A 57,671-nucleotide genomic window follows, 5' to 3' on the forward strand; every position below is an offset into this window, starting at 1 on the left:
GATACGTTATGAGTCTTATTGAGAGAGAATGAGAGAGAAGAGAGAGAAAGTTATCCACAGATCATGGGGTTATGCACTCCATATCTTAAGATTGACCCGTGACATAAGCCGCCCATTTATCCATATAGACACGGCGCTGTTCTAGATAGTCCGTACGACGATAGGCACGCTCTACTTTACCTCCTACTGTATGACTTAGAATGGTTTCAGCGACCTCATAGGGGGCATCGGTTGTTTCAGCAAGCCAATTGCGTAAACTAGAGCGAAATCCATGGGGGCAGGCATCAAGTCCAATACGTTTCATATATTGAGCCATACACCTATGCGCGAGGGGACCGCGACCTGTTGCAGAAAAGAAGAAATCATTGCGTGATAAAAGGCGCGCTTGTTTTAAAATGTCTAATGCTTCTGATGATAAAGGCACGCGAAACTCTGTTGTTGTATCACGCTTTCCTTTCATATTTTCAGCAGGAATAGTCCAGATATCATCCTCAACTTGATCTTTATGGATATGACATAAAGGAAAAGTACGAACGCCTGTCAGAATAAGCAAACGTAAAGCCAGTTGTGTCATTGTTGTTGTTTCGCAAAGTGTTTTATAAAAAGCCGGAACCTTTCTCCAATCCATAGCTGGAAAATTTTGCGTTTTATGGCGTTGTTTGCCTAAGAGCGCGCGTGCTTTTTCTGTTGCTTGTAAATCAACATTCAAACCTAATGCAGCCGCATGTTTAAGACAAAGATTAAGACGTATCAATGCTTTCTCTGCTGTTGCAGCTTTTGTATGCCAAATAGGGGCAAGAGTATTGCGTATCTCTGTTTGAGTAATCTCTGAAACGGGTAGACAGCCTAATTTAGGGAGAATATAAAGACGTAAAGGTGAAAACCAATCACAAGCCTTACCATCATTTTTTAATTCAGCTTTCCGACTTTCAAAAGCATCTACGGCAATATCTTTTAAGTAATGAAGATTGCTGATTGCCTCACGCTTTTGTTTATTGCGTTCTTTAATGGGGTCACGCCCCTCACGTAAAACCGAACGCCACCCAGTTGCCAATTCACGGGCTTGTTTTAAAGAGACATCTCGCAATGCTCCCAAGCCCATTTCACGACGACGTCCGTGAAGGGTATACCGTAAAATCCATTGAGCACCTCCATCTTTACGCTTATGAAGTAACAAGCCGGCACCATCATTATATTTGCCAGCCCCCAATGTTGCGACAGATCTTGCATTAAGACGGTTCATAAGAGCCATTTTTTACTCCTTTCTTATATAAATTTGATCCACACATTCATCCCACTTGTGATGTGCAAATGAGTGGTTTTGATTGAAGCAATATAAACTGATTTAAAATGAGACAATCTTAGGTTATTCGGGACTCTCATTCAATATGAATAACGCTAGATTATCATTATAAATCAATGCCTTGTAGAGATAGAACTGGATAGTGCTGGTGTGACCTATGAAGAGCAGTTATTAAAGCAGAGTGCGCTTGATTATAGTTTTTGTGCACTGCCGAACATTGTACATTATTTGACCTTAAAGCTGAAATTAACAGCAAAGACAATTATTGGTATTTTGACAAAGAGTGGTCGTGAGCGTGAGTTTGTGAAAAATCCACAAGCTTTTTTAGAGCGCATAGAAGAAATACTCAATAAAACCTATGTTAATCTTACAATTGATGGCATTAAATATTTAAAGCTGGTCGGGCAAGAATATAGTGTGCAAGAGCTTTTTACCAGTGAAGAGCTTGTGGCAAATTTAGAGCGTACAGCTGTTGTGAGTGAGAAGAGTGTGTATGATCATGTGGTTTATGAAAGCAGTGTGGAGAAAGAGTTTGCACAAAGTCTTGAAAATGATCCAGAAGTCAGATTGTTTTTTAAACTGCCAAGAAGTTTTAAAATAGCCACTCCCATTGGTTCTTATACGCCTGATTGGGCGGTTTTTTTAGAGCGGGATGGCGAACAAAAGCTTTACTTTGTGCTGGAAACAAAAGGAACGAATAGCGAGTTTGATTTGCGCCTTAAAGAAATGCTGAAGATTAAATGCGGCAAGGCGCATTTTACCGCCCTTGAGACTGGTGTGGTGTTTAACGAAGCTCCTGTGATGAGTTGGCGCGATTCTAAGCGGGGGATGGTGGTAGAGAGAGTGGGGGGCTGTGGTAGGAGTGGGTGGCACGAATAACGCTGTCTTTAGTTGCTTACCGCCAAGCTAATTTTGTGCTTTGCGAAATTCGCCAAGGCTTTTGGACGTACCGCGTTTATCGCATAATAAAATCTTATGAATATCATGCAGAAGGCGCGCAGAAACGGGTGATTGCGTGTCTAGCTTCCCAATGCCGTAATTAAGTACAGCCACATAATGAGATAGCTCTTCAATATCATCAGTCGCACTGATACTTTTTTTTATTTTCAAACAATAATAGGTCAGACGGTAATGATTATGTCTTTTCTATCTAAGAAAAGAGTAGCACCGCTTGCATATATGCACGAGTAAAAGTCAATCAACATTGGTCTGAGGTAAAAACCGCCAATTATTTCTAATACACCTAAGGATTTCATAGCTTGCTCTAACGGTTTATATAAAGTCGCCCTTTTAAAAGGTGGATTGGGCGGCAAATTTATTGGGATATAGGCTTTATGAATCTTTCGAACTAAGCTTTCTACTATGCAGATCCTAAGGCGTGATTGCATATATGGTCGCATCTGTTGCTGCATTGTGTAGGCAGAGATCCTAAATGAGGAAAGGAGGGCTGCTCTTTTAATTACAAAGGAAGAATACGGCGTGTAAATGCAGCAAATGTATTTTGAGGAGCAGTAAAGGGGTGAGGTATTTGATGTCCAGCGAGTGACGGATTAACTGAAGTATAAGTGGGCATTGCTAGGGCGGAGTTTTTAGTTAAGAATCGCGCTCCGTACGCTATAAGCTCTCTGCATTCTTTATATAGGGCGTTGAGATTATCGCCCAATGCAACGTAAAGGGGCTGTTTTGTCTTTAGCGCTTGTTTGGCTGCTTCTATAATGCCGCTGGCTCTATCAGCCATTATGGTGATAATTTTCTCGTCCAAAGAACAGATCAATCGATTGCGTAATAGGATATGTGTGCCTTTTCCGACCGTGTCTTTTTTAAAAAGCAGCTGTTACCTTGTGGCAGGGTTGGGGGTGTCTATATGATCAGCCTGCCAAAGAAAAGGAAGCGTTATCGCGATAGCCACCAATAGTAGTCCAGCGATAAAGGTGGCAGCAAACTGCAATGATATAAAAGAACCAAGGACGCCGACCAAAAAGCTTCCGACCGGCGTTCCAGCATAGCCTATCACCCGAAAAGCAGAATTTGCTCGCCCGAGAAGTTGCTTTGGTGTGAGGCGCTGCCTGAAGGCGGTAACACCAATAAACCATAAGCTTGCTCCAACGCCAGCAATAAAGGTGACGCCCCATACGATGACAGCACTTTTTGAAAAGGCTGGAATCAGCAGCAAGACAACCGTTCCTAAACCGTCAGTGAGAACAGCTAGGCGCACCGGTGCATAACGTATACGCGGTGCAAATAGGGCACCTGCCATTGTTCCAAGCGCGTAGGCTGCAAACATCACGCCATATTGGCTGCTATGTAGGCCCAGATACCGACTGTCGGTAACGAAGAAGATGAACGAGGTTAGGAATGCTCCAAATACCACCGATAGAAAAAATGTGAGTAATGTAAGGGAGGTAAGATGCCGATTTGAAAAAATGAAATGAAAGCCGGCAATGATATAACGGAAAGTGATGTTTTCTTTATCAGGTGTTGGCGATGTCGGAACAGCACGGCGAGCGGTAAAAATCAATGTGATAAAAAGCACGATTAAAAGGCCGAGAAATAGCAGTGTGCTATGCGCTAAAATGCTGCTTGTTATGACAGGGGCAAGAAAATAGGAGACCCCGAAATCTAAAAACAAGACAATAGAGTAGAAGGTCATCAATCGCTCTCCCTCCATGATAAGTGGTGGAATCGTCATTATATAAGCTTCGGCAGAAACGACGATGAATCCAGCAATGGTTGCATAGAAGAAAATTTGTTCGGCTGGAGCAATCTGTATCATGAGCAGTACGAACAGGACAATATGCAGTAGCGTGAAGATGAGGAGAGCTGTGGTGGCAAGTTTTATTTTGTCGCAGCGATCAAGTAAAGCGCCTGCAAGGATGCCGAAAATTGGCCACGCTAATGAGAAGAGACCTTGCGCCCAACTTACTCCGACTACGCCATATCCAGATTGTCTTGCTAATAGCGGGATGGCAGTGCGCAAAGCACCGCTGAGTAAGGCGAGCAGACTAACGGTTAGGCAAAAATAGCGTATGTTCTTGTTGGCAAAAAGCGTGAACATTCTATTCTCCTTAAGATGCCACACAGGTTTCCGCTGTTCCATCAAGTACGGCGGTTGTATTCAGCATGTTTGCGACATAGTCGTCCAAGATATTCCTGTCTTCCTGAGGTAGAAGAAAATACATAAGGTTGGAATACCATTGCCAACCACGTTGAGTCAGCTGGAGATTGTTATCACTTTCTGCGGTGAGACCTGCACCTATGGGCTGTTGTAGGTTATTGTATACGAAAGAGGGGAGTGCGATCCAGTCAATTCTTTCTTTTTTGGCATAGCCGTTATAAGGTAGCCGCATACACAAAGCCGTGGAGGCTTGTTGCTCCGCTGATACCCAATTGTAGTATACTTTGGATTTGCCTTTAAGTTGTATGTCGGTAATGTATCCGCTTCGATAGGGATTGGCTCGTGTGACGAGTGAGCCGAGAATCGACAGTGCTGACGCCCCGAAGCCAACCACATAATCGTCATGATAACCATACAAATATTTGTGATAGCGGAAATAATTAGCTGAACTCGTTTTAGCGAGCGTTAGAGGAGTTTTATTGGCAATTTTGATATAGGAATGCCCATTACACGGCGCATAGCCGCAGCTGCGCATAACGATATCGCTAAATAATCGAAGCATCTGTCGATGCTGTAGGCTGGATGGCTTTAGCCCTTTTTGTGCGTAAGACTTATGCAGTTGCGACGTGATAGCCAGATTGTTGATTGCATAGAGGTTGATGGTTTCAGGGTGAAGCTCGCTGGCTTGCTTCAAATCGTATAATAGTTCTTCGGCTTGCTGGCTGTGCATGCCATATAGTAGGTCGAAACCCACATGTCCAATTATCTCTTGTGACAAAGCCACGGTATTGTTGATTTGTTCACGTGTTGAGGTGAGGTTAAACAATGATCGGAAACGCTCAATGAAACTCTGTACACCGAAGTTTATCCGGTTAACGCCGATCTCACGGGCAGCATAAAGTTTATCACGTGTGACGCTTTTCGGTTCGCTTTCCAGTGTAAATTCGGTTAAGGAAGAGAGCTCAAATTCGGCATGCAATACTTTTCCGATGTGTCGGATATTATCTGCCGACAAAAGCGATGGTGTGCTGCCCCCTATATAGATGCTGCGGATGGGCCCTCTAAGCGAGCGAATGAAATTTCCTTTGGTTCTGATCTCTGTGGTAAGCGCTGACATATAAGATTCGATTTGTTTAACGTGCTTGTAGTCCCCTTTCTGAAAGGGACAAAAGGAACAGATGGTTTCACAAAAGGGAATATGCAAATAAAGAGAAATAGTATGCGCTTGTGGAATCTGCTTACTGTGCGCTAGTTTATTAAAGTCTAGGTAATCGTAAAATTCATTTGAAATAGTGCGAAATAACGGATATGTGAAGTTGTAAATCAGCTTGAGTTGATCGAACTTCACAAAAGGATGATCCACGAGTTGCATAGCTTATCTCCCCCAATTTCTTAACGCGCACTATATTATTGACGGGCGACTAGTGATCTAATCGCCCGAGTGTATTACCAAAGATTTTCACGGAACATAATGAATCCCCCTTTTGTAGAAGTTATATGTATTATACATATAACTTCTTATATGAACAGACGAGCTTGTTTAAGAGGCAATGGAAAGATAAAAATATAAAAGAACTTTCTCTTGCAGCCTTATGGTCTGATATTGTAATTGGTATCCTGTTTTACGTGGTCGGGCTATGAATGCCTAGAGCGAGAAAAAGCAGGGTATTTTAATGGACGGGCGGGGCATTCTTGTTATGTTACTGGGACTTGGAATTTGCGTCTGGTTATGAAATATCATTAGCGCAAAAAGATGGTTTTAAAGGTAGAGATACATTTTTTATATCCCTGTAAAACTTCGAGAAGAGATAGAATTATCTATTAGAAAACATATAAATGTCCAGTGTGATAATATTATCGAATGACATGACATCATCGCTCTTGCCCGCCATTTTGACATATTACCTAAAATCTCATTGAGATTGTGCCATGTACTGGCAAACGGGGATAGATCGCGTTTTGGTATGACTGCGGCGAAGTTACGTGCCGCATTATCTTTGCTAGAATCCAATAGGATTAGGCTTAATGGGGTGCATTTACATGTGGGCTCTAATTTGAATTCGACTGAGTTAATAGTATCCACCTTAACTAAGGCTGGAAAGGATATTTACGCATTGAAGGATCAGATAAGTTTTTATATCAGTCTAGGTGAGGGATATCCGACTTCCACAGCGTTCTGCGATGCCGTGACGGTCAATGACGAATACTCTCGTAAAATTTATGAGGCATTGTCACAATTGGGTTGTGATTTACATAAGCTTACGGTAATTATTGAATCTAGGCGTATTATATCTGAAGATTATGGTTATTTATTTTCAAATATTAGCTCTATAAAAGAGCGGAATGGTACGAACTTAATTACAATCTTGGCTCTGGGGATGTGTGCTCGGTCTGCACAGTATCACGAGAATAGAGTGCCACAAATTTTGTCTTTTCGAGATATGAGCGGTGAATTTAGTTTAGCGGATGTCGTTGGTTCAAATTGTTATGAGTATGATATTCTTGTAAGAGATGTATCTATTAAGAGATATATCTATCCCATTGGATTTATCCTTAGATGACAAATTTATGCTGTCGGCATGTAGGAGCTATGATATCATAAATGCGCCAGATTGGATTCGAATGCGGACTCAAATTATTATTTTTTGAAGAAAATGACTATTCGTATGGAGTTTATCGCTTTGCTTATTAGGTATTGTACTTTGTTGGAGTGCATCTAGTCATAAAGTGCTTTCTGGTTTATGGTGAATCTTTAGTTGCGAGTGGGTAGCTTGGTAGGAGGTTATTCCAAAGTGTGGTCGTTTTAGGGGCGCTGCAATAGCTGCTGTCGAATAAAGGAGATATTCTGCAGTTGTATAAAACCTAGTGCGGTGCAAAATGTTCGTGCTTATTTGTAAAATATATTTAATTTGATGCGTCGATCTTTTATACTAGTCAAAAGTTAGCACGCGATGTATCGCGTGCAGTACCGTTTTCCTTTATAAAACTATTTTATTTCTTGTTTTTTCCCTTAAGAAATCAGCATTTCTTAGATTTTTGCGTATGAGTGATAATAGAGCAAAGACTATTCTCTCGTGATTTCCCTTTTTTACTTAAAATGGTTAAATTATTTCAATGAGCAGGGGGGCTTATCTAAAAAGATCTATGCTTGTTTTATTATTTATTTTTCAATGGGATAGAAAATTACCACTTTTGAGTTGGCAAATAGATTTTATAGTAGTCATGAATTTATGGAAAACATCACCAATATAATGTTTACTTGTTCAACTGTAACTTTAGAAGAACAGGCTCGTCATGGCTCAGTTTGACTTCGTATGGATGATACACTCTACAGAATCTTTGAAATACCACGGCGGTAATTGGCTAAGAAAAGTGTTAGAGAATTTCAAGATGACGTTGCTTTATCGTTAGAAGTTTGATTACGCCTGCGTAGGCAATTTCTGAAAGCAGCGTTTTCAGAAAATTTGAGATGGGTTTTGAGTGTGGTGCATAGCCGGTGACAAATTGGCGTGAATATAAGCGTACTTTGCTCGAAGGGGCGCATGAGTTTCCAAGTGCTGCGGTGGTTGTTACAGAATGATTGGAGTATGAAATACTTAACCTTGGCGCGGGGAGGAGAGCAAAGCTTTTTATATCAAAATAATAAATTGACAAAAGCGAGCTAAAAAGTAGCTATAATGTGTACTTCATGTGAAATTTAATTGTTTTCATTTAATACAGGAGGTAAAATTATGAAAACTAAAGATGTGTATAAACCACTGAAAAAAATTCAAATTAAGCGGGTTGATGTTACTTCGCTTAAAGCACAAACAAGTGAGCAGAAAATGACTGCTCGACGCTCCCTTGTGAATTGAGGTTTAAAATATATAAAGCTGGCAGCAAAAAAAGCTGCCAGCTTTATAGCTTTTGGATATATTAATGACGATAGATTATGAAGTTAAAAAGTTGCTCTATGGCTGTGCGGCAATGAGTGGGGTTCGGCTGATTACAGGTTCGTTCCATGCTTTTTTTTTCTTGTCTATGGGCGTTAGTATAACACAGTTAGCTTTATTGCAAATTGTATTTAGCGTCGCTATTTGTATTTTTGAAGTGCCTTGTGGGATTTTAGGAGATAAAATTGGCGTTAAACAAAATGTTATCCTATCATGTTTCTTTTTTTCGCTCTTTTTCTTTTTATGTATCTACGCGCCTAATCTTTCTGTCTTAATTCCGGCAGAAATTATTTATGCTTTAGGCTTTTCTTTATGTTCTGGCGCTGATAGCACATGGATTAAAGGCTTAATCGATAGCGGTGGTTACAAAGGTAGTTTGGTCTACCACCAAGTAAACGCCTATAAGCGGGAACTAACGGCATTCATGAATACGGTTGCTGGTGCTCTAGGTGTTCTTATTGTTTTGTGTATGGATAATTATCAGTCGGCATATTATTTTTGTTCTTTCGGGTTTCTCGTGCTTGTATTCTTGTTTAGTCGGGTGACGGGGATAGCTATTGCATCCGTTTCGGGTAGTCAGCCAATAAAATCGGGTTCTTTGTTGCATGCAACAGAAGCTTTTACTTATTTAGTTACCTCAAAAATCGGGTTATATTATATATTGATATGTGGTTTTATTGTTGCTGCATTGCAGCCAATATTTCATTTTTGGCAACCTTTTATTTTGGGACAAACAGGAGTATTAGACAATGCAACAGGAAAGACTAAAATTCTTATTCTTGGCCTGTGCTTTGTGTCTTATACTCTCGTAAAATACTTATTTAATCGCTTTGTAATTAAATATCTTATGCAAAAATACGCTCCTATGGCGATAACTTTGTGCTCACTCGTTCTGAGTGCTGTTATTATGCTTGCTCTGCTCCTTGTTGCAAACAGTTGGGCCCCCATTATTTTATTCACTGTATTTCACAGTTTTTTTTCTGTCCCTATGACGCAGTTTGAAGCAGAATTTTTTAAACATATTCAACAAAAGAATGCAAATACGGTTTTATCCATTGTTAGTTTTCTTGCACGTATTTTTGGTATTTTAGCGCTTGTGCTGATTGGTTTGTTGGCAAACAATGTTTGTATAGAAGCTGCTTTTTGTTTCACCTTGCTTTGTATATGTTTAATTATCCCGCTTAATTTGGTCTGGCTTTATACTGATAAAAAGTTAATAAAAGACGAGGAGGTTTGAAAGTGAAGATACAGTTGAACAGGGCCTTGCCTGTGACTTACATAAAGACACAGGAAAAAATAGTGTGTGGGTCATCTTATATGGATTTAGTCGAAATTAATAGTTGTCCATCGTTTTTAGTAGAGATGCTTATCGATTTGAATACACCAAATGATTGTGCTGCTATTAGCCAAAAATATCGGGAACGAGCATATCAAGAGGCTTATGATATTGATGTGTTGTTACAAGATCTGATGGAGTATAAAATTATATCTACTGTTTGGGAACAGGATAGATACGATAGACATCGATTGTTTTTGGATATGGCAGGAATGGATCATGATCTTGCTGTGCGGTCTTTACAGCAGGCTAAAATTGGGATAATTGGTGCAGGTGGTATTGGTTCTAACGTAGCAACCCTTTTGGCTGCTGCGGGTATTGGTTATTTAAGGATAACCGATGGCGATCGAATTGAATTATCAAATTTAACAAGGACCACCGCTTTTGTTGAAGCACAGATAGGTCTGCGAAAAGCAGATGCTTTAAAAGCGCGCATTTTTGAACACAACAGTACTTGTCAAGTTGTAACTTTGCCACGTTTACTTGAGGTCGAGGCATTAGATGAATTCTGTTCTTTTTTAATGGGAGTCGACCTTGTTTTATTGTCTGCTGATCCACCGAATGCATTTGAGTTAATGGCTGAGATTCAAAAAAAGATTTCGACTCCGGTTATTAATGCAGGATATTTAGGGCGTTTGGGAGCCATAGGCCCAATGTTTTTTCCAGATTCCGATTTTGGTTTTGATGTGCTCGCTAAAAATACGGATATAGAATGTAGCGAGTTAAGATATAATATAAATAAAAACTATCAGGCTCCTTCTTACGGACCGCTAAATTATCTTGTTTCCTCTATTTGTGCTCATGAAGTAATTAAATACGTATGTGCTGACTCCCGTTTTCTTCATAATAAAAGATTGTTTATTAATCCTGATAATTATGAAGTATCGGTATACGATTACATAAGTGATGAAATTTTACTAGAACATAGTAATGTTTCTCCATCTCAAGATAAGTTACATGATTTTGATGTTGTTGCAGAGCATTATGTGACTTCACGAGAAGTTGATAGCTTAAATAAAATTTTACTCGATGATATAGTTAATAACCTTTTGATAGAAGGATGCTATAGAGCATCCCTAGATATTGGATGTGGAATCGGAACATATTCAAGAATTTTAGAACGTTGTTCGGATATGGTCGTTGGGATAGATACCAATCAAAAGATGTTAGATAGGGCACGAGAATTAGGGGAAGCCATTGAGTATTTAGAAATTGATATTAATAAATATAAGACCGATATGTTATTTGATTGTATCGTTTTGTCGCTTGTACTAGATCATATTTGTGAATATCAAAAATGTATAGAGAAGGTAGCAACGCTGGCGCAACTAGGTGCAAAGATTTTGTGTATCCTCCCTAATCCAGTTAAAGATTCTTGTGTTTCTGGTGTTGATAAAGAAATTATCTTAAAAAAATATTTTTACGAGGGTAAGCAAATTAAAACACGTCTTAATAAAAATGGCAGTATGATATCTCATCTTACGTCTTATAAGCGAACATTATCAAGTTATATTAATGCTTTTTTAGAATATGGTTTTGTTCTAAAGAAAATTGTAGAGCCACAACACCCAGATCCGTTGCAAGCTAGTCATCATGTTCCTTATTTCACAGTTTTGGAGTTTCGGTATGGTTAGGGATTTGCTTTTTTTACAGGAAGACAAGCGAAAATCATTTTCATTTAATAAAGATGTTTGTGAAGTATTTGATGATATGGTGGTGCGGAGTGTTCCTGGCTATGAAAATATTCAAGAAATTATATTGCTGCTTTATACGAAATTTTCAAAAAATAATATATTTATAGATATCGGATGCTCTACTGGAACTACGATACATAAAATATTGAATGAGGGACTTGTGGAGCATTGTTATGGAGTTGATTTATCGCTTGATATGCTTGAGAAAGCGAAAAATAAATGCGCTTCTAATTTAAGCAAAATAACTTTTAGGAGTCATAATTTTTTATCAGATGGTAAATGGCGCTGTATAGAAAATTTAAGGCCGGATTTCATAATACTGAATTTAGTTTTGCAGTTTATTAGACCTGTAGACAGAGAAAAATTTCTCAGAAATATTAAAAGCTCATGTGAGCCTAAGACAACACTGGTTGTTTTCGAAAAAATTGTTTTTCCTAATACACTTATAAATGATATATATATTGACGCTTATTTGCAGTGGAAAGAAAACAATGGATATTCCAAGATTGAAATTGACAATAAAAGAATAGCTTTGGAAAATAAATTAATACCAAATTTTGATAATGAAAATATAGACCTGTTTAGAAATGCTGGTTTTAAGAATATAGAGTGCTGCTTTTCTTTTTTAAACTTTAAAGGGTATCTATGTTATTAATTATAGGAGACATTTTTAATGACAGATTATATCTGAGGGCACGAGATACTAAGATATATCACTTGCAGCCGGCATCTTTGTTACAAAAAAATATTTTTGAATCCCTTACATTTAATAAAAACGTATTATTGCATTCTTTGAATGCTTTAGGTGATTTTTATGGAATTGAAGACAATATTGAAACAATATGTATCAATCATGAAGATGCATTGGGTGATCGGATAAATCGTATTTTTTCTAGCGTAAAATGTATTTTTTCGCAGAAGAATAACCATTGGTTTGGTTTGTTTTACGGTCTGGACAAAAAGTTTTTAGTACTCATTTATGACTACCTTAGGACCTATTCCGTGCACCAGCTTGATGGATTATATCTGCTTTTTGAAGGTGTAAACGTTACAACTGATAATGAACTTGTGCAGCATGTCTATAAATTTTTTGACTTCATACGTCTTGCTTTGGCTCCTAACCTTCTTGAGGGCGTGGATGCTAGTGAGTGGAGATTTAAAGTTATGGATACGATATTATATCTAATTGTGTTTTCATCGCATTATCCAGAAAATCATGCTAGGCATTTGCCTCTACAAGATGCGATCGCATTTCTAATTCAGCCAAACTTTACTTTTCGTAAGTTTGCAAATAGGCAAACAAATTTGATAGCTCCTACAGCTCGGAAGCGGATACGTCAAGCTTATGCGGAATCTGGGATTTACTATAATATTCCGTTAGCAGAATCACTAGATCATAAGTCAAAGTATGTGAAAGCAACTGATACAAAAAAGATTTTACGATGGTGGAAGATCGACGATGAAGGACGTTAGTTCAAAGGAAATTGGTCTTATTGTGTTATCATATCCGATTTTTTGGCTTTTTAGATATAAATAACACACCTCCTAGTGGGTTGGAGACTATCAAATGTTGGATCACGCATGGCGCAATTAGCAAAAATTCCTATCTATTGGATTTGGTATGCTCTACTGGATTCTCAGCTCTAAATATTGTGTGCGAAGTGCAATGTCAAGCGGTGGAAATTGATATAAGCGCAGAGTTTGTACCATTCGCTCAGAACAAGGTTGATAGCTCTGTTATACAGGCGATGGTTAAGTTTCATGTCGGAAATGCTGAGCGTATGTCTTATCCTGAAAATACATTTACGCATATTATGGCGGGGTGAGTGTTTGTAAGCACAGCTGTAAAGGCTACTCACCACCATCCTAGGGTGTTTACTTCTATGTGGATAACAATAGAGTTACAAAATTTGCTTCATATTAAAAGAAAAGTTTCCTTTCTTTTAATTAAGCATTGCGACAACCAAAAGGAAATTAAATATCTCGCCTTTATTATTCTCGCCAATGTTTGCTTATATATGATTATTTGAATCGGAATTAGGTTACGTACAATATGGTATTTCTCGCTGTTTTATATAAGGAGAAGGTTAGACCGATGTATCGCGTGCAATATCATTTTTTTCACTATGGTGATAGGATAGCTTTTTGAGCGTAAAGTTCTTTTACCTTGATGGATCTTATAGTATTCTTCAAAAATATCAGTTGATAAATTTTTTTCGTGTCGTTTATGCAGGGGCTGATACAATAAGAATAGGGCTTGATTGTTTTTAAAGTTGGTATGTTATGGCTGTAAAAAATGTTAAACAAACGAAAAGTAAGAATTTTAAACCTGTTTCTCGTTTTCTCAAAAGTTTACGTGGTGTGCGCAATTGGGAACAAGTTTCACAATGGCTTGCTTTCCGTAAGGTAGAGGATATTGAATGTATTACGCCTGATCAAGCAGGGGTACCACGGGGCAAGATGATGCTTTCTAAAAAATTTACATCGGAAACATCATTGGCATTGCCTTCAGCAGTTTTTATGGCAACAATTTCAGGGGATTATCCTGAAGATGGTCATGGTTTTGAATATCCTAAAGCAGATGGTGATTTACGCCTTGAGCCTGATCTTTCTACATTAAGCATTGTTCCATGGGAAGATGCGCCTACGGCACAGGTGATTTGTGATCTTGTGTATCAAAATGGTCAGGTTGTAGATTACACACCACGCAATGTTTTACGAACGGTGGTTCATTTTTACACAAAAATGGGTTTAAGCCCTGTTGTTTCCCCAGAAATTGAGTTTTATTTGGTACAAAAAAATCCCGATCCTGATTATCCGTTAGTTCCACCAGTTGGTCGTTCTGGGCGTTCAATTGGTGGTGGACAGGGGTATTCCATTGCCGGTGTGAATGAATTTGATGATTTGATTGATGATATTTATCAATTTTCAGAGGCACAAGGATTGGAAATTGATACCCTCATTCATGAAGAAGGAGCAGGACAGTTTGAAATCAATTTACGTCATGGTGATCCTATTGAATTAGCGGATCAAGTTTTTATGTTTAAACGAACAATTCGTGAAGCAGCACTAAAACATGATATGTATGCAACTTTTATGGCAAAACCCATTCAAGGGCAGCCGGGTTCTGCGATGCATATTCACCAATCGGTTGTTGATAAGAAAACGGGTGTGAACATTTTTACACAGGAGAATGGTGAAGAAAGTGTCAGTTTTCGGCATTTTATTGGTGGATTGCAAAAACATATGCCAGGGGTACTTGTGATGCTTGCGCCTTATGTGAATTCTTATCGACGTCTTGTCCCTGATAATTCGGCTCCTGTTAATTTGCGATGGGGATATGATAATCGTACTACAGCTTTTCGAGTTCCCCGTTCTGCTCCTCAAGCACGGCGTGTTGAGAATAGACTTCCTTCATCAGATGCAAATCCTTATTTAGCCCTTGCGGCTTCTTTAGCGTGTGGTCTTATTGGTTTGCAACAAAAAATTGAGCCGGATGAGCCAGCGACAAATAATGTAAACGCTGATAATATTGAGTTACCACGTGGACTCATTGAGGCAGTCAATTTGTTTGAACAAGATACAGTGATACGTGCTATTTTAGGGGATGTGTTTGTCAGTACTTATGCTGCAATCAAACGACAAGAGTTTGAAACTTTTATGGAAGTAATTAGTCCGTGGGAGCGTGAATATCTCCTGCTGAATGTTTAAATTTTATGACGATGATTGGTTATAATTCAATTTCTCCAGGAATTTCTTGGTATGAATATGCTTTAAGAGAACGTCCCTCTTATCCTTCTTTTTGTGAAAACAGACAGTGTGATGTTGCCATTATTGGAGGCGGATTTACGGGTCTTTCGGCTGCTTATCATTTAGCCAAGGCTGGAGTAGATGTTGTTTTATTTGAAGCATCACGTTTTGGTGATGGTGCTTCAGGGCGCAATGGTGGACAGCTGGGAACAGGGCAACGGCAATGGGTAGAAACATTAGAAAAAAAGTATGGTTTTGAGCGCAGTAAGGCTCTATTTGATTTAGCAGAAGAAGCTAAAAGAGATATTTTATCTTTATGCGCAATGCCTAATTGTTCGTGTGATTTGATAGGAGGACAGCTTTCTGTGACGCATAAAAGGCGTGAGCTTCTCTCTTATCAACGGCATATTGAGGCGATGCAGCGTTATGGCTATCATGCGCTTACTTTTATGGATAAGGCTGAAACATCTGAGCGACTTGGATCAACTTTTTATTGTGGTGGTATTTATGATGCGGATACCGGCCATATAAATCCCTTAAAATTGATTGTTGGGTTGGCAAAAAGAGCTCAAGATGCTGGTGCTAAGCTTTATGAGAAGTCACAAGTAACGACCGTAAGGTGCAAGGGAGCTCATTGGAAAGTGATAACAGAAAAAGGCAGTGTAACAGCAGAGCATGTTTTACTTGCAACAAATGGGTATAAACTTGGTCTGGAGCGTTTTATTGAAAAAAATATTGTTTCTATTCGCTCTTATATTGGAGCAACGGCCCCATTACCAAAGCATAGTTCAATTCTTATAGGGGGGGAATCGGTTGATGATTCCCGTTTTATGGTTCGCTATTTTCGCAAAAGCATTGATAATCGCCTCTTATTTGGTGGTGTAGAAAGTTATGATAATAAGCATCCTCTAAATTTAGATGAACGTATAAAACGGCAAATTGTTGAAATTTATCCTCAATTACATTCTATCAATTTAAGCCATCGGTGGGGAGCAACGGTTGCCATCACAGTTGAACGCATGCCCTATGTTCGCCAAATTTTTTCAAGGATGACTTATTGTGGTGGTTATTCAGGGCATGGCGTTATGCTGGCTCCTTTCGTGGGAAAATTATACGCAGAATGGTTGACTGGGAATCATGAACGTTTTGCCTCTTTCCAAGACTTAAAGATTTCATCTTTTCCGGGGGGGCGCGTTTTGCGTTATCCGCTTATATTTTTAGCAATGCGTTGGTTTTCTTTATTGGATCGCCTTTAATGGAAACATTGCTTGAAATGAAGAAAATTAATGGCTTATTTAGGATCTGTCTGCTTTAATGATGGAAGCTTTTATAAGTGATATGGGATTTCATAATCGAATGGAAAAATAAACAAGTTCATGGTGCGTAAAATTATTCCAGTTTCTTCCTTTGATTGTATTGTTTTTGGTGGCAATGGTGATTTGGCTTCGCGCAAACTTTTGCCGGCTTTGTATCATTGTCAGTGTGCTGGGCAATTCAGTGAGCCAACACGTATTATTGGGGTTTCGCGCACTTCCTTAAGTCGTGAAGAATATCAAAATTTTGTCCGCATTTCTTTAGAAAAACATATCCATCCAAAAGATCTAAATTCAACAGAACTCAATCGTTTTCTTGCACGTTTAACTTACGTTTCTGTTGATGTTTCCTCAAATCGAGGATGGGAGGATTTAGCCCTCCTTCTATCACAAGATTCAGCGGATATTCGAGCTTTTTATTTGGCTGTTGGTTCGTCACTTTTTACTGATATTGCGATGAAGTTGGAAAAAAATGATTTGGTGACACCACAAACACGGATTATCATTGAAAAGCCAATTGGTTGTGATGTAAAAACAGCTGTTTCACTTAATGATGTATTTGCAAGCACCTTTAATGAAGAGCAGATTTTTCGTATTGATCATTATCTTGGGAAGGAAACTGTTCAAAATTTAATGGCATTGCGGTTTGTTAATACACTTTATGAACCGCTATGGAACTCCAATTATATTGATCATGTTCAAATAACCGTTGCTGAATCTTTGGGGTTAGAGGGGCGTACAGAATATTATGAAAGCACTGGTGCTCTCCGCGATATGGTTCAAAACCATATGCTACAATTACTTTGTTTGGTCGCGATGGAAATACCATTTACCAACAGTGCTAATGCTGTGCGCGATGAAAAACTTAAAGTTTTGCAGTCTTTAACACCGCTTGATGTCCATAATGTAGGGCAGCATACTGTACGTGGACAGTATCTTGCTGGTCTATCAAATGGTATATCTGTAAAGTCTTATTTCGATGATTTGGGAAGAGTGAGTAAGAGTGAAACATTTGTAGCGCTTAAGGTTAAGATTGATAACTGGCGCTGGGCCAATACGCCTTTTTATTTACGAACAGGTAAGCGCATGTTCACGCGAATGTCTGAAATTGTTGTGGTTTTTAAACCTATTCCTCATAATATTTTTAATGTGGATTTAGATGAAATTTTTTCTAATCGGCTTGTGATTCGTCTCCAACCTGATGAAGGTGTAAAACAATGGTTGATGATTAAGGATCCAAGTTATGGCGGTATGCGGTTTCGTCACATTCCATTAGACATGAGTTTTGCTTCCGCATTTTCTGAACGTAATCCTGATGCTTATGAACGTTTATTAATGGATGTTATTCGTGGAGATCAAACACTGTTTATGCGTCGTGATGAAGTTGAGTCTGCTTGGCGTTGGATTGATCCAATCATTGAGGGATGGGAAGAAATAAAACAGCCTGTTCACAGTTATAACGCTGGTTCATGGGGCCCATCTGCTTCGACGAGCCTCATAGAACGTGATGGGCGTATATGGAACAATTTAGTTTAGAGCAATAAGTATGTATAGAATGAATATTGACCGTTTAGATTTTGAAACTCCTCAGACTTTAGCCTTGGCATTAGCAGATCGAGTAGCAGCAGAGCTTAGTGTATCTGTTCTTGAGCGCAAGAGAGCCGTTTTAGCGGTGTCTGGTGGTAAAACACCAGAATTGTTTTTTCATTATTTGTCAAAAGCGGATATTGATTGGCAAAAGATTATTATCACTTTGGTCGATGAACGTTTTGTCCCTACACACGATGAACGTTCAAATGAACATATGGTACGGTGTCATTTGTTACAAAATTTTGCCGAAAAAGCGCGTTTTGTAGGGCTTTATCATAAAGCAATTACTGCTGAACTTGCTGCTTTTTCAGCGGCAAATCGTGTTAATACTTTGCCTAAACCCTTTGATGTTGTTGTTTTAGGAATGGGAATTGATGGACATACAGCTTCCTTTTTTCCTGATGCTGATCGTTTAAAGCAAGCGCTTGATCTTCGAACACAAGCACTTGTTTTACCCCTTCATGCCAAGAGCGCTGTTGAGCCAAGACTCTCACTAACTTTGCCAGTTATTATGCAATCTCGTTGTATTATTCTCCATTTTGAAGGTTTTCAGAAACGCGATTGTTTTGAAGAAGCGTGTCAAGATGGATCTGAAATAGAAATGCCTATTCGGGCAATTTTGCGTAATTCCCCTCATCTTGTACAGGTTTATTGGTCGCCTGCAGAAAATGAAATAGGTGAATCAGAATATGCGACACAAGGTGAATAAAAACGTAATCTCTCTCAATGAATGAGGGGAAGAAACAATGAAAGGGGGAGAGAAATATGGCACTTTCCAAGACAATTGCCACAGTTACACGAAGGATTTATGAACGTTCTCGATCAACACGAGAAATTTACTTAGATCGTATTGCAAAAGCACAAGTCCATCGCCCCAAACGGAGTTTTTTAGGATGTGCCAATCAGGCTCATGGCTTTGCTGCTTGTGGTGCAATAGATAAAGAGCGTTTGAAGGGAAATATCGTTGGGAATATTGGCATTATCACGGCATATAACGATATACTTTCAGCGCATCAACCTTTTGAAAAATTTCCTCACTTAATTAAAGAGTCGGCTCGTATGGTTGGTGGTGTTGCACAGGTTGCAGGTGGTGTTCCCGCGATGTGCGATGGTGTTACGCAGGGAAATGCGGGGATGGAACTTTCTCTTTTTTCGCGTGAAGTAATTGCAATGGCAACAGCTATAAGCTTATCACACGATGTCTTTGATGCAGCATTGTATCTTGGGGTGTGTGATAAAATTGTACCAGGTTTATTGATTGGTGCACTAATATTTGGTCATTTACCAGGAATTTTTATACCAGCTGGTCCTATGACAAGTGGTCAAGGTAATGATGAAAAAGCGAAGATACGTCAACTTTACGCGGAAAATAAAATAGATCGCCAAACACTTTTAGCATCAGAAGCACGTTCTTATCATGGGCCAGGAACATGTACATTTTATGGAACCGCTAACTCAAATCAGGTGATACTGGAAATGATGGGGCTTCATATGCCTGGAGCTTCTTTTGTTAATGCGAATACACCGTTGCGTGATGCTTTAACAAAGGAAGCTACGAAGCGTGTACTTGAAATGACAAATCTTGGTGATCATTATAGACCACTTGGTATGATCATTGATGAGCGTTCTTTTGTAAATGCCATTGTAGGATTAAATGCAACAGGAGGCTCTACCAATCATACGATTCATTTGATTGCTATGGCTGCTGTTTGCGGTATTAAATTGACATGGCATGATATTGCAGAAATTTCATCCGTTGTGCCTCTTTTGGCGCGAATTTATCCAAATGGTTTAGCGGATATCAATCATTTTTATGCAGCTGGGGGGATGGGATTTATTATTCGCGAACTTATCGAGGCAGGTTTAGTACATGAAGATGTTTCTACGGTTTTTGGTAAAGATCTCAATGCTTATGCAATTGAAGCAAAGCTTTCTGCTGATGGTCATGTGGTGCGTGAAGCTGCTCTCAAGGAAAGTGGTGATCATAAGGTGTTAGTAGGGTGGAAAAAGCCATTTCAGCCTGACGGTGGTCTTCGTGTTTTATCAGGAGATTTGGGAACAGCTATTATAAAAGTTTCATCTGTTAAACCAGAGTATTGGCAGATTAAAGCTCCTGTCCTTGTTTTTAATGATCAAGAAGAACTACAAAAATCTTTTAAATCTGGAGCGTTGCATGATAAAGATTTTATCGCTGTCATTCGCTATCAAGGACCAAAAGCCAATGGTATGCCAGAGCTTCATAAATTAACGACTATTTTAGGCGTTTTACAAGATCGCGGTCAAAAGGTAGCATTGATAACGGATGGCCGTATGTCAGGGGCATCAGGAAAAATTCCTGCTGCCATCCATGTGACACCAGAAGCAGTGGATAATGGCCCCATTGCACGTTTGCAGGATGGTGACATTGTTTTCCTTGATGTTCATGGGGGTAAATTAACTCTTTTGGAGGATTTAGAAAAATTTAACGCGCGAACAATCACACCTCCTGATCTTTCAAAAAACGAACATGGCGTTGGACGTGAACTTTTTCATGTTTTTCGTCAATCCGTTAATCGTGCGGATCAAGGAGCATCTGTTTTTATGACATGAAAAATGCAAAAATGAACAAGATGAGTCTGCGCCATGAAACCATGCACAATGAACTGTTACGATTCTTAGAATTTTGGTATAGGAAGATTGTGTGATCGCGCAGCAGCTTTGAGTGTATTAACCATAAGCATGGCAATTGTCATTGGTCCAACGCCTCCTGGAACAGGGGTGATCGCAGCAGCTTTTTCTTTTACGTTTTCAAAATCAACATCACCAACAAGACGTGTTTTTCCTATCCCTTTTTCTGGTGCAGCAACGCGGTTAATACCGACATCAATAACAATTGCACCATCTTTTATCCAGTCTTTTTTAATCATTTGTGGGCGACCTACAGCTGCTACGAGAATATCAGCGCTTCGACACACATCATCAAGGTCACGGGTACGACTATGGGCAATTGTCACAGTGGCATTGGCTGCTGTTAAAAGGGCAGCCATAGGTTTTCCAACAATATTAGAGCGTCCAACAACGACAGCATCAAGTCCAGATAAATCTTGCCCACAGTGTTGTTCAATCATCATCATGGCACCAGCTGGTGTGCAGGGAATAATCGCATCTTCAAGTGCGTTTGCCGCGAGTTTTCCTACATTAATATAATGAAACCCATCAACATCTTTTTGGAAAGCAACGGCTTGTGTTATGCGATTTGTATTCATATGAGCAGGGAGAGGCAGCTGTACCAAAATACCATGAATTTTGGGATCAGAATTTAATGTTGCAATAAGTTGCAGGAGTTCTTTTTCTTGTGTTTCTTTGGAAACGGCATGTTTGATTGAAAGAAACCCACATTCTTCGGCTTTTTTATTTTTTGAGGCGACATATACTTGACTTGCTGGATCATCTCCAACGATAATAACAGCGATACTAGGTTGTATATTATAGTGATGGCGGAGCTTTGTTGTTTCGGCCTTAACTTTCACAATAATCTCTTCAGCAAGTTTTTTTCCGTCAATAATATTATTCATTCAGAGATCCTTTCGGTAAGGCTGTTTGTTTTTGTGTAAAGCATTTTCTAATAATACGATAGAGTTTTATAGCAATATTCATATGAGAACAGTAAGAATGGTTTTATAATATTGTGGATTTATGATTTTGAAGACTTTTAAATAATTGCTTTATAAAGAAGCAGCAACATTGCTGTTTGAATAAATTTTGGATAAAGAACAAAAATAATGAAGATACAAAGTAGATATAGTGAATTATAGGGTTATAAAAACTTTTTATGATCATTTAAGTTTGTTTTTAATCTGTTATAGGGGGGGGAAGTATAGAGGGATATTGTGCGCATCAGAATAATAAAATTTTTGAGCGGAGTTTTTATTACAATTATCTTTTTATTTGGAGTGGGGATTCTCGTTTTACCTTATCTTATCTCTACAGATGCGATTCGTATTCGTTTAGCGCAGGATTTGAGTGCATGGACGGGTTACAATGTGCAATTGCGTGATCCACCGCGGTTACATCTTTTTCCTTATCCTAAAGCATTTCTTTCTGGCGTTACTTTAACATCAAAAATGAATGATGTTGCGCCATTAATGGAAGCTGAATCAATAGAAGTTGATCTTTCTATCGTCGATCTTCTTTGGGGACATATTTCTTTTTCAGAGACGCGGATTATGCGTCCTCAATTTGTTATGGAAAAGCCTGTTAAAACAATAGCAGATTTTTTTGATCGGTTTTCTCGCTCACAAGGTGCATTAGGGTTGGCAATACGCAATGCGCGTGAAATATTAAAAAGTAATCCTGAACATCCAGAACTAGAGCACCTTTTAAAACAACCTTTTGGGCGGATTGTCATTGAAAATGGTGCTCTTGTTTATCACGATAGTTTTTCAGGAGTAACAGAAAAAATAACAGGATTAAATGCAACTTTAGATTGGGCAGAAGCGACTCAGGAAGTACGGTTGCGTGCAGATGCTCGTTGGCGCGGAGAATTTACAAAGTTATCAATTGATGCATCTCAAGCATTGCTGCTTCTTGCAGGAGGCAAAAGCCAGATTAAAGCAAGTCTCAATTCTGTACGTGGGGGAATAACTTTTACAGGGCAGGCTCGGTTATCTGAATATTATATTTTTGATGGAAAGGTATCGATGCGTTCTCCGGGATGGAATCAGACATTATCTTGGGTTGGTGGGAATCAATTTTGGGGACATAAATTAAAAATACCCATTGTATGGGAATCTCATTTTTTAGCGCAACCAATGCATATCCAAATGAACAATGTTACATTTACGATGGGGAAAACCAATGCACGTGGGGCTTTAGAAATTGATTTTCAAGATTATGTACCAAATGTCATGGGCTCTTTAGCCTTTGATAACCTAAACCTTAGCCTCTTGGGTTCAATGTTTTTTTCAGGTAAAAAGAAAAATACCTGCTTTGATATGAGAATTTTTGATCGTATTGGCGTGGATATACGACTTTCAGCACCACAAGCTAAAATAGGGAATATTGCATTCACAAATTTAGCTGCTGCGATACAAATAAGAAATGGGCATGGTATTTTTGATCTTGGGCATGCGAATATTTTTGGCGGATCCATTCAAAGTAATATTGAAGTTACGTCAGCTAGACAAAAAATGCATATTGGAGGAAATATTTCAGGTACTTCTGTTGATACGCAGAGAGCTCTAGAAGCTTTAGGATTTATTCCATTTATACAAAGCAAAACAAATTTTACTGCAACGGTACGAACACTTGCTGATTCTTATCCAGAAATTTTTACGAAAATGCAAGGTGAATTAACATTAAAGATGTCTTCTGGTCGGCTATTAGGGTATGATCTGAATGAATTACAAACAAAACTTTCAAATAAACAACAATTTCTTTTAATGAATAATGATACTTTTTCAACAACATTTGATCATTGGGATATTCAGACAAGCTTTTCAGAAGGTACGATGAAGGTGACAGAGTCATTGATGCGTACAGCAGACTTGAGTTTATCCATTCAAGGAACCATTGTAACTGCTATTGCTCAAGGGAAGCAGAATGAATTGATACTACAGGCACAATTATGCAAAAATTATAGATCAGAAACTTTATGTAAAGATGTTCAATGTCTTGCTAACAGCCTTGCACAGCCTTTTACATTTACTCTGAGCTCTAAAGGGCAATATCTTGGTAATTTTTTGATTACAAAAGACATTGATACAGATTGAGTATTGTTTTTCATCTGTATAACATTCTATTTTATAATGATCATTCATCTATTTGCAATTTAAGGTTGTTTTTAAATTTAAATCAGAGCTCCCATTATCGAAAGATTCTTTCATTTTAAGTCCGTTCGTCGTGAAGCAGTAAAAACCGTCCTCTCCGTCATAATAAGTGTGGTTGATATAGATAAATGACTGAAGAGAAGAATAAAAATCCTTCTTATGGAATCTCTCAAATACAAGAGATTCATAATATTTATGCAAATCTTAGAAAAGTTGCTAAAAAACATTAAAATTTTAAGGAGGATGTTGGCCAGTGCTTATTGAATCGCAGAAGAAATACCATAGCCATCTTTGGTAATTGTATGCTTCCCGTCTGCTCCAACAGAACCAATTCCCACTGTAATCAAAATAAAGGCTAAGAGGGTTGTAATCGTAATAATTGTAGCTTTTTTAGCAGACATATTTTTCCTCCACGGATGCATCAATGACTGAATGCAAAGATGAATGGTGTATTATTTAAACTATTATGAAAGCAGAATCACTTAAAGATCTATTGGTTCCTATTATCATCTCATAAAGCTAAAAAAAACTCTATAATTCTTTAATATATTATAGTTCTATAGATATAATTTTTTCTTTTTGTTATATACTTTTCTTTATTTTCTCGATGACGATAGTGAGCTTTGATAAGATTTTTATGCGCATAAATTATAAACTTAAAAGATTGTTTATCCGACAGACATTGGCTTTGAATGAAGAAATAAAAATAGAGGGGGCACAAGCTTCTTATCTTGTGCATGTTTTGCGGATGAAAGCAGGAGCAGAAATTTTACTTTTTAATGGACAGGATGGTGAGTGGCTTGCTAAGCTTATCATTGTTAAAAAAAAATTTGTTGTAGCTCAGCTTATCCATCAAGAAAGATTACAAACGACGCATTCCAATCTTATTTATTGCTTTGCTCCACTCAAAAACGCGCGGTTAGATTATATGGTGCAGAAAGCTGTTGAAATGGGGGTGTCGATTTTGCAGCCTGTTATAACGCATCATACACAGGTTACGCGTATCAATATGGCGCGTATGGAAGCCAATGTTATTGAAGCTTCTGAACAGTGTGGCATTTTATCTCTTCCTGAATGCGTATCTGCTTTATCATTAGCAGAGCTTTTAGCACGTTGGGATGAGACACAGCCTTTATTCTTTTGTGATGAAGAGCATAAATCGCATAATCCATTGCCTTCTTTTAAGAAGTTTAAAGTTACAAAACCTGGTATTCTTATTGGACCGGAAGGTGGCTTTAGTGAAGAAGAGCGGAGCTTTTTAAAAAAACATCCTTTTGTGGTTCCAATATCATTAGGTCCGCGTATTTTACGCGCTGATACTGCCGCTGTCGCTGCTTTAGCTCTTCTTAATGCTACAGTGGGAGATTGGTCAATGGATTGAGAAGTCTGTAAAATCATTCTAAATAAGTCATTTAAGAAGATAATACCAATGATAGGATATGATAAGTTATGGCGCTTGATATAACCGATGAAAGTGAAATTTATAACTTAGATTCCTTGGTTAGCTATTTCCAAGGGGGGTATAAAGCAGAAGATGATTGGCGTATTGGTACAGAACATGAAAAATTTCCGTTTTATAGAGATGGTTTTCTTCCTGTTCCTTATGAAGGTGAGAGAGGAATCCGAGCGCTTTTAGAGGGGATGCAAAGCGCTTTAGGGTGGGAACCTATTTTAGATGAAGGGAATATTATTGGGCTCGTAGGATCAGTTGATCAGGGGGCTATTTCTTTGGAACCAGGGGGACAATTTGAATTATCTGGTGCACCATTAAAATCAGTAGGGCATACATATTACGAGTTGATGAAGCATTTAACTCTTCTCAAGAAAATTTCAGAACCATTAGGTATAGGTTTTCTAGGTCTTGGAGCTAGTCCAAAGTGGACTTTGGCTGAAACGCCGAAAATGCCTAAGTCACGTTACCAGATTATGACTGATTATATGCCGAAAGTGGGGCATAATGGTCTTAATATGATGTATCGCACATCAACAGTTCAGGTTAATCTTGATTTTTCATCTGAAAGTGATATGCGGCGAAAAATGCAAGTATCTATGAAGCTACAGTCTATTGCGACCGCATTATTTGCGAGTTCACCTTTTACAGAAGGACGCCCAAATGGCTTTTTATCTTGGCGTTCTGAAATTTGGCGTAATACGGATAATCAGAGGACAGGCGTTCTCCCCTTTATATTTTCTGAGCGTTTTGGTTTTGCTGATTACGTTGAATGGGCCCTTGATGTTCCAATGTATTTTGTTGTGCGGGATGGTCGTTATTATGATTGTACACATATAACATTTCGTCAGTTTATGAATGGAGCATTAAGAGGAGAAGTTGCAAATTCAATTCCAAACATGGGAGATTGGATTAATCACTTATCAACGTTATTTCCTGAAGTCCGCTTAAAAAGATTTTTAGAAATGAGAGGAGCTGATTGCGGTTCTTGGAAGCGTATTTGTGCGTTGTCAGCTTTTTGGGTTGGGCTTCTTTATGATAGAGAAGCACTTAATGAGGCAGAGGCTTTAACAAAAGATTGGTGTTTTGAAGAAGTTTTAGAGTTGCGCCAACATGTTCCCCAAAAAGGATTAAGAACCCCTTTTCGTCAAACCATTCTTTTAGAATTAGCACGTCAAGCTCTTGCTATTGCACGCAAGGGCTTAAAAAATCGCAAACAGTATGATGAGAATGGTTTTGATGAAACAAATTTTCTTAATCCTTTAGAAGAGGTTGTTGCAATGGGGCAAACAGATGCTGAAAAATTGTTGTCTTATTACTATTCTATTTGGAATGAGTCTGTAGAACCTGTATTTTTAGAATGTGCCTATTAAATTTTAGGCAAAGGCGCTTTGTACTTTTTAAAAAATGCATATCACTGTGGGAGGCATTCACCAACTTGTCTTAGAGAGAATATTGTCCCTTGCTTTCAACCTTTCTCATAAGGGATACAATACAGAGCTCTTTTGGGCACTGTTATCTTTATATCCAGATTAATACTGTCACGATATCTCTGTAACCTCAATGTTGTATCTTTATCCTAAAGATAGATCATAGGAGATATATTTAGCTGGTTATCAAATATTTTTATCCACTTGGCTCATCACGCTGATGGATAGATTTGAAAACAATATTTTTCACTTTTAAAAGGGATAAAAAAATATAATTTGCGTTTAATATCTTGCTTAATGTTAGAATAATAAATGATTATAACTCAATATACGATGCTTATATGAACACGAAGTATTTTGTTTTGTGGAAAAAATACAAAACCTTAGTTGTTGTGCTGGTAAGCTACAAACACTTCTTTTGTTCGTTAAAAACATAGAGTGTGCTGCTTAACTTTTTATTGCTTCCATTTTTTATTAGCCAGATCTCATGAGGATTCTTATTCTTTTTTTATCATTATACGATATAATTATACTGTCATCATGTAGACAATCGCTGTATTTTTAAAATGGGTAAGGGAATTACAATGTTATTAGTTTTTCTGAACACATCATTTGTTTTTTTCGGTTAATATCAGTTGGAGAATCTAAAAATTTTCTACATATTCAGCCATCAGATCATTAAAGTCTGTTTCAAGTTTTGCGAGAGAAGCATTTTTTCTCAATGAATCAAATTAGTATCATATTTAATTACTGAGCAGATCTTTGTCTTTGGATTATTTGCCAAACAACAGTATACAGTGTTCACAAAAGACAAGTATTGTGTGGTAATGCTTTAAAATATCCAATTATGAAGGTTCAATTTGTAGTTCCATTAAATATTTTTTTACGATACCTTATCATATTCTGTAGATGTAACAATATATTGATTTATAAAGATAATATGGCGTTATTTATATTGAATTAGCCCCCCAATACCATAAGATTCTCTTATTTCAAATCTGTTTATCTTGATCAATCAAAATCACTTGCTTGTACGTCACAAGTGGGGCTGGCGTGTGGAGAAAAAACTATAGAAGAAAGGACTAAAAATGCTTCTTATAAACCGTTTTAATACAAGGGCTGTCGGGCACATTGAGGGCTAAAATATAACGATGATGCCAGCTTGTGACAAATTTTATTGTACTCTGAAAGACTTCTATATATATATTCTTTTGCTATTTCCTCTTTTTCGCGATATTCTGAATCTCTATAGTTTTTATTGAGGTGTGATTGATAAAGTTCATTGTACAGATTCAGATCTATTCACTTTGATATATCCAAATGATATTAATACAGAAAACAAAGGTATTAGAGAAGCTAAAACAATAAATGTTACGGTACGCTTCTGAGTGATTTAATGCCTTATCTTCGATCAATAGTCGGATATTGAATATAGCTATTATGACGATTGATATCAGTTAATGTGGTTATATCAAATGAAATATATGATATTTTTGTTGGTATTACATTTCAATAGGCATTGTAGCTTTCAAAGCCCGCTACATTTACGATTTTTTTGTTATTGAGAGCGCAGTTCATAAAATTAGCAAAAGTAGCTTGTTGGTGTATTTTCTAGAAAAATCATGAATGTTCGATTGTTAATTCATCCTTGCTTGGAAAACTCTTTTTAATTCAAATAGCAAAAGAGAGTGATAAGGGCATTTATAGGATAAGATATGTTGGAACTATTCAGTATTAAGATGCAATGAATGTTGTTTATACTTCTCTTTTTTAATTATTTTTAATGAGAGTGTAAATTTAAATAATAGGAAAGTATTTTTATTTATTTTCTTTAAACCGTTATTAATAGATAAAAAATTCTCTTTTAAGCTATAAATTGAAAAAATAATGATCTTGTAAAAGCCTTGTAAGCTTTATACTTTAATTTCAGATATTATGCATTGATTTTGAATTATGCATGTTATTTACGTCATCATAACAATAGTGAATATGGACTGGGCATAGACAATGACATTTAATTTTTTCATCAATTTGTTTTTATTTGTTATTTTTTTACTGTGGGTTGCCCAAAGTAAGAGAATGCAATGGAGTCTTTCACTACGTGTTATGCTAGGGCTTATCCTTGGCTTGATTTTTGGAAGTGTTTTGCAGTTTATTTATGGAGAGGGTGAAAGCACTTTATTGAAATCCGTTGAATGGTTTAACATTGTCGGTGAGGGCTATATTTTATTGTTGCAAATGATTGTTATGCCATTGGTTTTTATCTCTATCGTTTCAGCAGTTGCTCATTTACATTCTGTTTATGCTGTTGGAAAGATGAGTATAATAACAATTTCAATATTGCTTTTTACAACGGCTCTTTCAGCATTGGTTGGTGTGCTTGTGGTTAATTTTTTTGGATTAACAACCGATGGTTTGGTGCATGAAGGGCAAAATGTTTCTGCTCTTCTTGAAGGTCATATTTCTAAACTTGGAGATATGAATATACCAAAGATGATTTTGTCTATGATTCCTAAAAATCCATTTGCTGAGTTGAGTGGAGCTAAACGTACGTCAATTATCAGTGTTGTTATTTTTGCATCATTTTTAGGTGCATCGGTTCTCCTTTTAAAGAAAGATGAGCCAGAAAAAGGAGAAAAAGCGCTTTTATTTATTCAAGTGGCACAAGCTTGGATTATGCGGTTAGTCCGTATTGTGATTGCTTTGACACCTTATGGTATTTTTGCACTTATGACAAAAGTAGGAGCAATATCGCGTATTGCAGATATTTTAAATTTACTGGTTTTTATTATTGCTTCTTATGTCGGTATTATTTTAATTTTTGGAATTCACGGTGTATTGCTTGGTATTTCTGGAGTTAATCCCTTTCGTTTTTTCAAAAAGGTTTTACCGGTTTTGACATTTGCTTTTAGCAGTCGTTCAAGTGCTGCAAGTATTCCTTTGAATATTGAAGCACAAACACAGTGGATAGGTGTACCACAATCCATTGCGAGTTTTGCAGCTTCTTTTGGGGCAACAATTGGACAAAATGGTTGTGCTGGTCTTTATCCAGCGATGCTTGCGACCATGATTGCACCCTCTATGGGTATTAATCCTCTTGATCCGACTTGGATTGCTACGCTTATTGGTGTTGTAACATTGAGTTCTATTGGTGTTGCTGGTGTGGGGGGAGGTGCTATTTTCGCTGCATTGATTGTGTTACCAATTATGGGGCTTCCTGTTACTTTGGTTGCTGTACTTATCTCTATTGAACCGCTAATTGATATGGGACGGACCGCTCTAAACGTGAGCGATTCAATGATAGCCGGAACGGTCACCAGTCAAATATTACGGACAACAGATAAAAGTATTTTTAAAAAATAATTTTAGATTATGTTTTTTTAGTTTTTAAAACATTCGTAAGAGATATTTGCGCTGAACCAGGTTGTAGGGGTTTTTGTTGGTTGGGATGAGGAGCCCAACCAGAGAGCCAGATAAAAGAAAAATGTGCACGAATACGTCCATCAGGATCACTAAATTGTTGTGCATAGATTTCAGCTGCGCGGAGAAAAAAACGTTTGGATACAGGGCGTCGTGAACGATTGATGAGTGCATTTTGCATTCCCATAGCTTTAAGATCGTGCATAAGGTCAAACATTGTATTATAACGTATTGTGATATCTTCAACGTCTGCTACAGGCAGGGCAAAGCCAACACGCTGTAAAAGAGCGCCTGCATCACGAATGTCGGCAAAAGGGTAGATCCTAGGGCTTGCTCCACCATAAATTTCACTTTCAGCTTGCAGCAGGCTTTCCCGCAATTCTCTTAATGTACCAGCTCCTGCCATAACAGCAAGAAATAAGCCATCTGGTTTAAGGGTATTTTTTATCTGGCTTAGAACACCAGGGGTATCATTGGTCAATTGTAATGAAAGAAGTGAAACAATAAGGTCACAGTAACTTTGAGGTAAATCAAGAAATTCTCGATGACGTAAATAGAATTTTTTATCATGGCTTTGATAAAGCGTATCGGTTTCAATGCGTTCTATGGAACAAACTTTTCCAGATTTCATTAAAGCTTGCGCAGCAAGGTCTGTATGGCTGTGTAAATCAAGAGCTAATGTAAAGAGGCGATCAACAGTGCTAAGACGTTTATAGAGATCTTCTGCCATGTGAGAGAGTAAAAAGTCATATCCTTTTTTTGCTTTTTGGAAAGCGCGTTTGCGGAATTGTTCAATGCGGTTATGATCAAAAATTAAAGGATGCGACATATTGTGGAACACTTTCGATCTATGAAAGAATATATTTTGAAAAGGTTCATTATTTGTGCAAGCTCTGTCAAGTTTATAATATGAAAGAAAATAAATTTATAGAAGGTAAGAGTTTTTAAAGGAATTAAAATTATAAATTGAGGAAATACAAAGGAACTTTTGTTCTGAGGGAAACTTGTAAAAGCCTAAATTTATAATGTTGTATTTTCGAGAAGCGGCGTTAAATAGCGGGGATATACTAAGTAAGTTCGTTGAACGCTTGAAAACGATGCTTTATCCACCAATTTGTCCTGGATGTAAGCAAAATGTTTCTACTTATGGTACGATTTGCCCTGAATGTTGGAAAGAACTTCAATTTATCACGAAACCTTATTGTCCTGTTATGGGGACTCCTTTTGTTTGTGATATGGGGGAGGGGTTTCTCAGTGGTGAAGCACTTCGTAATTCTTATCCTTTTTCACGTGTTCGCTCAGTCATTGTTCATAAAGGGCTTGCACGAACTTTAGTAACGCGCTTAAAATATGGTGATCATATAGAATTGGCATCATTTATGGCCAAGTGGATGATGTTTGCTGGGCGCGAGGTTATTGATGATTGTGATGTTATTATCCCCATTCCATTGCATTTTCGTCGTTTTTGGGAGAGGCGTTATAATCAATCTGCTGAGCTTGCACGTTACATTGCAGCATCACAAAAAAAGCTTTTAAAACCGAGTTGGCTTGTTCGTTGTCGGCATACCCGTCCGCAGGTTAGTCTTTCTTCAAGAGAGAGAAAACTTAACGTAAAAAATGCTTTTAAGGTTTCGCATAAAGTTAAAAAATATCTCAAAGGATGTTCTGTTTTGCTGATTGATGATGTATTTACAACGGGTGCAACAGTTACGGCAGCAGCTGCTACATTAAAAGATGCAGGTGCACGACAGGTTGATGTGCTAACATTTTCGCGTGTTCTCAAAGAAGATTCTATTTTCCCCTCTTCTTAAGAGGAATTTAAAGTGAATATTATTAAAAAATATTGGAGGATAATACTATGAAAGAGATAATAATTTATACACGCCCTAACTGTCCTTATTGTACAAAAGCACGTGATTTGCTTAATAAAAAAGGCGTAAAATATACAGATATTGATGCTTCTACATCCCTTCGCCAAGAAATGGTACAGCGCGCAAATGGACGTAATACATTTCCGCAAATTTTTATAGGTGATTATCACGTTGGCGGTTGTGATGATCTTTATGCTTTAGAGGCTGAGGGAAAGCTCAATTCTTTATTACAAGGCATACAATAGTTGTAAATGAGATATTCTTAAGACCGTTTTGCGAGAAGGAGGTAGTTAACGTCCATGTCTTTTGAGCGATTCCAGCTGTCTTTTAATGGGTTATAAGTAATACCTATCTCATCAGTGACAGTTAGAGCGTTTTGTGATAAGAATTTTTTAAGTTCTCGCGGTTTTAGGAATTTTTTATAATCATGTGTTCCTTTAGGAAGCCAACGTAGGATATACTCAGCACCTACAATAGCAAGTCCCCATGCTTTCCACGTGCGGTTGAGTGTTGCAACAAACATCAACCCTTGTGGTTTCAGCATTTTTGCTGTAGCTGCTATGAAGAGATTAACGTCAGCGACATGTTCAACAACTTCCATATTAAGGATGATATCAAATTTTTCTCCTTCATTGGCGAGTGCTTCTGCCGTAGTGGTACGGTAGTCAATTAAAAGATCATTTTGGGCTGCATGAATTTTTGCGACTTCAATATTCGTTGGTGAAGCATCAACGCCTACGACCATAGCACCAAGACGTGCCATTGGTTCAGATACCAAGCCTCCTCCACAGCCAATATCAAGAATTTTCAAATTGTCAAAGGGTGTAAGTGAGGCAGGGTCACGATTAAACTCTAAACAAATTTTTTCTCTGATGTAAGCAAGGCGTGTTGGGTTAAATTGATGAAGAGGTCGAAATTTTCCTTGTGGATTCCACCATTCTGTAGCAATACGTGAAAAGTGATCAATTTCACTTTGATCAATAGTTGTCGGCGTTTTATCTATCATTTTGCTTTCCTTTTATTTTTAATGATCAGGTCAAGTAGATTTTATACAAAGTCAAGAGAAATTAATATAATCATAATGAAACTTGCACAAATGATAGATATTCGCTATGTCGAGAAAATGGTTAGTTGATACAGCATCTAATTCTCATTACTGTTTGAGATAAAAGATGTAAAGGTAAGAGTGTTATTAATGGCGCGCATTGTCATGAAATTTGGTGGAACATCTGTAGCAAACATGGAATGTATTCATAATGTTGCACGGCATGTCAAAAGAGAGGTTGATGCAGGCAATGAGGTTGCCGTTGTCGTATCTGCGATGGCTGGTAAAACAAATGAACTTGTTCAGTGGACGAGAGATGCTTCCTCCATGCATAGAGATGCTCGTGAATATGATGTTGTGGTTGCTTCAGGCGAACAGGTTACTTCAGGTTTGTTGGCTTTGACACTTCAAGAAATGGGGGTGAATGCACGTTCATGGCTTGGTTGGCAAATTCCTATTCATACAGACAATGCGCATAGTCGTGCACGTATTACTAATATTGATGGATCTTTTTTAATCGAGTGTTTTCAGGAAGGTCAGGTTGCCGTTATTGCTGGTTTTCAGGGGTTAGCTCCGGATAACCGGATTTCTACCTTAGGGCGAGGGGGATCAGATACAAGTGCTGTTGCTATAGCAGCGGCTGTAAAAGCTGATCGCTGTGATATTTATACAGATGTGGATGGTGTTTATACAACCGATCCACGTATAGAACCGAAAGCGCGTCGTTTACCAAAAGTAGCTTTTGAAGAAATGTTGGAAATGGCTTCTCTTGGTGCAAAAGTTTTACAGGTTCGTTCTGTTGAATTGGCTATGGTTCATAAGGTTCGTACCTTTGTGCGTTCAAGTTTTGAGGATCCTGATGCTTTAGGCATGGAGGATCCAATGAGTTCTTCTGGAACACTTATTTGCGATGAGGATGAAATCGTGGAACAACAAAATGTTACTGGTATTGCTTTTGCTAAGGATGAAGCACAAATTTCCCTTCGTCGGCTTGCCGATCGCCCAGGGATTTCGGCAGCAATTTTTGGCCCCTTGGCTGAAGAACGCATTAATGTTGATATGATTGTGCAAAATATTTCTGAAGATGGCTCAAAAACTGATATGACTTTTACTGTACCGTCATCAGATGTAGAAAAAGCTGTTGCACTTCTTGAGAAAAATCGTAAAGAAATTGGATTTGATGTTCTCCAATTTGAAAGCGATCTTGCTAAGGTTTCTGTGATTGGTATTGGAATGCGCAGCCATGCAGGTGTTGCAGCTACAGCTTTTAAGGCTTTGGCTGAAAAGGGTATTAATATTCAAGCAATCACAACCTCAGAAATTAAAATTTCTATTTTGATTGATAGTGCTTACACTGAACTTGCGGTTAGAACATTACATGCTGTTTATGCTCTTGATAAGGGATGAGCATTTTTTTAGTTCCAACAAAGCTTTAATATATATTAATAATTTTTGTTAAGGACAATTTATATTTTCAACTTAAATAGAATATTTAATACAGCAAAACTCTCTCATTTTAAACTTATTCATGATGAATTTAAAAATGGTCACTTATATATTACAAGAGAAAGATGTTTGGGTAAAAAACTGTTTAAGAAGGGATATAAAATATGCCGTCTACAAACGTCTTAGAGCCTATAGAGAGGGATCGAGAAGTCTTTACGATAAGCCTTAATAGAATAAGAAGCAATGTAGTGCGTTTATTCAAAGGATGCATGTTGCATGAGGGACAGCCTCGTCAATACAGATTTAATATTATAAATCTTAGAGAAATTGGAGCTCATTAGATTCGTGATGGAATTACCAAAAATAAAATTGATGATGTATTTTCTAGAGATGTTTAGTTTGTCTTCAAATGATTGTTTATGACTTTATGTGTATCTTGCAAATTTAATTTTTTCCGTATTATGAGGCAATAAAAAATCTATATCTATAGACAATATTTATGTTTACGCTATAAGTTACAAAATTACTATATCTTATGCGTTTATAGCTTCTTCAGAAGTACTTTTCATAAAATCATGTAACTATAGATCAAAATTAATGATAATGTTATAGTGTATTTCTTTTATGATTTTATTACTTAAATTTTTTTCATGTCTATTTCTCTTTTTTGAATTATGATTAAGATTTTCAAAGTTTTCGATACCTCCATATGTTCTTTAGGTTAACTTTCTTCCCTTAACTACTCTATTATAAGTATTTTCTGTGTGATACTGCCAATCATGCATGAAATACATTATTTCGTTTTTGCAGTATATCATGCTAGTTTTTTATCATGTTTACATATTTTGCAAATGGTGGTCTTTGTAAGTAAATCTCTTCTTGTGAGAAATATAGCCATATTATTTTACTCTTCTTGTATTTTATGTGGCGTTGTATAATTTGAAAGTCTCGGAAATATTGCTTTTTAAATTATCTATGAAGAGTATTTTATGGTATCAAAAAATATAGAGCGAGCTCTTTAAACAAAAAGAAAATAAATATCAAATAAGAGCGGGAAAAGGGGAGAACAACGATATATATGCTCTATTTTTCCACCAATCATATGTTTTAGAATAGCCTAAATGACTAGTTTTTTTCCCGCGAGTTAATTACGTAAACTAGAGTGCTCCCTATGGAAACATGCTTCAAGTTTAATTCTTTCATGGAGTGAGACAAGCGATGTGTCGATGATAAAAAACGGGAATATTTTTCCACTCCATTGTCAATTTAGTAGTGATGTTATGACGTTGTTATTCCAAATAAATCTTTTGTTTTTTGTTACCTGTATCAATATCTAATGTCAGTGCAGATGCATATTTGATGGTATATTGAGACGGATAAGGGTCCTACGAGCAACTTCTGTTTTTGTATGCCAGATAGGAATAAGGATGTTGCGTATACCTAGTGGGGTAATTTCTGAAATGGAGATAAAACCTAATTGGGGGAGAATATGAAGCCATAAAAGTGAAAACCAGCTTCCATTTTACAACTTCCTTTTAATTCTGCTTTACAACTTTCAAAGGGATTGACAGCAATATCTTTTAAATAATGGATATTACACATTGGTTTACGTTTTTGTTTATTGCGTTATTTAAATCGTATATGCCTTTCACATAAAACAAAACGCTATTATAGTGTTAATTTATGCGCTTGTTTTGAAAAAATATATCTCAATTCCTCCAAGTCCATTTCACGGCACCGACCTGAATGATATAACGGTAAAGCCATTGTGCGCCCCATCTCCTTTACTTAGATCAAAGGTGTCAGTTTGTCGTCATCATTTAATTTTTAGTTTTCGTGTTGAACAACTCTTGTATGGATATGGTGAATCAGTCTTCTTTCTTCAAATAATCCATACTCTTCCTCAGCTTGTGACGTGTAAGAGAATAGTCTTGATTGATTCATCATATACAGATTTGAAATAAGAAAATCTTACGATATTTGGACTCCATTCAAGATTTATAATGACAAATCAAATATTTTTATCCCCAAATAATGTGCTTTTAAGAAGATAAAAATTAAAGTTATTTAGAATACCGCAATAAAATCAGAAACGAGGAAGGTGGTTTATTAGGAAAAATAAGTCATGGAATTACTTAACTGATTATTGAACTTTGCTTATTCTTATCTTTTCTTATTATTAAAAATAAGATATTGATTTATAATAATTAAATTTTTCTTTATAGTGAATTATAGTCCCAACTAAAGACAGCTTTTCTGAAACCACGAAGCCTTTCATATTGAAACAATTAAAATCATTTTTGTGCACACCATGAGTGGAGTCGGTGCATGAGTAAAAGAATATTGAAGAAAGGAATAAAAATATCTCTTATGATTCCTCTCGAGTGCCAAAGGTTGTTGCAACATTAGAGGCTAGTAAATAGTATGATGATGTTAGTTTTCTCCTTCATAAGTGTAAAGATGAGGCGAGACAACGGATTTTACATTAAATATCGTCCAAATCGAACAAATGGGCAAAATTACTTTTTAGAATTTCTGCATAAAAATGTATTTTCAGTTAGTTTGTTAGGAACTACTGAGAAATTCCTTTATCGCGCTTAATATAAATAAATCCATATCCCAGACCGATAAGGGCAGATAAACCAGAGCCACAAAGGACCCCAATTTTTGCCGCATCAAGCAGAATAATATCTTTAAAAGCGAGCATTGAAACAAAGATAGACATTGTAAAGCCAATTCCTGCTAAAAAACCAATGAGTAAAACACCTGTCCAGGTCATATGAGGGGGTAGGCGGCATAACCCTGATTTTACAGCTATATAACTGGCAGTGATAATACCAAGAGGCTTACCGATGAAAAGACCAATGACAACACCTAGAACAATCAAGAATGATTTGTCAGAAGAAAGATCAAAGTTTGCAAAACTTACTCCTGCATTTGCGAAGGCGAAAACTGGCATGATAACGTATGCAACCCATGGATGCAATGCTTTTTGAACACGTGTTACTGGGGCAATCATGGCCCGTTGTCCTTTGCGCATCTTTTTTAATGCTGTTGAAATATGATGCAGATCTGTTTTTGTATTTTTTTCTTGAAGAATTTGCATAGCGTTACTGAGCATGGTGAGTGGCGCTACAAGAGTACGGGTAGGAAGAACGGGAGTCATCATCCCTAAGATTACGCCAGCAAGCGATGGGTGAACGCCTGTTACCATTAACCCCCACCAAATGATTGCACCAGGTAAAATGTAAAGCCATGCTGATGCAAGCCCGATCCACTGAAAAAATAGTACCAAAGCAATACCCGCTCCTGCAATCATTAAACCGCTAGGATCAATGTTTGTTGAGTAGAAAAAAGCAATAATAAGAACAGCGATAATATCGTCAATAATCGCTAATGATAGAAGAATAATATGAAGATTAGAAGGAATTTTTTTTCCGAGAAGAGCAAGAATACCTAGAGCAAAGGCAATATCTGTTGCTGTTGGCACAGCCCAACCGCGCATATGTCCCTCGTTAAAATTGAAGATAAAGTAAATAATTGCAGGAACACAAACGCCCCCTATTGCAGCAACAATTGGTAAGATTGCTTGTTTAAAATCGGCAAGAGCCCCTTCATGAATTTCGCGTCGAATTTCCATTCCAGCGACGAGAAAGAAAATAGTCATAAGGGCATCATTAACCCAGAAATGTAAATCCCATGAAAGAGTGAAATGACCCAAATTAAAGCCAAGAGGTGTATGCCAAAAAGATTCATAGAAAGCAGCATATTTAGAATTGGCAAAAATAAGTGCAGAAGCAGCAGCTAATAAAAGAACAACACCGCTGAGAGCTTCAATATGGAGAAAACGCTCGATAGCAGAAAGCGCTTGATTGGTGACACGAGAAGCGCGATTAGGCAGGCGATTTGAAGATAAATCAGACATGAACAACTCCAAGCATCGACAATTTTAGATTCTATATTCTCTGTATAAATGACTCTGTATGATACCTTCTGTATCATATAAAAGAAAAAAGAGGAATAAAGTTCTTAATTTATAGGTAAGATCATCATATTTAAAGCACAAAATGTTTAAGGTGATGTTTCATTTTTAATAGTGAGATGTACTTTGCTTAAAGCCTTGGATAGATCATTTTGTAGAGCAGATTCGAGATCAACTATTGCGAGACCTTTATTATCATTTGCTTTAATTTTAACGATCAATGTTTGTGGATTTTTAGCAAATTCTCCTAAGGATTTTGAAATTTTTTCTGCTTCGGCATGATTTTTTATCAGAATTTTTGGGGTCTGCGTCATCATTAGATAGAAATCGTCATAAAGTTCCTTTTTTAGATCGTGTTGGCTGTCATTAAGATTTTGCGCAAGATAAGAAAAAAGCTTATCAATGAAACCTGCATCCGTATATTGTATATCAATTTCATTGATGCCAAGGTCTTGAGACGCAGCAATCATTATATTTTTCTGACCAGAAAAAAGCTTTTCATCAACATCAATAACCTTAGCCGAGATGTTCCCAGATCCAACGTTTTTCATATTGAAAGACATTGTATCAAGAAAGAGCATACGTTTTTTTTCATCGTAAGAAATATCAATTTTTCCTGAAACATTAAAGCGCTCAAAGTTCAGATTTTTGAAGAACTCTAAGTCTTTTTCATTCATTTTTTTAGGTAAAACGGAAAGGTTATTGAGAGAAAGAAAAAGCTTTTTAGGGATAGGTTGTTTCCACAAACTTGGTTTGAATTGGAATGATTCGAGCGTTGCTTTCAACTGCGGTATATCAACGGTGATATTATCAACTTTGGCATCCGCTGAGGTAATGGCGAGCAGTATGTTTAGAAGAAGACCATTTTGTGCTACTTTTTCAGCGATTTTATTATTCTCTTTTCTTGCATTAAGATAAGCTTTGATTAATTTTTCAGGAGTTTGTTCAAGCGGTTTCATCTTTAAACCAGATGTTTTAAACTGTCCAAGGAAGAAAGAGCTATTTTTTTCTGCTTCTTCAAAAATATCGACACTTATATTATTCAGAGAAATGGGGCCAGTAACGGTTTTACCTTGATTGAGAGCATTGTTTTTTCCAAAAATGATAGAGTAGGCATAGTTTATGTCGATATCATTGGCTTTTATTGTATCACTTTTAGCCATAAATTGCATCTGTTTGGTACCATTTGCTACGACCGTTTTAAGATCCATATTTTTGATACTAACTGAATGGATATGGTTATTTTTAAAATCAGAAAGCTGGAAATTCTTGATTTTAACCGTTTCTGTTCGGTTATTTTTATTTTCTATAGAAAGTTGTATATTGGGAGCAATAATTGAGGAAAGCTCAATACGCATCATTGATTGTAAAAGACGTGATGTTATCGTTCTATCTTTTTCTTTTAAGGATACATTCCGAAGAGAAATTTGGGGGATTTGCACATGAATATCATTATGCTTTAAATCAACATTATAAAATGTAAAAGTTCCGGGAATAAAGGAAAGAGGAGGACGGGCAGAAATGGCACCAATTTTAAGTGATGTACCAGCTGGAACGGGTAATGTCACATTCTTCAAATTGACTTTACCTAGAATGCTTATTTCAGATGTTTCGGCTTTTATGGCACGACGGGCTATTTCTTTTCTTACAAAACTGTCAAGATAAGGTTTTGCAATATAAAATCCCCCAACAATTATAATTGCCAAGATAGCAACAAATCCAATAATGCAAGTGAGCCAATATCTGAGGTTACTTTGATACCCACTACTAAGATTGACCATTCTTTCTTCTTTCATTTTTATCACTCTTTGAATTAAGAGTGAAGATAAATTCTTTTAAGCAACGACAAAGGTTTAAATATAGCGTGTACCAGTTTCAACAATTATCTACTCTCTATATTAGAGTTATTCTCATCTTTTTTGCAATATAGCTTTATCAACTTTTATCAATTTTCTTTGGGTTCAGCACTTTATAGAAAAGCACGCATAATAAGGAGAGGCAGGTTTATGCACATCATAATTTTTTATCACTTTTAAATTATCTTAAAATATTCCGATGTCTGCTTTTATCTTGCTGCTGTTTACAGGAATATTTAAAACATAACAGATATGTTTTTGTTCATTATAATTTAATGGGGAGAAGTGAGTGTTATGACAGAAAATCAAATAATGGCCTTTTTGATCATTGGTCTCATGATGGTTGTTTTTATTTGGGATCGATTTCGTTATGATCTTGTTGCTATTTGTACATTATTGATAGCTTGTGCTACTGGTCTTGTCAGCCCGAAGGAAGCTTTTAGCGGTTTTAGTAATGATATCGTTATTATCGTGGGGAGTGTGTTTGTTGTCAGTACTGCTGTATCTCGCTCTGGTATAATGGAATTTATTATTCAACGGATATGGCCAGACGTGAAATCGGTGCGTCTTCAATTAGCTTTTTTGGTTCTTTCTGTTGTTGTATTATCAATGTTTGTTAAAAATATTGGTGCTTTAGCTATTATGCTTCCAATAGCTTTTCAGTTTGCTCGTCGTTCTCAGGTTTCTCCTTCTGTCTTTTTGATGCCCATGGCTTTTGGTTCTTTGTTGGGGGGGCTTATGACACAGATAGGAACATCTCCCAATGTTGTTATTTCAGCGATGCAAGAACGTTTAACAGGAACACCTTTTACTATGTTTGATTTTACACCAGTTGGTGCGGTTATTGCGACGGTTGGTGTTTTATATTTGGTTCTTTTTTATTGGCTTTTGCCTGTGCGTGTGCGTTCAGGTGTATCGTTTGATGATGCCATTGATATCCGTAATTATGTTGCAGAAGTGCATATTCCAATAAATTCACCGATTGTGGGAAAAAATATTGTTGATTTGGTTAAGCCATCAAGTGGTGATGTTATGGTGATTCAAATCATCAGAAACAAAGTATCTATTTCACCATTACCAGATTTTGTTTTGTCTGAAAATGATATTATTTTGCTGGAAGGATCACATACAGGGTTAGATAGCGTGATGAATTCTGCTCGTTTAGAGTTTTCTAAGGGGCGAACTATTGCTGCAGGTGATAAGGACAGTGATATTGATATTATTGAAGCAGTCATTACCCATAATTCACCTCTTATCGGTATTAGTGCGAAAGAGTTTTCCTTATTTGATCGCTATAATGTAAATTTTCTTGCGTTAAGTCGTCAACATGAAAGGGTGCGGGGAAGACTTGATGATATTATTTTCCATCTTGGAGATGTGATTGTTTTGCAAGGACAGGATGCAGTTATTCCCAATTTATTAAGAGAATTGAAATGCTTGCCCCTAGCAAAACGAAATATTGTGTTTGGAAATTTACGACATGGTTTCATCTCGTTAGCTATTTTATTTATAGCAATTATTTTTACAGCTTTTCATATTGTTCCAGTTGCTTTTTCTTTCTTTTCTGCTGCTGCTGCAATGGTGATCTTTCGTGTTTTGCCCGCACGTGATCTGTATCAGGCATTAGATGGTCCAATACTAGTGCTATTAGCGGCTCTTATTCCAGTGAGTGAAGCGTTAGAGAAAACAGGATGTACGGATCTCATTGGTCAATGGCTGAGCCAATTAGCAATATTTTTCCCGCCATCTGGTGCTTTAGCGCTTATGTTGGTGACAGCTATGTTGGTCACACCATTTTTGAATAATGCAGCAACAGTGATGATGGTCGCACCAATTGCGTCAAGTTTTGCTCATTCCCTTCATTATAAGCCTGAAGCTTTTTTGATGGCTGTTGCAATTGGTGCGGGATGTGAGTTTCTTACACCTATTGGACATCAAAGTAATATGCTCGTGATGGCGCCAGGAGGATATCGTTTTAGTGATTATCCACGTTTGGGGGCTCCATTGGCGGTGTTGATCGTTATTGTTGCTGTTCCAATGCTTATGTGGGTTTGGCCATTACAATAAGATATTTTTAGAAACTTTAAGGATCAATTACAAAAGGTTGTTAATCGTATGAAGATAATAATTGTTAATCGTATGAAGATAATAAGTTGAAGGGATACACTTTATATAAAGAGCTTTAACTGAAGATTTGGAATTATACTGCACTTTCATCATGGCGCTTCGGTGTTTTTGATACAGATAAAAATTTATCTATTTGGTTTTAGTAGATATTCGTGGAAATTTACTGTTTTTTTAAGAATTGGTTTTTCTATTATAATTCTGTAATCCAATACAACCAACGATTGCGGTTGAAGATTTTAAAAGATTATCCTCTATATAATGGAGAGAAAGTTCGCTTGAGATGATAGGCAATCATGATGAATATTAAGGCAGTGAATTTTTCATAAGACTCAATATATGTAAAAGCTGTAATGTGTACAAATAGGGGCTTACATCATTTTCAATTAAGACTGTTGCAAAAATCTGATTGAATTGGCTACATATTGATTTAAAATAAATAAACGAGCAATTTAAAGATTTTTAGTTAATTAGGACTACCATCTTTATCCATTTATGCGTAAAAGCACAGATAAAGTAACTTTTTTCAAGGTATGATATATGTCGTATGATAGTTTTATTGCTGAAGTTAATGCAGAATTTCGTCAGGAAAAGGCGCTTGCTTTTTGGAGACGGTATGGCTTTTCAATTATTGGAGCAGCTATTCTTTTTATATTCATGATAGTTGCTTATCAAGTTTATCATTATACGCAAATAAAGAAAGCTGGTTATATTGGTGATGCATTTGTAAAAAGTCTTGATCTTGCGGATACACGTGATTTTGATAAAGCGATAAAGCAATTAGAAACTGTTAAAACCTCTCATTTTGGGGGGTATCCTTTTCTTGCTCGTTTACGTGAGGCTTCTTTACTCATGGAGAAAGGTGATATTATTAAGTCAGTGGAGATCTTTGATTCTGTTGCAGCGGATGAGAAAGCACCGCAGATTTTGCAGAAAGTTGCAAAAATTCGGGCGGCTTATATTCTGGTTGATACAGGGACATTAGCTGATGTTGAAAAGCGTATCAAAGATATGGCAAGTGATACCGATCCTATGCGTATGTCTGCAAGAGAAGCTTTAGGCTTAGCTGCTTATAAGGCGGATAAAATGGATGAAGCGGTTTATTATTTTAAGAAAATTTCTGAAGAAGGTGCTTTGGGTTTAAAAATAACAAATCGGGCTCGAATGATGCTTGAGCTTATACAAGCTGAGGGCAAGGCAAATAAGGAATAAATCGATGAGCCTTACCATTGCTATCGTTGGTCGTCCCAATGTTGGGAAGTCAACACTATTTAATCGTTTGGTTGGGCAAAAATTGGCTTTGGTTGATGATAAGCCTGGTGTAACACGTGATCGGCGTATTCATGCGGCAAAACTTCAAGATCTACGTTTTGATGTGATTGATACGGCTGGGCTGGAAGAAGCAAGTGATCATACACTTGAGGGGCGTATGCGTTCTCATACAAAAGTTGCAATTGATGAAGCGGATCTAATTTTATTTGTATTTGATGCAAAGAGCGGAATAACACCAAGTGATTTAAATTTTTCTTCATTGGTTCGCAAATCAGGAAAGCCAATTGTGCTTGTTGCCAATAAGTCTGAGTCAAGAGCGGCAACAGGAGGAGAGTATGAGGCGTGGTCATTAGGTTTGGGGGAGCCGTGCCCAATATCGGCTGAACATGGTTTGGGACTTAGTGATCTGCGTGATGCAATTATAGATGCTGTTGGGTCAGAGCATGTTTTTGGCAACAACAAAGAAGAAGATAGAATGATACAACCTGCATCTGTTGGTGATGATGTAAAGGATTTGGGAGAAGAGGAGCTTATTTACGATGAAAGTAAGCCCATTAGGATTGCAATTGCGGGGCGTCCCAATACAGGAAAATCCACTCTTATCAATAGTATGTTGAAACAAGAGCGATTGTTAACAGGACCAGAAGCAGGACTCACGCGTGATTCTATTTCTGTAGATTGGGAATGGCGTGGTCGTCATATTAAACTTTTTGATACTGCAGGTTTACGTCGAAAATCGAGAATTCAAGAAAAACTAGAAAAACTATCTGTTGCAGATACTTTGCGTGCTATTCGTTTTGCAGAAGTGGTGGTCATTGTTTTTGATGCAACGATACCTTTTGAAAAGCAGGATTTACAAATTGCTGATCTTGTGATTCGTGAAGGGCGTGTTCCAGTTATTGCTTTCAATAAGTGGGACCTTATTGAAAACAGTCAGACCACATTGATTGATTTGCATGAAAAATGTGCTCGATTTCTTCCTCAAGTTCGTGGTTTGAGAGCCGTTCCTTTATCAGGACAATATGGTCAAGGGATTGATAAACTAATGGAAAATGTCATGATGATGCACCGTGTATGGAATCGTCGCATTTCGACGGCTAAATTGAACCAATGGCTTGGAACTGTTGTGGCACATCATCCACCTCCTGCGGTTTCTGGACGTCGACTTAAGGTTAAATACATCACACAGGTTAAGACACGTCCTCCTGGATTTATGATTTCCTGCTCGCGCCCCAAAAGTATGCCCCAGTCGTATTTGCGTTATCTTGTCAATGGGTTACGTGAAACATTTGATATATCTGGTATACCCGTTCGCATATCATTACGAGCCTCTGATAATCCTTTTGCGACACGTTCCAAGAAGAAATGATAACTCTTTAATTTTTTCAGTAACTGAAATCTATACCTAAGAATCTTAAAAATAAGTTTTTTCAATGGTTTCTCGTTTCATAAAATTAAAATTTTATTTGCTACAGTTTTAATTTTATTGATGATTATTTATCATTAAGCGCTATTGAATAGAGCTCTTTCATCTTGATAAAAATCATTTATTTGCATGTCATGAGAAGAGTGTGATAGGGAGTATTTAAGAAAGAGTCCATAAATTCTCTTAATGGGTTATTTAAGTGCAAGAATAGATGCAATATGAGGGTAGGGGAATATAATTATAATGCTTGTGTGAAAAGCAGTATTAGATTATCGTTTCATAAAAATAAAGATTATGAATAAGCGCTTTTGCTTACGATAGTTTGTCTGAATAAAAAGCAAAAATACTTGCTAAATCTAACGATATTCAATTGTAAAGAGCGAAGTTCATAAAAGTGGATTAAAATTGTATAAAGTGGTATGGTAATCGTATTTAAAGGAACTTCTCTTAATACCCTCAAGCTCATTTCGTGATGGGACCTGTAAAGGCATATGTAAAATACTTTGCGAATAGGATCATATAGAAACCATTGATTATTATCATTTTCATAAAATAAAAAGTGCAAGTTTATTTGAATAAAAGGTGCAAACCAACGCTCTCATACTGTTTTTTAGCTTTCTATGTTCTCTTTCAAAACTAGGATTGATATAACATTGGGAGCCGGAAAATAAGATGGTATCAGTTGACACCTTTCGTTAATAGTAAAAATGGTTGTTCTATGAGTTTTATATTATTCACGGGAACTTTTCGTTATACATTCACGGGTGTTGTCGTGAAATCGGTTTAGGTGCTCAGAATATCTTTTTAAGAAAGCATGTAAATTGAAAAATACGTTATTTCTGCAATAAAATTTATACGATAAATTGGTGATAGATTTCTTTTAGTATCTTGACGAATAAATTCGGGAACAATATGATGCACACGGTTTTATGAAATGTATTCTTACGTTGCTTTTTAATTAAGGAGCCAATGATGGCGATGGGCGAGAAACCCGTTATGAGCCGTAAGGAGGCTGAAGAAGAAAAGCAAGGAGAGAGTCTTCATTCAGAGGATTTGGAATGTCGTAGTAGGAACTTAAGCGTAGCTTTAGTGCGCAAGCAAGCATTAAAGAAGCGGGAGCATAGGAATAAGCGGGAAAAATCACAAGGAAGGATGGCAGGTGCAATTAAGCTTTCCAGTGAGTTTCTGGCAAGTATTATAGTTGGTATTGTTTTGGGGGTGGGGTTTGATAAGTTAGCAGGTTCATGGCCTTGGGGATTGGTATTTTTTCTCTTCTTTGGGTTTGCTGCTGGTGTATTGAGTATTCTTCGGTCTGTGGGGTATGTTTCCTCCAGTCAATTAGGAAAAAAAGGCGCATTGCGCCAAAAACAAGATAAAGGGGCCAATGAGAGGTCCGATAAATGAGGTTGAAGTGACAGCGCACGCTCCAGATCCTATTCATCAGTTTGAGGTTTCAAGGCTGATTAAGATTTCCATAGGAAATATGGATTTATCGTTTACAAATGTATCATTGTTTACAGTCCTTACGGTTGTTGTAACTTCTATTTTTCTCTTTATTTCGTCATCGAGTCGTGGATTGGTTCCAACGCGGATGCAGTCTCTTTCGGAAATGGCATATGAATTTGTAGCATCGACTCTGCGGGAATCATCTGGTGTGCAGGGGATGCAGTTTTTTCCTTTAGTTTTTTCTCTGTTTACTTTTATTTTAGTTGCTAACTTTATTGGTCTCTTTCCTTATTTTTATACGGTTACGTCTCAAATCATGATCACGTTTTCGTTAGCAATGGTGGTAATTTTGACGGTGATTGGTTATGGCTTTTATAAGCATGGGGTCAGTTTTTTGAAACTGTTCGTTCCCAGTGGAGTTCCTGTTGTGGTTTTACCTCTGGTGACAATGATTGAGGTTATTTCTTTTCTCTCCCGTCCAATTAGTCTTTCTCTTCGTCTTTTTGCGAATATGCTTGCTGGTCATATTACGCTTAAAGTGTTTTCTGGGTTTGTTGTTTCAATGATTGGGGTAGGACTTGTAGGTGTGGGTGGTTCGATTTTACCGCTTATTATGACTGTAGCAATTACTGCTCTTGAGTTTTTGGTCGCATTCCTTCAGGCTTACGTCTTTACGGTTTTAACTTGTATGTATCTTAATGATGCAATTCATCCAGGACATTAATAGAACTGGCGGTTTTCCGTCGAATAATGCAATTTTGCTTTAAAGGAGAATAACATGGAAATGGTGCTTGCAGCAAAATATATTGGTGCTGGTCTTGCTTGCTTTGGTATGGCTGGAACAGCTTTAGGACTTGGTAATATTTTTGGTAGCTATCTTTCTGGTGCATTACGAAATCCATCAGCAGCAGATAGTCAGTTTGGACGTCTCGTCTTTGGTTTTGCTGTAACAGAAGCTTTGGGGATTTTTTCATTGCTCATTGCTTTATTACTTCTTTTTGGGGTTTGATCATCATCAAAAGGGTATATCTGTTCTTGCATGAGGAAAGATTTACCCTTTTAGCTCTTAACCAGAGAGATGCCAGAGAGATGTCAGTCAGTTATCATCGGTTATAGAGGGCTTTAATAAGCTATTTAAAGGATGAAAGAAGATGTTTGTTTCAAGCGCTTATGCACAGAACACTGAAACGTCGATAGAACATATTAAAAAGGTGGCAGAGCATGCAAATCGTGTGTTTCCGCCTTTTGATTTTGTGCATTTTGGTTCGCATTTTTTCTGGTTGGCAATTTCTTTCGGTCTTTTTTATCTTTTTATCTCTCGTGTAATTGTACCACGTATTGGTGGTGTTATTGAAACACGGCGAGATCGAATCGCATCTGATTTAGATCAGGCAATGCGCATGAAGCAGGAAGCAGACATTGTCGTTGAAACTTATGAGCGGAAATTAGCAGAAGCGCGTTTAAATGCGCAGGCTATAGCGCAGGTAGCTAGTGAAGAATTAAAAGAAAAGGCAGAGCTTGAACGGAAAGAAATTGAAGAGAGTTTAGAGAAAAAACTCGCAGATGCTGAAAAACAGATAGCAAAAATTCGGGATAAAGCGATGCAAAATATTGGTTCTATCGCTGAAGAAGTAGCTCTTGAAATTGTGAAAAAATTGATTGACATTGATATCAGTAAGGAAGTTGTTCGTTCAGTTATTAAAACTGCGGATTATTGAGGAAGATAAAGATGACTGATACTTTTTGGGCATTTGTTGGGTTAGTTCTTTTTTTGGCTCTTTTAGTCTATTTCCAAATACCACAGAGGGTTATACACCATCTTGATGCGCGCGCGAAACGTATCAAAGATGAACTGGATGAGGCTCTGCGTCTTCGTGAAGAGGCACAGGAAATATTGGCTGAATATCAACGCAAACATGCAGAAGCAGAAAAAGATGCGCAAGAAATTATTGCAGCAGCAAAGCATGAAGTTGAATCTATTATTGCTGAGGCCCGTGCAAAAGCAGAAGAATATGTAAAGAACCGCAATAAATTGGCAGAACAAAAAATTGCCCAAGCAGAAGCAGATGCAATACGCATGGTTTCTTCATCGGCTATTGATTTGGCAATTTCTACAGCACGTACTCTTATTGCAAGGGAAATAGATTCTAACAAGGCAGATGAACTTATTAAAGAGTCTCTTGAGAAAGAATCATTTATCAAAATGAAAACATATCTTAATTAATGATATTTGAGAGATAAAGAACACTCTCTTTGGTTGCATAATTTTCTCAATATTAATTTAATAAAAGCCATAAAAAAGAAAAAATTATCTTCATTGTTTTTATCAGTTAATAGGCTCTTTGATTTTAAATGACAAGTTTTGAGAAGTCTGCAACTGATTGTGTAACAATGTGAGTATGTTTGAGAAGAGCAAGACGATTAGCACGAACATCAGGTTTTTTATCATTTACCAATACTTTTTCAAAAAATATATCAATCAATTTTCCAAGTGGCGCTAGCACACTGAGGGCAAATGATAAATTTGTTGCATTGATGGGGGCAAGAACCTTTCTTTCTACTTCACAGATTGCATGATAGAGCTGCTTTTCTTCTTTCTCGACAAAGAGCTCAGGATTAATTTCATTCGCTATTGTTGTGCTTTTTTGAAATTCATTTTCAAGAATATTGGCAGTACGTTTTACAGAGGCTACAAAGTTCATTCCATCGTGGGTATTGATAAAAGCAATAAGCGATTCGACACGACGTGCAACCAATAAAAAATCATCAGAATCTTTGTTTAAAACGGCTTCAAGGGCATCGTAACGAGCGCCTTCCTCTTTTAGATAGATTTTCAGACGGTCATGAAAAAAGAATAACAAATCTGATAAAATATATTCTGTTTTTTCTGGAAGCAGATTTTGCAATTGTGAATTTTCTCTTTGAGAGATTTCATATTTATTTTTTTGTTGTAAGAAAAGATTTGTTGCCAACTGAAACAGTGGCATAAGATTGATTTTCCAATCTCGCGAAAGTACAAGCCTAATAATTCCCAATGCTGCTCGTCTTAATGCATAGGGATCTTTTGAGCCCGTTGGTTTTTCATTAATGAGCCAAAAGCCAACGAGCATGTCAATTTTGTCGGCGAGCATAACGGTTATAGCAAGTGGTTCTTGTGGAAGACGATCTGTTGGTCCTTGAGGTTTATAATGGTCTTCGATTGCTACAGCTACGCGAGGATCTTCCCCTTGAAGAAGGGCATATTTTTTTCCCATAACACCTTGTAGTTCAGGAAATTCTCCGACAATTTCTGTTTGCAAATCAGCTTTTGCAAGGATGGCTGCACGTTTTGCTAAAAGAGGATCTGTTTGTATCAAAGGGGCAATTTCTTGTGCGAGTGTAGCAATGCGTTCTACTCTTTCACCTTGTGTACCTAATTTAGTATGAAAAGTTACATTCAAATGATCAAGTCGCGCCATTCTTTGATCGAGAGGTTTTTTTATATCAAGCTCAAATTTTTTTATAGAAGATTCCAATTGTTGAAGATCAGGCAAATCATGCTGATCGGTTTGCCAAAAATGAAGTGCATCAGAAAGACGGGCACGGACAACCTTACTATTTCCTTTCGAAATTTCTTTGCCTTCATCATTTGCAAGAATATTAGAAACGAGAATAAAATGATGAGAAAGTTTTACTTTTTCTCCTTGTTTACGGGTGACAAAACATTTTTGATTGGCTCGAATGGTCAAGCGAATAATTTCTGGAGGAATATCAAGGAATGATTTTTCAAAATCACCCATCAGGATAACAGGCCATTCAACAAGACCAGCAACTTCTTCTAGGAGAGGATTATCTTGAACCAGTTCTAAACCATTTGCAAAGCAGAGATTTTGGGCATCAGCTAAAATAATATTCTTTCGTCTCTCGGCATCCAGAATGACTTTATGGGTTTCAAGTTGAGTAATATAATCATCAAAGCGGCGCACTTGAAATGGCTTTCCATCACTTAAGAAACGATGACCATAAGTTAAATTATTGCTTTTAAGAGAACCAATTGTAAATGGAATAACATGTGTTTCACCAATTTCTGGTCCGAAGATACAAAGAATGTTTTGTAAAGGTCGAATCCACTTCAAAGTACCACTTTGTGCTGAATCTTTTCCCCAACGCATAGATTTCGGCCACGGAAAGTTGCGGATAATATCCGGTAAAATATCGGCAATAATTTCTTCTGCAGCTCGACCTTTTTTAACAATTTTAGCAATATAAAAATCACCTTTTTTATCATCATGTCCAATATGCGCTTCAGAAATATCGTTTAATCCTGTTGCACGTAGAAAACCATCAATTACATGCTGTGGTGATTTTATACTGGGACCTTTGCGTTCTTCATGGACATCTTTGGAGCGTGTGGAAAGTCCGCGTATGTCCAATGTTAGCCGACGAGGTGTCCAATATTCACGAGCAGCTTCATAGATCAATCCAGCATTCACAAGTTGATCTGTAACAGATTTTTTAAGATCAGCAGCAGCTTTTCGTTGCATACGTGCGGGGATTTCTTCACTGAAAAGTTCAAGAAGAAGATCAGACATTAGGCTTCTCCAGTGTATATTTGTCCAGCTTCTGTGAGTAAGAAGGCTTCCCCACAACGGCGCGCGAGATTACGAACGCGAAGAATGTAATTTTGTCGTTCGGTTACAGAAATAACGCCACGTGCTTGCAAAAGGTTAAAGATGTGGCTCGCTTTAATACATTGATCATAGGCAGGAAAAACACAGCGATGGAATACATTTTCTTTATTTGGTGTTCCAGCATCAAGAAGTGCGCTGCATTCGCGTTCTGCATCGATAAAATGCTGGTGGAGCAGTTTTGTATCAGCAAATTCGAAGTTGTAATATGAGTATTCCTGTTCTGGCTGTAAAAAAATATCTCTATAGCTTATTTTGTTTTCTCCCTCCAAACCATTAAAGTTAAGGTCATAGACGTTATCAACCCCTTGGATATACATCGCTAGACGCTCAAGACCGTATGTGAGTTCCCCTGAAACTGGAGCGCATTCAATGCCGCACACTTGTTGAAAATAAGTAAACTGAGAGACTTCCATTCCATCGCACCAGCATTCCCATCCAAGCCCCCAAGCACCAAGAGTGGGACTTTCCCAATCATCTTCAACAAAGCGAATATCATGCAGTTTTGTATCAAGCCCGATAGCTTGTAGCGACTTTATATAAAGTTCTTGTAGATTGAGCGGAGAGGGTTTGAGAAGCACTTGGAATTGATAATAGTGTTGTAAACGATTTGGATTCTTACCATATCGGCCATCTGTTGGACGTCGAGAGGGTTGGACATAAGCAACTTTCCAAGGGCGTGGACCTAGAGAGCGTAATGTTGTTGCTGGATGAAAAGTCCCAGCTCCGACTTCCATATCGTAAGGTTGCAAAATTGCACATCCATAGTGTGCCCAATAATTTTGCAAAGTTAAGATTAGTCCCTGAAAAGAACGTTTGGGGTTAAGATGTTCAGGCAGTTTCACGCTTTATACTCTTTATATTGGACTAAACAAAAAACCAAAGTAATTTTAGTTTCTCTATTTATTATTTCATGTGGTTTATGGTTAAGCATCATTTATTGCAAACCAAATTTCAACTTTTCTTGAATTTGTTCAGAATTTTCTGGTTTTCCGTCAATTGCGTGGTTCCATTGAAAGATTGCTTCACGTTTACGCCCAACTTTCCAATAGGCATCCCCTAAATGATCATTTAGTGTTGGGTCTTCAGGTTGTAATCTGACAGCATTTTCTAATATTTGCACTGCTTTATCATATTCTTTTAGTTTATAATAAGCCCATCCTAAAGAATCGAGAATATGACTGTTGTGAGCTTGCAAAGCAGAAGCTTTTTGCAGCATACGGAGCGATTCTTCAAGTTTCTCACCACGTTCCACAAGGGAATAGGCTAAATAATTAAGAACCTGCGGTTGGTTTGGGAAAAATTCAAGTGATTTTCGCAAGTCAATTTCTGCTTTTGGCCATTGCTTTAAACGTTCAAAAGCAATACCACGCTGATAAAAGAGTTTCCAATCGTCTTGCTGAAAGTTTTTTATCTTTGTAATAGCGTAGTCTAGAGCTTTAATGGCCTCAAGAAATTTATTGTCCTGCATATAAAAAGCAACGAGCGTTATTAAAATATTACGATCATTGGGAAATTTTTTATTTAACAATGTGAGTAATTTTATTGCTTCTTTATAATTGTTGTTATTGGCAAGAAGGAATGCAAGATGAAGTTGTCCATCTTTATAATAAGGAGATTTAGGGGATAAAGCGCGATAAAGTTTAATTGCTTGATGTGGATCGCTCAATTTAGCAGAAATGTGTGCGAGCTGAAACAGTGTTGCGTCATTTTGAGGGTATAAGGCGAAAGATAATTGCTTAAAAATACGTGCAATTTGCCCTGAGTTTTTGTAGTTGAGGGCTGTTCCAAAATTATATAATACCTCGGCAGCTCCTTGTTGAGGTGTTTTAATAACTCTCTCTAAGAAAGCATTTTTTTCAATTTTTTCTCGAAAGTTTTTAAGGACTTCGCGACCTGACAACATTTGTTCGCCATGCTGGATTGTTTGAAGAGCTTGGTTGCGCATATTATGGCGCAATTGGAATGAGGCATAGGCTATGATAATACGCTCATAAGTATTAGGAGCGATAAGAGTTCCCTGTTTGTTACTCAGTGCTTTAATGAAATATTTTTTTGCATCCTTTGGCCGTTCTGCAAGGTCGCTCATAAGTGCTAGATGATAAGATATAAAAAGATCATACCAGACAGGACCTTTGAGTTTCTTAAGATCAGCGATTGCTTGAGATTTTTGTCCAGATCCAAATGTAATCCAAGCGCCGATGAGTTCAGGTATTGGATTATTGGACGTAGGAAGTTCCTTTAATTGCAGAAGAGTCTTGGCATTCTTATAGTCTTTCTTGATGAGACTTTCTACTGACAAAGTTAAGGAAACAAAGGGAGTTATAACATTTTTCTCCTTGAGTTTTTGGGCTTGTTGGACAGCTTCTTTAAAGTTTCCGACCGAGAGCATAGCTTCAAGGAGCTCTTTTTGTGTTTCAATGTTATCAGGTTGATAAACCAGTGCTTGTTTAAAATAATTGATAGCAAGTTCTGTTTTATTTTCATGATTTGCAACCCTTCCAGCTAAATAAGCACCTGTAAATGAGCTTGTATGAGTTGCTGCACTTATTTTACTGTAGGTGAGGGATGGCATCAGCATGATACCCACGATAAAGAGGGCAAAAAGTCGAGATACCGTTGCAGAGCACATGGAGCTAATCCTTTTCAAGATAATCAATTGATGGTGTTGTCTATAGATCATATCTCATTACTTTGTTGAGAAATACTGCGATTCTTGCAAAGAATTCAGTTTACGCGCGCAATACAGAATTCAACAGTCTCAACGAGAGCATTGTAAGCAAGATTTTCATTCATGGGAACAAGAGCATCAATTGCATATTTTCCATAGATGCGTGCTTGTTCTATTGTATCTGTGATACTATCATACTTTTCCATTAAGTGTTGCGCGTGTGCAAAGGATTCATCATTATTATTGCCATCTTCAAGCGCTTTTTTCCAGAAAGCTTTTTCTACCATATTTCCACGCTCATATGCGAGAATAACAGGCATTGTGATTTTTCCTTCTCTAAAATCATCCCCTATATTTTTTCCTAAGTTTTGAGCACTACCACTATAGTCAAGTGCATCATCAATCAATTGGAAAGCTAAACCTAAGGATGTTCCATATTCACGTAATGAAGAACGCTCTTTATTTCCATAGCCAGCAATAATGGGTCCTACTTCAGCGGCTGCTGAAAAAAGTGCTGCTGTTTTTGCATTGATGATTTTGAGATATTCTGAAGGGCTGGTTTTTATATTTTTTGCGGCAGAAAGTTGCATCACTTCTCCTTCAGCAATAATTGCAGCAGCGTTGGCTAAGACAGAGAGCGCTTCTATGGAACCGACATCGACCATCATTTTAAAGGCCTGACCCAACAGAAAATCACCAACAAGTACACTTGCTTGATTTCCCCAAATCATCCGTGCTGTAGATTTTCCACGTCGTAAATTACTTTCGTCAATCACATCATCGTGTAGTAATGTTGCTGTATGCATAAATTCAACAGCTGTTGCGAGTTTTATATGCCCGTCACTTTGATAACCGAACATATGAGCAGAAGCGAGCGTAATCATTGGGCGTAATCGCTTTCCACCTGATGAAATAAGATGGTTAGAAATTTCAGGGATCACCTCAACCTCTGATTTTGCCATAGAGAGAATAAATTGATTTACGCAATCCATATCTTTTTGAGTAAGATTGACAAGAGATTGAAGAGAAATTTGATTATTTCTTATTTGTTCTGGTTTGATAGCTGCACTCAATGTGTTTACTCCTAGAGTATTGCAATGGACATATATAAAATTCACTTTATTCATTAGCATAAAGGGGGTTTGGTTTTGACTCAAGCTTTTGATGTCGTTTAAAAGTGTCAGCTTGGAATGTTATTGGCAAGAAATGTTCTTTAGCGAGTGTAATCTTATTGTTATGAAATAATAAAAAATTTAAAATAGCAGCTGAATGGCAAAAACGCAGTGTATAAAGATGAACATTAGGCTTTTAAATGGATAAAGCAGCGAATCAGAGTGGTGAAACAATAGACAGTTTTCATCGCGGAAAATTTTATTTGGTTCAACCCCATAAATATGGTCATCGTTCTGGAATGGATGCAATGTTATTAGCCAGTTTGGTTCCAAGTGATTTAAAGGGCAAGGTTGTTGATTTAGGTGCAGGTGCTGGAGCTGCAGGGTTGGCTGTTGCTTCGCGTTGTCTGAAAGTTCATGTTACCTTAGTTGAACGTTCAGCTTTTATGGTATCTTACGCTCAAAAAACGCTTATGCTAAAACAAAATAAACAATTTGCTGGTCGCATTTGTTTGCTAGAAGCAGATGTTACCTTTAAAGGAAATACCCGTATAAAAGCAGGTTTGATAGATAATAGCTTTGATTTTGCGATTATGAATCCACCTTTTAATAATCCCACCGATCGTAAGACACCTGATAAACAAAAATCTGAAGCACACGTTATGCCTGAAGCGATGTTTGATAACTGGTTGCGGACTGCAGCAGCAATTGTTAAGCCAGGTGGATATTTAGGGCTCATTGCGCGTCCACAATCACTGACAGATATTTTGCGTGCTTTAGAAGGACGCTTTGGTGGTATTTGTATAATTCCTGTGCATGCACGTGCGAAAACAGCAGCAATTCGTCTTTTATTTTACGCAAAACGAGGAAGCAGAGCAGCTTTATCTATTTTACCGGCATTGGTGATACATGAAAATAATGACCATACTTTTTCACCACGGGTTGATGCAATTAATAATGGATATATAAGCTTGTGGGAACTTTTCTAATAGTATCTTGTGTTTTTTAGTTTATTATTTAAAGTTCAAACTTTGTTATTAGGGAGGTTTGACTTTGGATGAAGTTATATTTCTGCTTGTCATGTGGGGATTAATTGGCGCTTTTGGATATTATTGCGTCCTTCCTTTTTGTTATCCTTTCCTATTTAATTGTTCTTAATTTATAAGGAGATTTTGTTTTGATGGATTTTATTAAAAGTTTTATTCCACGCCGTTTTTCTTCCGATAAACTTGAAATTCCTGTGGTGCGCCTTCAAGGAGCAATTATGGATTCATCAGCATCTATATCTCGTACCCTTTCCCTCAGTAGGTGTGCAAATCTTTTAGAGAAGGCTTTCGCACACAAAAAGTCACCGGCTGTTGCCCTTATTATTAATTCTCCTGGTGGTTCACCTGTACAATCGCGTTTGATCTTCAAGCGTATTCGTGACTTGGCAGAAGAAAAAAATAAAAAGGTTCTTGTGTTTATTGAAGATATAGCAGCATCTGGTGGTTATATGATTGCTTGTGCGGGAGATGAAATTTTTGCAGATCCTTCTTCAATTGTTGGTTCCATTGGAGTGGTTTCAGCTTCCTTTGGTTTTCCGGAACTTTTGAAGAAAATTGGTATTGAACGGCGTGTATACACAGCAGGAAAGAACAAAGTTACATTAGATCCATTTCAGCCAGAAAAAAAGGCGGATATTGAGCATTTGAAATCTCTCCAACTTGAAGTGCATCAAACTTTTATTGATTTGGTTAAAGAACGGCGTGCTGAAAAATTATCAGATGATTCGAATCTCTTTACAGGAATGTTTTGGAGTGGAAAACAAAGCGTTGAGCTTGGTCTTGTTGATGGATTGAATGATGTACGTTCTGTTATTAAAGAGCGCTTTGGTAATGATGCAAAACTTCGACTTATTACGCCTCCAAAAAGTTTTTTAGGTCCTAAAACGCCTTCAGGAGTAACAGCTCATACAGTTTATACAGCAGTTGACAGTGCATTAATGGCGGCAGAAGAGCGGGCACTTTGGCAGCGTTACGGTTTGTGAGGCAACGAATCATTCGAGAAGGGTTTTTATCTAAAAACAGATGGTAGAAGAAAAAAGGCTTGAAATGATACGAATGAGAGCATGTGGTTTATTTTGTATTGAGAACTCTTCTTTATTATTTGTTTAGAAAACGAGTAAGAATATTCCAAGCTGTTTATAGGGGTGGTGCTACAAGGGATGGATAAAAAGAGCTTATTGTAAAAGAACTCTGTATAGATTAATATTACGTCATATGATATCAAATGTAAAAGCTTTGATCCAAAGACATTCTTATGTGTTTACACCCATTAAATTGAATTTAGCTTTGCATGTTGTGGGGCAACGTGCTGATGGCTATCATTTAATAGAAAGTTTGGTTTATTTTAGTCTCAGCGGTGATTGCCTACACTATGCGCCTTGTGAAAGTGACCAGTTTGTTTTAACGGGGCCATTTGCAAAAGGACTTATTTCTCATTCAGATAATTTGGTTATTCGCGCACGGGATTTTATGCATAAGACTTTTCCGGAATGTGCTCAACCTGCTTTTTTTCGACTTGTAAAAACATTACCTGTTGCTTCAGGCATTGGTGGTGGCTCAGGTGATG

General features: G+C 37.3%; 46 protein-coding genes (1 of these 46 running past the window's edge). 31 read left to right on the forward strand and 15 right to left on the reverse strand.

The features are described 5' to 3' along the window. Positions 1-85: 85 nt before the first annotated feature. Entirely contained in the window at positions 86-1,252 is a 1,167-nt protein-coding gene (locus ACFIJJ_RS06285) for a tyrosine-type recombinase/integrase (RefSeq protein ID WP_375621728.1), read from the reverse strand. Positions 1,253-1,453: 201 nt separating this feature from the next. Here ACFIJJ_RS06285 and ACFIJJ_RS06290 point away from each other — a divergent pair, with 201 nt between their 5' ends. Next, positions 1,454-2,182, forward strand: coding sequence for a hypothetical protein (locus ACFIJJ_RS06290; RefSeq protein WP_375646360.1), 729 nt, complete (start codon positions 1,454-1,456; stop codon positions 2,180-2,182). Positions 2,183-2,209: 27 nt separating this feature from the next. Here the strand turns inward: ACFIJJ_RS06290 and ACFIJJ_RS06295 are convergent, their stop codons facing one another. The 4 genes from ACFIJJ_RS06295 to ACFIJJ_RS06310 form a co-directional block, all read right to left on the reverse strand. Beyond that, positions 2,210-2,356, reverse strand: coding sequence for a hypothetical protein (locus ACFIJJ_RS06295; RefSeq protein WP_375623500.1), 147 nt, complete (start codon positions 2,354-2,356; stop codon positions 2,210-2,212). A gap of 406 nt (positions 2,357-2,762) precedes the next feature. Then, entirely contained in the window at positions 2,763-3,134 is a 372-nt protein-coding gene (locus ACFIJJ_RS06300; RefSeq protein WP_375646388.1) for a DNA-processing protein DprA, read from the reverse strand. A 3-nt stretch (positions 3,135-3,137) separates the two neighbouring features. After that, positions 3,138-4,358, reverse strand: a complete 1,221-nt coding sequence (locus ACFIJJ_RS06305) for an MFS transporter (RefSeq protein WP_375646361.1) — start codon at positions 4,356-4,358, stop codon at positions 3,138-3,140. Positions 4,359-4,368: 10 nt separating this feature from the next. Next, complete coding sequence (locus tag ACFIJJ_RS06310) at positions 4,369-5,790, reverse strand: radical SAM protein (protein ID WP_375646363.1); 1,422 nt, start codon at positions 5,788-5,790, stop codon at positions 4,369-4,371. A gap of 544 nt (positions 5,791-6,334) precedes the next feature. Between ACFIJJ_RS06310 and ACFIJJ_RS06315 the strand changes: the two genes are divergently transcribed. The 12 genes from ACFIJJ_RS06315 (at position 6,335) to edd (ending at position 20,622) form a co-directional block, all read left to right on the forward strand. Beyond that, the gene (locus ACFIJJ_RS06315; protein WP_375646364.1) at positions 6,335-6,979 is read left to right on the forward strand and encodes a hypothetical protein; all 645 of its coding nucleotides are present in this window, start codon (positions 6,335-6,337) and stop codon (positions 6,977-6,979) included. 1,170 nt (positions 6,980-8,149) lie between these two features. Further along, a complete protein-coding gene (locus tag ACFIJJ_RS06320; RefSeq protein ID WP_375646365.1) occupies positions 8,150-8,272 on the forward strand; it encodes a hypothetical protein in 123 nt (40 codons plus the stop codon). Between the two features lie 64 nt (positions 8,273-8,336). Continuing rightward, the gene (locus tag ACFIJJ_RS06325) at positions 8,337-9,587 is read left to right on the forward strand and encodes an MFS transporter (protein WP_375616366.1); all 1,251 of its coding nucleotides are present in this window, start codon (positions 8,337-8,339) and stop codon (positions 9,585-9,587) included. A gap of 2 nt (positions 9,588-9,589) precedes the next feature. Further along, complete coding sequence (locus ACFIJJ_RS06330) at positions 9,590-11,320, forward strand: ThiF family adenylyltransferase (protein ID WP_375646367.1); 1,731 nt, start codon at positions 9,590-9,592, stop codon at positions 11,318-11,320. Further along, positions 11,313-12,035: a methyltransferase domain-containing protein gene (locus ACFIJJ_RS06335; protein WP_375616363.1), complete on the forward strand. Its 723-nt coding sequence runs from the start codon at positions 11,313-11,315 to the stop codon at positions 12,033-12,035. The genes ACFIJJ_RS06330 and ACFIJJ_RS06335 overlap by 8 nt, the downstream gene beginning before the upstream one ends. Before the next feature lie 62 nt (positions 12,036-12,097). Continuing rightward, entirely contained in the window at positions 12,098-12,853 is a 756-nt protein-coding gene (locus tag ACFIJJ_RS06340) for a hypothetical protein (protein ID WP_375642955.1), read from the forward strand. A gap of 143 nt (positions 12,854-12,996) precedes the next feature. Beyond that, positions 12,997-13,206, forward strand: coding sequence for a class I SAM-dependent methyltransferase (locus ACFIJJ_RS06345; RefSeq protein WP_375646389.1), 210 nt, complete (start codon positions 12,997-12,999; stop codon positions 13,204-13,206). 457 nt (positions 13,207-13,663) lie between these two features. After that, the gene (locus tag ACFIJJ_RS06350) at positions 13,664-15,091 is read left to right on the forward strand and encodes a glutamine synthetase family protein (protein ID WP_375646368.1); all 1,428 of its coding nucleotides are present in this window, start codon (positions 13,664-13,666) and stop codon (positions 15,089-15,091) included. 11 nt (positions 15,092-15,102) lie between these two features. After that, a complete protein-coding gene (locus ACFIJJ_RS06355) occupies positions 15,103-16,386 on the forward strand; it encodes an NAD(P)/FAD-dependent oxidoreductase (protein ID WP_375646390.1) in 1,284 nt (427 codons plus the stop codon). A 120-nt stretch (positions 16,387-16,506) separates the two neighbouring features. After that, positions 16,507-17,979: a glucose-6-phosphate dehydrogenase gene (gene zwf / locus ACFIJJ_RS06360; protein ID WP_375646370.1), complete on the forward strand. Its 1,473-nt coding sequence runs from the start codon at positions 16,507-16,509 to the stop codon at positions 17,977-17,979. 10 nt (positions 17,980-17,989) lie between these two features. Continuing rightward, positions 17,990-18,742: a 6-phosphogluconolactonase gene (pgl, locus tag ACFIJJ_RS06365; RefSeq protein WP_375623519.1), complete on the forward strand. Its 753-nt coding sequence runs from the start codon at positions 17,990-17,992 to the stop codon at positions 18,740-18,742. Between the two features lie 56 nt (positions 18,743-18,798). Beyond that, positions 18,799-20,622 (forward strand): phosphogluconate dehydratase, encoded by a 1,824-nt coding sequence (gene edd, locus ACFIJJ_RS06370; protein WP_375646371.1) that lies wholly within the window; start codon positions 18,799-18,801, stop codon positions 20,620-20,622. 65 nt (positions 20,623-20,687) lie between these two features. On the opposite strand, the gene folD is transcribed toward edd, so the two are convergent. Beyond that, positions 20,688-21,587 carry a bifunctional methylenetetrahydrofolate dehydrogenase/methenyltetrahydrofolate cyclohydrolase FolD gene (folD, locus tag ACFIJJ_RS06375; RefSeq protein ID WP_375623523.1) on the reverse strand — a complete coding sequence of 300 codons (900 nt, stop codon included), beginning with the start codon at positions 21,585-21,587 and terminating at the stop codon, positions 20,688-20,690. Between the two features lie 315 nt (positions 21,588-21,902). Here folD and ACFIJJ_RS06380 point away from each other — a divergent pair, with 315 nt between their 5' ends. Further along, the gene (locus tag ACFIJJ_RS06380) at positions 21,903-23,783 is read left to right on the forward strand and encodes an AsmA family protein (RefSeq protein WP_375646372.1); all 1,881 of its coding nucleotides are present in this window, start codon (positions 21,903-21,905) and stop codon (positions 23,781-23,783) included. Between the two features lie 314 nt (positions 23,784-24,097). Here the strand turns inward: ACFIJJ_RS06380 and ACFIJJ_RS06385 are convergent, their stop codons facing one another. Next, complete coding sequence (locus ACFIJJ_RS06385) at positions 24,098-24,241, reverse strand: hypothetical protein (RefSeq protein ID WP_273790383.1); 144 nt, start codon at positions 24,239-24,241, stop codon at positions 24,098-24,100. 236 nt (positions 24,242-24,477) lie between these two features. Between ACFIJJ_RS06385 and ACFIJJ_RS06390 the strand changes: the two genes are divergently transcribed. The 3 genes from ACFIJJ_RS06390 to ACFIJJ_RS06400 all read left to right on the forward strand — a co-directional run bounded on the left by ACFIJJ_RS06390 (position 24,478) and on the right by ACFIJJ_RS06400 (position 30,083). Beyond that, positions 24,478-25,221, forward strand: coding sequence for a 16S rRNA (uracil(1498)-N(3))-methyltransferase (locus ACFIJJ_RS06390; RefSeq protein WP_375623527.1), 744 nt, complete (start codon positions 24,478-24,480; stop codon positions 25,219-25,221). A gap of 68 nt (positions 25,222-25,289) precedes the next feature. After that, positions 25,290-26,663, forward strand: coding sequence for a glutamate--cysteine ligase (locus tag ACFIJJ_RS06395; RefSeq protein WP_375623529.1), 1,374 nt, complete (start codon positions 25,290-25,292; stop codon positions 26,661-26,663). 2,064 nt (positions 26,664-28,727) lie between these two features. Then, complete coding sequence (locus ACFIJJ_RS06400; RefSeq protein ID WP_375623531.1) at positions 28,728-30,083, forward strand: L-cystine transporter; 1,356 nt, start codon at positions 28,728-28,730, stop codon at positions 30,081-30,083. 7 nt (positions 30,084-30,090) lie between these two features. On the opposite strand, the gene ACFIJJ_RS06405 is transcribed toward ACFIJJ_RS06400, so the two are convergent. Further along, positions 30,091-30,969 carry a methyltransferase gene (locus tag ACFIJJ_RS06405; RefSeq protein ID WP_375623533.1) on the reverse strand — a complete coding sequence of 293 codons (879 nt, stop codon included), beginning with the start codon at positions 30,967-30,969 and terminating at the stop codon, positions 30,091-30,093. 196 nt (positions 30,970-31,165) lie between these two features. Here ACFIJJ_RS06405 and ACFIJJ_RS06410 point away from each other — a divergent pair, with 196 nt between their 5' ends. Further along, positions 31,166-31,951 (forward strand): ComF family protein, encoded by a 786-nt coding sequence (locus ACFIJJ_RS06410; protein WP_375623535.1) that lies wholly within the window; start codon positions 31,166-31,168, stop codon positions 31,949-31,951. 47 nt (positions 31,952-31,998) lie between these two features. After that, a complete protein-coding gene (gene grxC, locus ACFIJJ_RS06415) occupies positions 31,999-32,256 on the forward strand; it encodes a glutaredoxin 3 (protein WP_375623537.1) in 258 nt (85 codons plus the stop codon). A gap of 17 nt (positions 32,257-32,273) precedes the next feature. On the opposite strand, the gene ubiG is transcribed toward grxC, so the two are convergent. Beyond that, complete coding sequence (gene ubiG / locus ACFIJJ_RS06420) at positions 32,274-33,017, reverse strand: bifunctional 2-polyprenyl-6-hydroxyphenol methylase/3-demethylubiquinol 3-O-methyltransferase UbiG (RefSeq protein WP_375646373.1); 744 nt, start codon at positions 33,015-33,017, stop codon at positions 32,274-32,276. Positions 33,018-33,206: 189 nt separating this feature from the next. On the opposite strand from ubiG, the gene ACFIJJ_RS06425 reads away from it, so the two are divergent. After that, on the forward strand, positions 33,207-34,463 hold the full coding sequence (locus ACFIJJ_RS06425) for an aspartate kinase (RefSeq protein WP_375623541.1): 1,257 nt from the start codon (positions 33,207-33,209) through the stop codon (positions 34,461-34,463). A gap of 2,611 nt (positions 34,464-37,074) precedes the next feature. Here the strand turns inward: ACFIJJ_RS06425 and nhaA are convergent. Then, a complete protein-coding gene (nhaA, locus tag ACFIJJ_RS06430) occupies positions 37,075-38,427 on the reverse strand; it encodes a Na+/H+ antiporter NhaA (protein ID WP_375623543.1) in 1,353 nt (450 codons plus the stop codon). A 146-nt stretch (positions 38,428-38,573) separates the two neighbouring features. Further along, entirely contained in the window at positions 38,574-40,280 is a 1,707-nt protein-coding gene (locus tag ACFIJJ_RS06435) for a hypothetical protein (RefSeq protein ID WP_375646375.1), read from the reverse strand. A 354-nt stretch (positions 40,281-40,634) separates the two neighbouring features. On the opposite strand from ACFIJJ_RS06435, the gene ACFIJJ_RS06440 reads away from it, so the two are divergent. The 8 genes from ACFIJJ_RS06440 to ACFIJJ_RS06475 all read left to right on the forward strand — a co-directional run bounded on the left by ACFIJJ_RS06440 (position 40,635) and on the right by ACFIJJ_RS06475 (position 48,832). Continuing rightward, positions 40,635-42,407 (forward strand): SLC13 family permease, encoded by a 1,773-nt coding sequence (locus ACFIJJ_RS06440; protein WP_375646376.1) that lies wholly within the window; start codon positions 40,635-40,637, stop codon positions 42,405-42,407. A 597-nt stretch (positions 42,408-43,004) separates the two neighbouring features. Beyond that, positions 43,005-43,676: a tetratricopeptide repeat protein gene (locus ACFIJJ_RS06445; RefSeq protein WP_375623549.1), complete on the forward strand. Its 672-nt coding sequence runs from the start codon at positions 43,005-43,007 to the stop codon at positions 43,674-43,676. 4 nt (positions 43,677-43,680) lie between these two features. Continuing rightward, a complete protein-coding gene (der, locus tag ACFIJJ_RS06450; protein ID WP_375646377.1) occupies positions 43,681-45,105 on the forward strand; it encodes a ribosome biogenesis GTPase Der in 1,425 nt (474 codons plus the stop codon). 1,029 nt (positions 45,106-46,134) lie between these two features. Further along, positions 46,135-46,566 carry an AtpZ/AtpI family protein gene (locus tag ACFIJJ_RS06455; RefSeq protein WP_375623553.1) on the forward strand — a complete coding sequence of 144 codons (432 nt, stop codon included), beginning with the start codon at positions 46,135-46,137 and terminating at the stop codon, positions 46,564-46,566. 7 nt (positions 46,567-46,573) lie between these two features. Continuing rightward, positions 46,574-47,332 (forward strand): F0F1 ATP synthase subunit A, encoded by a 759-nt coding sequence (locus ACFIJJ_RS06460; protein ID WP_375623586.1) that lies wholly within the window; start codon positions 46,574-46,576, stop codon positions 47,330-47,332. A 54-nt stretch (positions 47,333-47,386) separates the two neighbouring features. Further along, positions 47,387-47,617 (forward strand): F0F1 ATP synthase subunit C, encoded by a 231-nt coding sequence (locus ACFIJJ_RS06465; protein ID WP_005773968.1) that lies wholly within the window; start codon positions 47,387-47,389, stop codon positions 47,615-47,617. A 142-nt stretch (positions 47,618-47,759) separates the two neighbouring features. Further along, on the forward strand, positions 47,760-48,326 hold the full coding sequence (locus ACFIJJ_RS06470; RefSeq protein ID WP_375646379.1) for a F0F1 ATP synthase subunit B: 567 nt from the start codon (positions 47,760-47,762) through the stop codon (positions 48,324-48,326). A gap of 11 nt (positions 48,327-48,337) precedes the next feature. Further along, positions 48,338-48,832 (forward strand): F0F1 ATP synthase subunit B, encoded by a 495-nt coding sequence (locus ACFIJJ_RS06475; protein WP_375623558.1) that lies wholly within the window; start codon positions 48,338-48,340, stop codon positions 48,830-48,832. 124 nt (positions 48,833-48,956) lie between these two features. Here ACFIJJ_RS06475 and glyS read toward each other — a convergent pair whose 3' ends face one another. From glyS to ACFIJJ_RS06495, 4 genes are all read right to left on the reverse strand, one after another. After that, on the reverse strand, positions 48,957-51,179 hold the full coding sequence (glyS, locus tag ACFIJJ_RS06480; RefSeq protein WP_375646380.1) for a glycine--tRNA ligase subunit beta: 2,223 nt from the start codon (positions 51,177-51,179) through the stop codon (positions 48,957-48,959). Next, the gene (locus ACFIJJ_RS06485) at positions 51,179-52,120 is read right to left on the reverse strand and encodes a glycine--tRNA ligase subunit alpha (protein ID WP_375646381.1); all 942 of its coding nucleotides are present in this window, start codon (positions 52,118-52,120) and stop codon (positions 51,179-51,181) included. Before ACFIJJ_RS06485 ends, glyS begins: the two co-directional genes overlap by 1 nt. A 92-nt stretch (positions 52,121-52,212) precedes the next feature. After that, a complete protein-coding gene (locus ACFIJJ_RS06490) occupies positions 52,213-53,907 on the reverse strand; it encodes a tetratricopeptide repeat protein (protein WP_375623564.1) in 1,695 nt (564 codons plus the stop codon). 95 nt (positions 53,908-54,002) lie between these two features. Further along, on the reverse strand, positions 54,003-55,079 hold the full coding sequence (locus ACFIJJ_RS06495) for a polyprenyl synthetase family protein (RefSeq protein ID WP_375646383.1): 1,077 nt from the start codon (positions 55,077-55,079) through the stop codon (positions 54,003-54,005). Between the two features lie 179 nt (positions 55,080-55,258). Between ACFIJJ_RS06495 and ACFIJJ_RS06500 the strand changes: the two genes are divergently transcribed. The 3 genes from ACFIJJ_RS06500 to ACFIJJ_RS06510 all read left to right on the forward strand — a co-directional run. Then, positions 55,259-56,047, forward strand: a complete 789-nt coding sequence (locus ACFIJJ_RS06500; protein WP_375623568.1) for a tRNA1(Val) (adenine(37)-N6)-methyltransferase — start codon at positions 55,259-55,261, stop codon at positions 56,045-56,047. Positions 56,048-56,238: 191 nt separating this feature from the next. Continuing rightward, complete coding sequence (locus ACFIJJ_RS06505) at positions 56,239-57,087, forward strand: S49 family peptidase (RefSeq protein ID WP_375623570.1); 849 nt, start codon at positions 56,239-56,241, stop codon at positions 57,085-57,087. Positions 57,088-57,319: 232 nt separating this feature from the next. Continuing rightward, positions 57,320-57,671, forward strand: the 5' end (the start) of a protein-coding gene (locus tag ACFIJJ_RS06510; RefSeq protein WP_375623572.1) for a 4-(cytidine 5'-diphospho)-2-C-methyl-D-erythritol kinase. It continues 557 nt past the right edge of the window; 352 of the gene's 909 nt are visible here — the first part of the coding sequence; the start codon lies at positions 57,320-57,322; its stop codon lies off the right edge, out of view.

Source organism: Bartonella sp. TT29SHDZB (assembly GCF_042193395.1).
In the GTDB taxonomy this organism is placed as follows: domain Bacteria; phylum Pseudomonadota; class Alphaproteobacteria; order Rhizobiales; family Rhizobiaceae; genus Bartonella.

Coding starts and splice junctions, on each gene's coding strand:
- ACFIJJ_RS06390 (WP_375623527.1), top strand. CDS start 24,478: ATGCGCATAAATTATAAACTTAAAAGATTGTTTATCCGACAGACATTG.
- pgl (WP_375623519.1), top strand. CDS start 17,990: ATGTATAGAATGAATATTGACCGTTTAGATTTTGAAACTCCTCAGACT.
- folD (WP_375623523.1), bottom strand. CDS start 21,587: ATGAATAATATTATTGACGGAAAAAAACTTGCTGAAGAGATTATTGTG.
- ACFIJJ_RS06505 (WP_375623570.1), top strand. CDS start 56,239: ATGGATTTTATTAAAAGTTTTATTCCACGCCGTTTTTCTTCCGATAAA.
- ACFIJJ_RS06410 (WP_375623535.1), top strand. CDS start 31,166: ATGTTGTATTTTCGAGAAGCGGCGTTAAATAGCGGGGATATACTAAGT.
- ACFIJJ_RS06310 (WP_375646363.1), bottom strand. CDS start 5,790: ATGCAACTCGTGGATCATCCTTTTGTGAAGTTCGATCAACTCAAGCTG.
- ubiG (WP_375646373.1), bottom strand. CDS start 33,017: ATGATAGATAAAACGCCGACAACTATTGATCAAAGTGAAATTGATCAC.
- ACFIJJ_RS06490 (WP_375623564.1), bottom strand. CDS start 53,907: ATGTGCTCTGCAACGGTATCTCGACTTTTTGCCCTCTTTATCGTGGGT.
- ACFIJJ_RS06305 (WP_375646361.1), bottom strand. CDS start 4,358: ATGTTCACGCTTTTTGCCAACAAGAACATACGCTATTTTTGCCTAACC.
- zwf (WP_375646370.1), top strand. CDS start 16,507: ATGGTGCGTAAAATTATTCCAGTTTCTTCCTTTGATTGTATTGTTTTT.
- ACFIJJ_RS06395 (WP_375623529.1), top strand. CDS start 25,290: ATGGCGCTTGATATAACCGATGAAAGTGAAATTTATAACTTAGATTCC.
- nhaA (WP_375623543.1), bottom strand. CDS start 38,427: ATGTCTGATTTATCTTCAAATCGCCTGCCTAATCGCGCTTCTCGTGTC.
- ACFIJJ_RS06350 (WP_375646368.1), top strand. CDS start 13,664: ATGGCTGTAAAAAATGTTAAACAAACGAAAAGTAAGAATTTTAAACCT.
- ACFIJJ_RS06355 (WP_375646390.1), top strand. CDS start 15,103: ATGATTGGTTATAATTCAATTTCTCCAGGAATTTCTTGGTATGAATAT.
- ACFIJJ_RS06325 (WP_375616366.1), top strand. CDS start 8,337: ATGACGATAGATTATGAAGTTAAAAAGTTGCTCTATGGCTGTGCGGCA.
- ACFIJJ_RS06470 (WP_375646379.1), top strand. CDS start 47,760: ATGTTTGTTTCAAGCGCTTATGCACAGAACACTGAAACGTCGATAGAA.
- ACFIJJ_RS06440 (WP_375646376.1), top strand. CDS start 40,635: ATGACAGAAAATCAAATAATGGCCTTTTTGATCATTGGTCTCATGATG.
- ACFIJJ_RS06500 (WP_375623568.1), top strand. CDS start 55,259: ATGGATAAAGCAGCGAATCAGAGTGGTGAAACAATAGACAGTTTTCAT.
- grxC (WP_375623537.1), top strand. CDS start 31,999: ATGAAAGAGATAATAATTTATACACGCCCTAACTGTCCTTATTGTACA.
- ACFIJJ_RS06435 (WP_375646375.1), bottom strand. CDS start 40,280: ATGAAAGAAGAAAGAATGGTCAATCTTAGTAGTGGGTATCAAAGTAAC.
- ACFIJJ_RS06475 (WP_375623558.1), top strand. CDS start 48,338: ATGACTGATACTTTTTGGGCATTTGTTGGGTTAGTTCTTTTTTTGGCT.
- glyS (WP_375646380.1), bottom strand. CDS start 51,179: ATGTCTGATCTTCTTCTTGAACTTTTCAGTGAAGAAATCCCCGCACGT.
- der (WP_375646377.1), top strand. CDS start 43,681: ATGAGCCTTACCATTGCTATCGTTGGTCGTCCCAATGTTGGGAAGTCA.
- ACFIJJ_RS06465 (WP_005773968.1), top strand. CDS start 47,387: ATGGAAATGGTGCTTGCAGCAAAATATATTGGTGCTGGTCTTGCTTGC.
- ACFIJJ_RS06405 (WP_375623533.1), bottom strand. CDS start 30,969: ATGTCGCATCCTTTAATTTTTGATCATAACCGCATTGAACAATTCCGC.
- ACFIJJ_RS06400 (WP_375623531.1), top strand. CDS start 28,728: ATGACATTTAATTTTTTCATCAATTTGTTTTTATTTGTTATTTTTTTA.
- ACFIJJ_RS06445 (WP_375623549.1), top strand. CDS start 43,005: ATGTCGTATGATAGTTTTATTGCTGAAGTTAATGCAGAATTTCGTCAG.
- ACFIJJ_RS06335 (WP_375616363.1), top strand. CDS start 11,313: ATGGTTAGGGATTTGCTTTTTTTACAGGAAGACAAGCGAAAATCATTT.
- ACFIJJ_RS06425 (WP_375623541.1), top strand. CDS start 33,207: ATGGCGCGCATTGTCATGAAATTTGGTGGAACATCTGTAGCAAACATG.
- ACFIJJ_RS06495 (WP_375646383.1), bottom strand. CDS start 55,079: ATGCTAATGAATAAAGTGAATTTTATATATGTCCATTGCAATACTCTA.
- ACFIJJ_RS06320 (WP_375646365.1), top strand. CDS start 8,150: ATGAAAACTAAAGATGTGTATAAACCACTGAAAAAAATTCAAATTAAG.
- edd (WP_375646371.1), top strand. CDS start 18,799: ATGGCACTTTCCAAGACAATTGCCACAGTTACACGAAGGATTTATGAA.
- ACFIJJ_RS06385 (WP_273790383.1), bottom strand. CDS start 24,241: ATGTCTGCTAAAAAAGCTACAATTATTACGATTACAACCCTCTTAGCC.
- ACFIJJ_RS06285 (WP_375621728.1), bottom strand. CDS start 1,252: ATGGCTCTTATGAACCGTCTTAATGCAAGATCTGTCGCAACATTGGGG.
- ACFIJJ_RS06455 (WP_375623553.1), top strand. CDS start 46,135: ATGGCGATGGGCGAGAAACCCGTTATGAGCCGTAAGGAGGCTGAAGAA.